Source organism: Pseudomonas lurida (assembly GCF_013522705.1).
In the GTDB taxonomy this organism is placed as follows: Bacteria; Pseudomonadota; Gammaproteobacteria; order Pseudomonadales; family Pseudomonadaceae; genus Aquipseudomonas; species Aquipseudomonas quebecensis.
Map to the genome: position 1 here is coordinate 1 of NZ_JAAMRE010000001.1, position 57,671 is coordinate 57,671.

Below are 57,671 nucleotides of genomic sequence, written 5' to 3' on the forward strand. Positions count from 1 at the left end.
GCCGATAACCCTACTAACCGCATGCCCCCCGCATCCCCATTCGACCGAGCCCCACCCCATGAATCCACTCGCCCTTCTGAAAAAATCCCGGCCCGCTCGCCAAGGCACCACCACCCTCACCTGTACCGCCAGCGACCTGGACGCCGCTTTATCCGCCCAGCGCATCACGCCCACGCTGATCACCGGTTTCATCTCGCCGCACCTGGACATCGACGCCATCGCCGCCAAGCTCAAACGCCGGTTCCCGCACGCTACCATAAGCCTTTGCACCACCTCCGGCGAGCTCTGCAATGCGCCCAATTCGCTGTATTGCGCCACCGGCGAGCGCTGGGATCGGATTGTGTTGCAGTTGTTCGACGACAGTGTGATCGCCTCGGCCGAGGTGGTGATGGTGCCGTTGGAGTGCGAGGACATTCGCAGCGGTGGCAAGCGCCTGGGCATGCAGGAGCGAATTGCCAAGTTGGTGGCCAATATCAAGCGTGTGCAGGTGCGCACCTCGATCGATCATCGCGATACGCTGGCGTATGTGGTGTTCGATGGGCTGTCGGCGTCGGAGTCGTTTTTTATGGAGGCGTTGTATGAGTCGGGGCGATTCCCGTGTTTGTTTGTAGGGGGATCGGCCGGGGGTAAGTCGGATTTCCAGAAGACGCTGATTCATGACGGCCAGCGCAGCTATCAGAACCATGCACAGATTGTGTTCCTGAAGACGGCGGCGCATGTGCGATTTGGGGTGTTCAAGAGCCAGAACTTTAAACCGGCGGATTTGACCTTCAGCGTGCTGACTGCTTCGGTGGAGGACCGCACCATTGACCAGGTCATCGACAGCGCGGGCAACATCAAAAGCATGGTGCAGGCGCTGTGTGATGCCTTCAATTGCACGCCCCAGGCGCTGGAGCCGAAGCTGGCGGATTATTCGTTTGCCATCCGCGTGGGCAGTGAGTTGTTTGTGCGCTCCATCGCGCGCATCGACTATGAGCAGCAGATCGTGCAGCTGTTCTGCGACGTGGCGCCGGGCGAAGAGTTGGTGATGGTGCGGCGTACACCATTGCGCGAGGCGACGCGCCGGGACTATGAACAATTCCTACGCGGCAAGGGCGGCCAACCGGTGGCGGGCATCTTGAATGACTGCATCTTGCGGCGGCTGAACAATGGCGCCGAACTGGGCAGCATGGCCGGCACGTTCGGCGATGTGCCGCTGGCGGGGTTCTCCACCTTTGGCGAAATCCTGGGTTTGAACCTTAACCAGACACTGACGGCGATTTTCTTTTTCCGGGTGGGCAAAGGCGCAAGTTTCAGTGACGAGTACGTGGACAATTTCATCGCCCATTACGGCGAGTTCAAGGCATTTTTCTTACGTCGGCAGGTGAAGAAGCTGGCGGGATTGAACCATGTAGTGGTCAAGCAGATTGCCGCGTTCAAAAACAACGACTTTGCTAACACCCTTAATACCCGCGGGCTGGATCGCAATATCCTGCCGGTGTTCGAGGGACTAGCGGACTTGGGTATGGTGCTGGCCCAGGCAGAGCGCCAGCAGGAAGACATCGCAGCGCAACTCAAGCATTACTCGGGCGAGTTGCACGCGTCGATGGATGAATTGGTGGGGACCATCGACCAGCAGAACGCGGTGTCGGCCCAGGCCGGGTCCACGGTGGAAGGCTTGTCCAGCCAGGCGGATGTGGCGGTGGAAGGGGCGCGTACGCTGGCGGGTTCGAGTTTGCGTATTCAGTCGATCGTGCAGGTGATCCAGCAGATCGCCGGGCAAACCAACCTGCTGGCGCTCAACGCGGCCATTGAAGCGGCACGCGCCGGTGACCTGGGCCGTGGGTTTGCGGTGGTGGCGGACGAAGTGCGCAAACTGGCGGAAATCACCCGTAAGAATGCGGCGGAAATCGGCGTGGATATTGACCTGCTGTCCAGTGAGATCCAGCGCGTTGCCCAACAGATCGAAGACCAATCCACCGGGGTCGGCGCGCTGCGCGAGATGCTCGATGCGCTGGAAGCGTCGAGCCGCGCCACTGAGGGCACGGCGCAGCGGACCAAGACAATTGCCGATACGTTGACGGGGCTGACGCATGCGTAGGGGCAAACCGCGCCGCCAGGGCTGTAACGCTCGTTCGCTGCTAGCCACCGCGGCGCCCGGCTGATGCACCGTTTCACGGTTTTAAACTTTTGATCAGGTTGAACACATTGCCGGCCCAGAACCAACGCTTGGTCGGCGTTTCGCGGTTGCCTGAAAGGGCCTCAAGCAGGGTGCGGTCACGCGCTGCGCCTGTGGCAAGGCCAGGCTCTGAGCGCTGCGGACCAGCAAGATCAGAAGGCTCGACTGGCTTGATCAGCAAGCCAGTGGCCTGGTCTATTGTATAGCCCGCTGCCTTGCCTTTTTCAAAGAGGGTCCAGACGCCGTTTAGTCTACCCGCAAGTGCCTCGGAGGGCGCAAGCCTCATGGATTCGTGGGTGGTCACAACGATGTTGTCTTCGACCGGGGTCGCTTTAAAAGTGGTGAACTCATCGCCGAGCGCAGTTTGCATGCCACCTTCGTCAGAGAACCTATTCACCATTTTTTCCAGGAACGGCAGGCCGCCGATATTGGAGAGCGCCCCGTAATCCGGATTGAGGATATGCCGCAAATAGCCCTGATCAAGTCGGGTACTGGTAATGGCCGTACCGTTCAATATGCGTGAGGCCGTTTCGGCGTCTTCTTGCTTGAAGTTGAACGTTACGCGATAGCCCTGTGCATCGTAGCCATTATTGGAGCTCAACTGCTGGCGCCCATCGGTCGCACGACGATAGCTGCCAAGTGAATGAGCCAGTTGGTCCACGTAGCCCAGATCGGCACCCTCCTCCTGTAAGTAGGCGTACATATCCGAGATCAGTGCACGATCATCGCGGTGCAAAAATTCAAAAACGCTCTGGCCCGCGTTCTCGTAGGTCGCAGGCGGCAGGGCGACCGGCGGCTCGTGGCTACCGAACAAGCGCGCAACCATCAGCTCGCGGCCGGGACCTGGCGTTGAACTGGCGACTGTCGGAGACACCGCAGACTGCATCTGCAACCAAGCGGCGCGTCGTTCATTAATGGTGAAGATGCCGCCGTCATCGTGGGCAATCAAGCTCAGTTGATCGCGGGCCAGGTCTTTGAACGGGTTGACGTCACTGCCGTTGACGAAGCCGGTAGCTTGCCGAGCCCGCGCCCTCAGGACCGGGTCATCGGCAACGGGAGTCTCTGCGTCGTGCTGCGCTTTACCGGCGATATAGTGGCCGCCTGTGATCGGTTCAAGCAGTTTGGGGTCTTGCTGGACGACACGGTTCTCGGCATGTATTGCGGCTTCACTTAACTGACGCGCAAGGATCGAAACGGTCTCGGTCGCCGTGTGACTATTGGGTGAAATAACCACACTCGCACGCTCACTCGCAGGCACGACAGCATGGTCGCCATAGACACTAACGGACCGACTTGCCAAATCACGGTAAGACGACGAGGCATCAGGATTTAGATTGACCACGACGGCACCCCTCCTTCATAAGGGAGTAGCGATAACGCTACCTAAAAACACCTCCAGTTACTATAAGTCATCCGCAGAGGATTTAGCTGCGGGCACTTCGCGCCGCATCAATATCGATATCGGAAAGTTACCGAGTCGGCACCCGCAGGTCGGGTATAAGGGGGTGTTCCACCTAATACATAATGCTTGATAGTGACGCGCACACCGTGATCAAAGCTCTGGTTATTAAAGTCGTAAAGAGTTCCGGACGATCCCGAGCGTATATCTACACAATTTTCTTGAGAACTGTAAGGACGGTAATAGCAAAACTGCACCCGTTGAGTCACGCTGCCTGGGTAATAAGTGGTATTCCATTGAATTTCCAGCAACTGCTTGGGATTTATGAGTGTGCCTTGTGGAATATCCGAGGTAAAAACATTAAAACTTACGAGCCCAACACCAGGACTGGTATCAGAATTCGACAAAACAAGTACGGGGCTTGGGGCGCCAACTTTGGTGATAGACTGCTCCTCCGCATCTGATTTTCCACCTACCAATATCATCCATACAAAAAGCAATACAACGGTGAATGTCTTTAAACTCAAACTACGTAGCAATAACGAGGACATAACTGGACTGCTCATATCGCACCTTCCTGTCATAATTGGCCAATCTAATTAATTCCAATCCTGCAATATGAATACGCCTCTACCATTGCATGAATTTTCAGCCAAGGTAAGTTACCAACGTCCTAAAAACATGAAGTCCCTATCTGTAAGACCTTTATGTAAGAACTCGCCAGCAACTTCCTAATCCCGTCTTGCAGCTATAAAAATGCCTGTTTTTCGGCGTCGTGTTCGCCCTTCAAACGCCGCGCAAACAGGTGTGGATATCGACGTGTTATCGGGCAAGCTCCAGCACGTTGCCCAACAGAGCGAAGACCAATGCTCCGGCGTCGGCGCGCTGCGCGAAATACTTGACGCGCTGGGACCGTCCAGCGCCACCGAAGGCACGGCGCAGCGAACCAATACGATTGCGGATACGGTGACGGGGCTGCCCCAAGCGTAAGTGGCGAGGACGTCCTTTCGTTGCGCTGCGGGAGGAGAAAACATCTACAATCGCGCTCCCCCAAGCTCGGAGTGCTGCCATGCCACGTTTCCTGCCCCTGCTTCTGCTGCTGTTACCCGGCATGGCTCATGCACTCCCGGCCCTGCAGGACACCACACTGTACGGCGAAAAAGCCAAGGACTGCCAAGACGTCGACCTCGCCACCTGGCAGCACCCGACCCGCACCCTGCTGGAGAAAAACAGTTTTCAGCTCGAACGCATCCAGCTCTGTAACGGAGGGCGTTATCCGATTTTTCACGTGCAGGCACCTTACGATCCCCGGGGTCAGACCAAGGATTTTTTCTTGCCGCTGTACGAAAATATGCGCAAGGCCAACGGTAAATGGCCCTTCGCATTAGTCGACCGCAGTGACGCGGTGGTGGTGTATGTGAGCTACCCGCAAAGCAACGGAATATCGCTGAATTATGAGGGTTACGCGATGCCGTAAGCGAACGCCCCGGGTCATGACACTCGGCCTCCGATCAAGGACGATATCACCAATGAAAACCGCACTGCGCACCCTGCTCCTGCTATCCCTGGCCACTCCCGCCTTCGCTGCCCAAAGCCCTGTCGGCTTCAAGACCGCAACCCTGCCCGATGTGCAAAACAACCGCCCGTTGGAACTGACTGTCTGATACCCCGCCGCTACCGGCGCGGTGCCCGAGCTGATCGCCGACAACCCGGTGTTCGTCGGCGCCCCGGCCGTGCAGAACGCGCCGGTGGTGGCCGGGGAGCCTCCGCTGGTGGTGCTGTCCCACGGTTACGGCGGCAATTGGCGCAATCAGGTGTGGTTGGCCAGCGCATTGGCGCGGCTGGGCTATATCGTGGCGGCGGTCAATCATCCTGGGACCACCAGCAAAGACCGCAGCCCCGCCGCCGCCGCGCAGTTGTGGCAAAGGCCCAGGGACGTGAGCCAGGCCACGGGCGGTGATTCAGCAGCAGGTGGTGGGGCTGATCAGTGAGTTTTTGGGGCGCGCGTTTCGCAATTAAGCAACGCAGGTTGCTCACTCACAATGCATCAAATGATCGTTGCAACGCGCAGCGCGGGACCGATCATCACATACGCCTAGCTCAACCCCCTCACATCGATAGCACTGATGATTACTATCGAACCGCTCGCCTATAGGGTGGCCAGGCCCGATTCCTATAATCGCCTCCCATTCTTCCCCTTCGCCTGGCCTCAGGCGACATTCCCTTGGAACCCAGTACCATGCCAAGCGCCCCTCAGGCCCCCAGCGGCCGTCCCGAACATAATCAACAAAGCGTCAAACAGCAGTGGCTGGCGATTCTCTCGGTCGCGGTGGGGGCATTCGCCCTGGTGACCAGTGAGTTTCTGCCGGTGGGTGTGCTCAACGACGTGGCCGGCGACCTCGGTATCAGCGCCGGCCACGCCGGGCTGATGGTCACGCTGCCGGGCATCATGGCCGCACTCGCCGCCCCGTTCCTGTCGGTGAGCATCGGCGCGATGGACCGACGCTACCTGCTGATCGGCCTGACGTTGATCATGATCATCGCCAACTCGGTCGTGGCCTTTGCCAGTGATTTCAGCCTGCTGTTATTCGGCCGTGTCTTGCTGGGGATCAGCATCGGCGGTTTCTGGGCGACGGCCATCGCCCTCAGTGGGCGCCTGGCGCCCAGGGGCGTGGACGTGGCGAAGGCCACCTCGATCATTATGATGGGCGTGACCCTGGCCACCGTGCTCGGCGTGCCCGTGGGCACCTGGCTCAGCGGCCTGATGGGGTGGCGCATGACCTTTCTGGTGACCGCGCTGCTGGGCGTTCCGGTGCTGCTGGCGCAGGTGTTCCTGCTGCCCCGCCTCACCCCGGAGAAGGCCATTCGCATCAGTGACCTGCCGGCGTTGTTTATCAACCCACAGGCGCGGATCGGGTTGATCGCGGTGCTGTTGATCGGCCTGGCGCATTTTGCGGCCTATACCTATGTCGCGCCGTTCTTCAAATACAGTTCCGGCTTCGATGGGCCGACGATTGGTTCGCTGCTGTTGCTGTTCGGCGTGGCCGGGGTGTTCGGCAATATCTTCGCCGGTTTCGCCGCCAACCGCAGTGTGCGTCACACCCTGTTGCTGGTGGCCCTGATGATCGGCACCAGCACCGCGCTGTTCCCTCACTTCGCCACCGGTATGACCGGCGCCGCCATGCTGATCGGGCTGTGGGGCTTCGCCTTCGGTGCCTTCCCGGCCTGTGCCAGTATCTGGATGTTTGTGGTCGCACCCAAGGATGTGGAGCGCGGCATGCCGCTGTTTGTCGCGTTGTTCCAGGTGATCATTGCCTTGGGTTCGTTCTTCGGCGGGCGCATCGTCGACCAGTTGGGCAGCTCGGTGCTGTTGAGCCTGGCCACGGCCCTGGTGGGCTGCGGTTTTGTTACAGTGCTGGTGCTGGGGCGCAACATCAGTAATAGCTTGGTGGCCCAGCCTGGCTAACCCGAGGGCTCATGGATACCGCCGACGACGCTTCTTTCGCCTATCAGGCGGTGTACCGTTACCTCGTCGAGTTGATCGAGGCGAGCCCTTCGACAGCTGAACGCAAGCTGCCGTCCCTGCGCCAGTTGGCACAGCGCCTGGGGGTGTCGGTGTCGACCACCAAGTACGCCTACGCGCTGCTGGAGGACGAGGGACGTGTCCAGGCCAGGCCCAAGCTTGGCTATTTCACTCGGGCCGTGCCGGGGCTGTTCGCGCGCGAAGGTTCGCCTGATTTGCTCGACCGGGTATTCGCCCATGCCCGCCAGCCGGGCATGCTGGCCCTGAGCAGCGACGCCCCGGCGATGCTGCTGTCGTTGGAAAACCCCTTGTTGATGATGGAGCGCGAACTGGCCCGCCAGTACCCACGCTCCCTCACCCCTCTGTACCTGCCATTCGGCGAGCCCGAGTTGCGTGCGGCGCTGGCCGCGCGCTACACCCAATCCACTCACAACTATTGGCAAGCCGAACAGGTGTATATCGGCTCGGACCTGCACAGCGTGCTGGACCTGTCGCTCAGCGCTTTGGGGTTGCGCGGCACGCTGGCGGTGGTGGAATCGCCGTGTTCTTGGGCGGTGCTGCGCCAATTGCAGGCGGCGGATATCCGCGTGATTGAAATGCCCCTCGGCGCGGACGGGCGCTTCGACCTGGCCGCCTTCCAGGCGCTGCTGGAGCGAGAGCCGATCCGCCTGGCCGTGCTGTCATCCAGCGTGAACGCGCCCCAGGGCGGCGTGATGCCGGCGCAGGATAAACAGCAGATCTGCGCCTGGTTGGCGCAGCAGGATATCTGGCTGTTCGAAAACGACACCTACGGCGAGCTGTATTTCGAGGCGCGCCCCGCCCGCTACCGCGACTTTGCCGACCCGCAGAAGCTGCTGGTGTTCTCGACCTTCGACAAGGTGATCGGCGCGGAGGCGCCCTACGGCTATGTGCTGTGTCGCGCGCAAGGGTCTCAGTTGCAGCGGTTGTTCCTGGCGCGCGGGTTTCGCCTGTCGCCCATCCGACAGAAAGCAATCGCCAAGCTGTTCACCTCCAGGCGCATCGACCAGCACCTGGTGACGCTGCGCGCCGCATTGCAGGAACGGATGACGCGCCTGAAAGCCCTGCTCGGAACGCACGACGAATGGCACGTGGTCGAACCCCAGGGCGGCGCGAGTTTCTGGCTGGAGGCCAGGCGCCCGGTGGACATGCGGCAGGTGTTCGAGCGCCTGCTGGCTCAACGCATCGTGATCGCCCCAGGCCAGTTGTTCAGCCTGCACGGCAGCTGGGCGCAGCACGTGCGCCTGAGCTACACCCTCGACTGGAGCAAGGACATCGCCCAGGCCGTGCAATTGCTGGCCCGGGCGATCCGTCACAGCCCGTAGCAGTGCCGCGCTTCGGGGAAGCGGCCGTGGCGCACGTCGTCGGCGAACTGCCCGCACGCCTCGCGGATCACCGCGCCGACATCGGCGTACTGCTTGACGAAGCGCGGCAGACGCTCGCCGCCCAGGCCCAACAGGTCCTCGGTGACCAGCACCTGCCCGTCGCAGGCCGGTGAAGCGCCGATGCCGATGGTGGGCTTGTCCGAATCGTGGGTAATCTGCCGCGCCACGCCTTCGGCCACCCCTTCGAGCAGCAGGCTGAAGGCGCCCGCCTCCAAATTGACGCGGGCGTCTTCGGCAATCACGGCGCCGGTTTGCGCCGTGAGCCCCTGCGCTTTGAACCCACCCATCACATTGACGAACTGAGGCATCAACCCCACGTGCGCCATCACCGGAATACCGCGCGCCACCAGAAACGCCACAGTGCCCGCCAACGCTTGGTTGGCCTCCAATTTGACCGCGTCGCAGCCCGTGCGCGCCAACACCTGGGCACAATTGCGAAAAGCCTGTTCATGGGATTCCTGATAGCTGCCAAACGGCATGTCGGCAATCACACAGGCCAGGCGGGTGCTGTCGACCACCGCGCGGGTGTGGCCGATGATTTCTTCGAGCTGCATGCTCAAGGTCGACGCCCGGCCATAGCCGACCATGGCCGTGGAGTCACCGACCAGAATGAAGTCCACCAGTGGGTCGATCAGCTTGGCGATAGCGCTGGTGTACGCCGTGAGGGAGACGATTTTCTGCTGGCCTTTCATGGCGACCAGCTCAGGCACGGTCATGCGTTGGGTTCGGATGTGCAGGCTCATGGTGTGTTCCTTATAGCGTTCAATACTCGGGAGTTGCGGGGCCCGAGTATTAGCCAAAGGCATGGCGATTCAATGCACAGATCGGCACTGAAAAACGACCCAGGCAGCGGGGCCGGGTTTTGAAGCTGGTATCATCCGCGCCTGCACACTCCAGGTAACTACCTATGAATCGCCAGAAAAAACTGCAACAGCTGTTCAAGGCCAAGGCCAAAAAGGCCAGCGCCAAATTGGCACCCAAAAGCAAGGACCGCTACATCAGCAAGGCCGAGCGGGAAAAGCTGGCGGCCGAGGCCGCACAGGCGCCAAGCGTTTGCCCGGAGGACTGATTCAGCAACCGCTCAGCGCCACCTGGGGCCGCTCGCCCGCAAAGAAAAACGGCCGCAGGCGCACACCCACGCTGTTACCGATAAACGCCGCCACCAGCCACACCCAGCCATGCAGGCTGCCCGAGGCGATGCCGCTGAAGTAGGCGCCGATGTTGCAGCCGTACGCCAGGCGCGACCCGTAGCCGAGCAGCAGCCCGCCGATCACCGCCGCCAGCAGCGAACGCGCCGGGATCTTCAGGCTGGGGGCAAAACGCCCGGCCAGGCCGGCAGCCAGCAGCGCACCGAGGACGATGCCGATGTCCATGACGCTGGTGATGTCTTCCCATACCGGCGCGGCCAGGGCCTTGGCATTGCCCGGCATTTGCCAGAACGCCCAGCTGGCCACGTCCACACCCAAGCCGCTCGCCACCTTGGCGCCCCACAGCGCGAATGCCGACGTAATCCCCCACGGCCGCCCGGCCAGCGCCAAGGTGGCGTAGTTGAGCAGCGCCAGGCCAATCGCGCCCCACACCAATGGCCAAGGCCCGCGCAGGAAGCGACGCAAGCCGTGATGTTCGCTCGTGACGCCCGCTTCCAGCTGGCCGTGACGGCGTTTTTCCAAGCGCACGGTGACGGCCGTAATGATCGCAAACATGGCCAGGCTGGCGAGCAGCGCGGGCATTACGCCGAAGCTTTTGACGATGGACACCGCCGGGAACGCCGGCAGCGCAAACCACCAATCCACATGGTGCGTGGCGATCAGCGAGCCGCAGATAAAGAACAACAGGGTCACCAGCATGCGTGCATTACCGCCGCCCACCGTGAACAACGTGCCCGAGGCGCACCCGCCGCCCAACTGCATGCCGATGCCGAAAATAAACGCGCCAACCACCACCGACACCCCGGCCGGCGCCACCAGCCCGACCACCGGTTGCCCGAACAAGGTGCCCGCCCCCAGCGCCGGGAAAAACAGCAGCACCGCCAGCGCCAGCATCACCATTTGCGCCCGCAGGCCGGCGCCACGGCGATCATTGATAAACACGCGCCAGGCGGAGGTGAAACCGAAGGCAGCGTGGTAGAGGGTCAGGCCCAGTGCGGCGCCGACCACCAGCAACAGCACCTGGCGCGAGTCGACGCTGCTTTGCAGGAACAAGGCGCCCAGCACCAGGATCATAAAGGCCACCAACGGTGCGACAGGCCGGCGCGCGGGAGCGAGAGGAAGCGAGGTGCTCATGAGGTATCTCGGTTGGTTTGAAGAGGTGATTGCGAACGGGTGAGTATAACCTGTGGGCGCTGTCGAGCTTCAGCGAGGCGGCGATCGCGCTGACAGGATGCGTCCCTTTACGGTTTTGCGAGGTGAAATCTTGGCTAAAGACATCGAAAACCCCTGCGTCTCCACTTGCCAGCTCAGCGGCGACCTGTGCGTCAGCTGCGGGCGCAGCAAGGACGAGATCCGCAAGTGGAAACGCATGAAACGCCCCGAAAAAATGGCCGCGGTGCAACGCGCAACCCAACGCTTGAAAGCGTTGAAAAAAGCCAGGTAAGCCGCTTGATCAGGTGCGCCCGACCGACCCCGACACCGGCAGATTACCCAGCAGTTTAAGCCCGGTGCTTTTCACGAAGGCGTCGTAGTCCATGGGCTTTTGAATGCGGGTCTCGGCGTTGGGCAACACGTAGGCCCAGGCGCGCTGGGACGATGCGTCGTACACCAGCTTGAACAGCCGCGTCGGCACCCAGACCTGGTTGGCACCGATGGTGCCGTAGCCCTCGTCGAACAACGGCCCGGTGAACACGTACACGTCGCCGCCGGCGCGCAAGGCGAACTTGCGCACATCGGCCTCGACCTTGCTCCAGATCTTGCGGTTGTTGGTGGGGTCCTGGGGCACCATGTTCGACAGCGCAAACGACTGGGCCATGGCCTTGGCGTCGGGTGCATCGGCAGCGGGGGATTGATGGCCGCGATCCATGGCCGGTTGCAGGCCACGGTAGTCGCTCAGCTCCGCGCGCGCGCCCTTGGGAATGCGCGGGTCCGCATAGAAATGGTTGGTACGTTCTTCGCCTTTCGCGTCCTTGAGCTGGCGCGCGTTGAGACGCTCCACCACCACCAGCGGCGTCTTGCTGGTCTGCGAATACAGCACCGCGAAATGGTCGGAGCACAACGCCAGGGGTTTCATGCCGGCGGGGATGGTCGCGGTTTTGATCGGCGTCGCGCCTGGAAAGACATCGGCGCAGTGGTCGAACGACAATTGTCGTTCCTGAGGGGAGTAAAGGTCTATCGCGCCACGAGCCTGTGCCCCGGCTGAAAACAAAACAAAGGCCGATAGCCCAACTGCAATTTTGCGTAGGTGCATGGATTGAATCTTCGAAAGAGAGTGACGCGGCAGGCCCCGCGTACGGGGCCAAGTGAATGATATTTCGAGGATTATGGACTAACGAATGTCAGATTAGTGCCCGAGCGATGTAGGTTTTCCCGCACCCCGCGCGCCCGGCTTGAAGCCATGGGCGCTGGCCGCCCAGGCAATGGCAAACGCCACGCCCACCAATAGCAGCATCGCCCACGCAAATGCGGCCACACCCCACGTGTCCAGCAGCACCCCACCTGCCACGCCGCTGCCCGCGATCGCGCTGTTCCACGCCACCACGTTCAGCGACAACGCCACATCCGCGCCATCCCCCGCCGCATCCGCCAGGGCGGTTTGCAGCAAGGTCGCGGCACCGCCGAAGCTCAGGCCCCATACCGCCACGCCGAGGTAGATCACCTGCGGCACCTGCCCCAGCAAACCGAATAGCACGCTTACCGCCGCGAACGTCGCCAGGCTCACCAGCACAGTGTTGCGTAATAACGGCTCGACCAGTCTGGCCGTGACCCAAATGCCCGCTAACGCGGCGATGCCGAAGACCAGCAGGACCAGGTCCACGCGCTCGGCCAGGCCCGCCGGCGTCACGAATGGAGCAATGTAGGTGTACAGAATGTTGTGGGCCAACATCCAACTGATCACCACTGCCAGCACCGGGCGTACGCCCGGCGTGGTCAATACCTTGCGCAATGAGCGGCGTTGATGCGCGGGCTGCGGCGCGAAGTCCGGGACTTTCACCAACACCCAGCCGATCAGCACCAGGCTCACGCCCGACATCAGCCCAAAGGTGGTGCGCCAGCCCACCAGGCCACCGAGCCAGGTGCCCAGCGGCACACCCAGCGACAGCGCAATCGGCGTACCCACCATCGCCAACGCCAGCGCCCTGCCCTGTTGATGCGGCGCGACCATGCGCCGTGCGTAACCAGCCAGCAGGCTCCAGGCCAGCCCCGCCGCCACCCCGGCGAAAAAGCGCGCCACCAGGGTTACGCCATAGTGGGACGACAACGCGGTGATGGAATTGAACAGCAGGAAGCCGACGATGGTCAGCAGCAACACGTTGCGCCGGCGCCAGCCGCGAGTGGCAATGGTCATGGGGATCACCGCCAGCACCGACCCCAGCGCATACGCGGTGACCATCTGCCCGGCCATCGACGGCGAAATCTCCAGGCCGTCACTGATCAACGGCAACAGGCCGGCGGGCAGGGTTTCGGTGACGATGCAGATGAAACCGGTCATCGCCAGCGCGAGCAAGGCGCCGATGGGCAAGCGGTCGGACGAAGCCGATAACGTCAGTGAGGGGGTCACGGGAAACTCCTTGAGGAACGGATTTAGATACTGATCGATACAAATGTTGCAGGGGACCGCAACGCGTTGTCAACGACTTATGTATCGACTAGTATTTATCTCGTTTTGCAAAGGAGACGTCACATGGCACAAATGGGCCGCCCACGTAGTTTTGACCGTGAACAGGCCGTGGAACAGGCCCTGCATCTGTTCTGGCAGCACGGCTATGACGCCACTTCCCTGGCCCAGCTCAAGGCCGGACTGGGCGGCGGCATTTCCGCGCCCAGTTTTTACGCCGCCTTCGGCTCTAAAGAAGCGTTGTTCGAGGAGTGCGTGCAGCGCTACCTGGCCACCTACGCCCAAGTTACCGAATGCCTGTGGGACGAATCCCTGTCGCCGCGCCAAGCCATCGAAACCGCACTGCGCCAATCGGTACGCATGCAATGCGAAGACGGCCACCCCAAGGGCTGCATGGTGGCGCTCGGCGTGATGAGCGCGCCAAGCCCGGAGAACGCGCGGGTGGCGAATGCGCTGAGCCAGTCGAGGTTGCGCACGCGGGCCGGGATTGTGGCGTGTGTGGAACGGGCTGTGCGTGATGGCGAGTTGCCTCAGACGACCGAGGCTGCGGTGATGGCGAGCGTGTTTGACAGTTTTTTGCAGGGGGTGTCGATCCTGGCGCGGGATAACGTGCCCCATGCAAGACTCGATGCAGCAATCAGCCAACTGCTGGTGACGTGGGACGTCGCGGCCTCTACCGTGGCGCCCGCGGGGCGTGAAGTGGGTTGCGAAAAATAAAGGCGCTCCGAAGAGCGCCTTTATTCATTGCTGTATTACTGCTCGCTGATCGACTTCACGTCAGCCTTGCTCGCACCGCCAATCGCAATACGCTTAGGCTTGGCTTCCTCCGGCACGACTCTGAGCAGATCAATGCTCAACAAGCCATTGGAGAGCTGCGCGCCCTGCACTTCGATGTGGTCGACCAGGCGGAACGACAAGCGGAACGCGCGCTGGGCGATACCTTGGTGCAGGTAGGTGACGTTTTCATCGTGTTCGCGCTTGCCGCCGGCGACGGTCAACACACCTTTTTCTACCTGGATCTCCAGGTCGTCCTCCACCAGGCCGGCAGCTGCGATAACGATCCGATAGTGGTCATCACCGTGCTTTTCGACGTTATGGGGTGGGTACGTGGTACCGGCCTCGCTGCGAAGCGCCGATTCAAAAAGGTCGTTGAAACGGTCAAAGCCAACGGAGTGGCGGAACAGTGGGGCCAACGAGAGAGTAGTAGCCATTGCAAAATCTCCTGAGTTTTCTCCAAGTGATTTGATACGCGACCCGTATTCGGCATCGCGTAAAACCTAAGTAGGTTCAGGGGGAAAAATTTCAAGCGCCGACCAAAAAAAATTTTCGCGGCGGATGACTGGCTGTTCGGCCCCTCGGAAGGGGCGTGCTGGGCAGGCCTATTCAGTGGTCTCGGCCACCCCCTGATCCTCCCCCAGAAACCCGCCGCTCTGGTGGTGCCATAAGCGCGCATACGTGCCGTTCTTCCTGAGCAGTTCAGCGTGGGTGCCTTGCTCGATGATACGGCCGTTATCCATGACGATAAGCCTGTCCATGGCCGCAATCGTGGACAGCCGATGGGCGATGGCAATGACGGTCTTGCCCTTCATCATTTCATCGAGGCTTTCCTGGATGGCGACTTCCACTTCTGAATCCAGCGCGCTGGTGGCCTCGTCAAGCAGCAGGATCGGAGCGTTCTTGAGCATCACTCGGGCGATGGCGACCCGTTGACGCTGGCCGCCGGACAGCTTGATGCCACGCTCGCCAACCAGCGTGTCGTAGCCAGAGTGACCTTGCTTATCGCTCAGTTGGCTGATGAAACCGTCGGCCTGGGCACTGGCTGCAGCACTGCGGATTTGCTCATCGGTCGCGTCGGGGCGCCCATAGGCGATGTTGTCGCGAATCGAGCGGTGCAGCAGGGACGTGTCCTGGGTGACCATGCCGATAGCGCTGCGCAGGCTGTCCTGAGTGACCTGCGCGATATTTTGCCCATCGATGCAGATCTGCCCCTTGTCCACGTCATAGAAGCGCAACAACAGGTTGATGAGCGTGGATTTACCGGCGCCGGAACGCCCTACCAGGCCGATCTTTTCGCCTGGGCGGATGTTCAGGCTCAGGCCCTCGAGGACCTGGCGTTCGCCGTTGTAATTGAAGCTCACATTGTCGAAGGTCACCGCGCCGCCGCTGGTTACCAGCGTGGCGGCGTCCGGCGCGTCCTGCACCTTGGGCCCGCGGGTCAAGGTTTGCATGCCATCCTGCACGGTGCCGATATTTTCGAACAGCGAGGTCATCTGCCACATGATCCAGTGCGACATGCCGTTGACGCGCAGCGCCATGGCGGTAATTGCGGCTACCGCGCCGGTGCCGACTTCGCCTTGGTGCCACAGCCATAGGGCATAACCGCCCGCGCCCATGATCAGCGCGACCACCAATGCCTGATTGACGATCTCGAACTGACTGACCAGGCGCATCTGGCGAAAGCCGGTCTGCTTGAAATCCTCCATCGCCGCGCGCGCGAAATGCGCCTCACGCTTTGAGTGGGAGAACAACTTCACGGTGGTGATGTTGGTGTAGGCGTCAGAAATGCGCCCGGTCATTGATGACCGCGCATTGGCCTGTTCCTGCCCGACTTTGCCCAGGCGCGGCACGAAGTACCACATGGCCAGGCCGAATAACGCCAACCAGCCAATGAAAGGCAGCATCAATTTGGGATCAAAGCCGCCGGCCAGCGTGATAAGCGCGATGAAGTACACGCCGATTCCAGGCGCCATCTCGATCAGGGTGAACAGCACCTCGCGTACCGACAGCGCCGTCTGCATTACCTTAGTGGTGACGCGGCCGGAGAACTCATCGGAGAAAAAGGAAAGGCTCTGTCGCAGCATCAGTCGATGGAAATCCCAACGCAGCCGCAACGGCAGATTGATCGCCAATATCTGGTGCTGCACCATCGTGCGCAGCGCAACCAGGCCGATACTGGTCACCAGCACGATACCGATCCCCCACAGCACCCGGCTTTCCTGCCCGGCTGCATCGCCGCCGGCTTGCCAGGTCGACAGCAGGTCCACGACCTGTCCGAGAAAAGAAAACAGCCAGGCCTCGTAAATCGACACACCGGCGCTGAGCAGCGCGAGCACGACGATATAACCACGGGCACCACGGGTGCAGGCCCATAAAAATCGCGCCAGGCCTTCCGGAGGCGGGGGAGTCTCGTCGGGCGGGAAAGGGTCGAGCCGTTGTTCGAATACGCGAAGCATGGGGTTCTCCAGAACGGTCTAGTGAGGGGATTCTGGCATTTAAAGGATGGCTTGAGGGCGTATCGGGATAGAACCCCTCCCGGCAAGAAGGGTCTGCTCTTGAATCAGATCTCAGGAATCCATCGAATGTCAGCGCAAAACAGTCTTGTGATACTTGCTCGAGGAGGCTATGCCGCCCGGGGCGTGCTGTATCTGATCATCGGTATCTTCGCACTGCTGGCAGCCCAGGATTCGACCAAACCCAAGGATAGCCACAAGAGCCTGGAAGCCGTGCTCAGCCAACCGTTCGGCTATTTTTTAATTGGGATTGTGGTAGCAGGCCTGCTCTCATTCGCGTGTTGGCGCGTGCTGCAGGCTACCCGCGACGTCGATCATCACGGCAAGGAATTCAAGGGCCTGGTGATTCGAACCGGTTTATTTGCCGGGGGGATGGTCAATGGCGCTCTGGCGTTTTTTGCGCTGGGTCTACTGATAAGCGGCATTAAAAGCTCGGGCAATTCCACGGGGCAGGCCAAAGACTGGCTGTCCCATCTGTTGTCTTGGGAACACTCGAACATGCTGGTGTACCTGATCGCCCTCATTCCGCTCGGAGTGGGCATTGCTCACATCATCAAGGGCTGGAAGGCATCGTTCGAAAAATATTTTGAGGCCGACGAAGATGTCATGCGCTACGTGCGCCCCGTCTCACGATTCGGACTGATCGCCCGTGGCGTGGTGTTTTTAGAAATTGCCGTGTTATTGGCGATCAGCGGTTCCACTTATCAAGCCATGGACCCACCCGGTATGAAAGAGGCACTGGATGCGCTCCAGAACCTACCCGCTGGGTGGTTGATCTTGATGGTGATGGCCCTGGGGCTGATTGCTTTTTCGGCTTACAGTTTCTCTGAAGCGTGCTGGCGCAAAATCAACATGGATGTGCCGGGGGTGGCGAGGACGTAAGACCGTGTTCATTCATAGCGGGATTAGAGACGCGTTCATGCTGTGAGCTTTGACTCCGCCGGAAAAATCCAAGGCAAAAAAAAACCTGCATCGCTGCAGGCTTTTCCCTATCTGGCTCCACGACCTGGACTCGAACCAGGGACCCAATGATTAACAGTCATTTGCTCTACCAACTGAGCTATCGCGGAATGCGCCGTATGTTACTGATTGAAAAGGAGAAGTCAAGCATTGCCTGGTAAACGGAGCGTTTAGATTCTTTGCGCACTGCCCAGTGGCTGTTCGGCGGCCAGGTCCAGCCAAGCGCGGGCGGCGGGTGGCAGGTGGGCGTTGGCGCGCCAGGCCAGGGCGATGTGCCAGTCGGTGTGCGGTTCGTCCAGTGCGATCAAGGCGATGCCGGCGTGTTGATGCTTATGCGCCAGCATGCGCGGCAGAAAGGCCACGCCCAGGCCGGCGGCGACCAGGTCGACGATGAAGTCGATCTGCCCGCTGCGTGCGGTCACGCGAGGGTTAACGCCTTTGCGTTCACAGGCGGCGAGGATCTTGGCGTTCAGGGCGAAGCCAGCTTCGAACAAAATGAAGGGCGAGTCGGCCAGGTCGGTGAAGTCAATGCGTTCGCGCCCGGCCAAGGGGTGATTGAGCGGCAGCACCGCGATCAGCGGTTCATTACGCACTGGTTGGTAGTCGAACACGTCATCGACCGGCAGCAGCAAGGCGGCCAGGTCCACCTCCCCCGCTTCCAGGCATTCGCGCAGTTTTTTGCTGCCGTATTCGGTCAGTTCGATGTCGATGTCCGGGTAGCGGCTGCGGTAGGTGGCGAACATGGTTGCAAACAGCACGCCGCAGCCCACCGGGGGAAGGCCGATGCGCAACCTGCCACGCTTGAGGCCGCGCAGGTCGTTGATCTCGCTGACCAGGTCGCTGTGTTCGGCCAGCAATACCTGGGCGCGGCGGTAGGCAATTTCGCCGGCAGCTGTCAGTTGGTTGCGATGGCCGAGGCGATTGAGCAGCGGCATGCCCAGCTCCTCCTCCAGGGTCCTGACCGCCTTGCTTACGGTGGATTGGGTCAGGGACACCACCTCGGCGGCCTGGGAGAAGCCGCCCTGGCGCACCACTTCGACAAAGGCGCGCAGCGTTCTGAGGTTCATCGGTATTCCCTTGGCGACTGGCAGCCAGTAATAAAAGTTGTTTTTATCATGCCAGAAGTTGGCTTATGGTGGAGCCACCTTGCCCTGTGGATTGACTGTTGATGATCATTTCGTCCGCCTCCGACTACCGCGCCGCCGCGCAGCGCAAATTGCCGCGTTTTCTGTTCGACTATATAGACGGCGGTGCCTATGCCGAACACACGCTGCGAGCCAACAGCGCGGACCTGGCCGACATCAGCCTGCGCCAGCGCATCCTGCGCAATGTGGACAACCTCAGCCTCAGCACCACCGTGCTCGGCCAGACCCTGGCGATGCCGGTGATCCTGAGCCCGGTGGGCCTGACCGGCATGTACGCCCGTCGAGGCGAGGTGCAGGCGGCCAAGGCGGCGGCCAACAAGGGCATCCCGTTCTGCCTGTCGACGGTGTCGGTGTGTTCAATTGAAGAAGTCGCCTCGCAAAGTCCGCAGGCGATCTGGTTTCAGCTGTATGTGCTCAAGGATCGCGGTTTTATGCGCAATGCGCTGGAACGCGCACAGGCAGCCGGGGTCACCACGCTGGTATTTACTGTGGATATGCCCACGCCGGGCGCGCGTTATCGCGATGCCCACTCGGGCATGTCCGGGCCGTTCGCGGCATCGCGGCGCATGCTGCAGGCCGTCACCAAGCCACAATGGGCCTTCGATGTGGGGCTGATGGGCCGCCCCCATGACCTGGGCAATATCTCCAAGTACCTGGGCAAACCCACCCACCTGGAAGACTACATCGGCTGGCTGGCCAGCAATTTCGACCCATCGATCAGCTGGAGCGACCTGGAATGGATCCGCGAGTTCTGGAAAGGCCCGATGATCATCAAGGGCATCCTCGACCCCCAGGATGCCCGGGACGCGGTGAGCTTCGGTGCCGATGGCATCGTGGTATCCAACCACGGCGGCCGCCAACTCGACGGCGTGCTGTCCACCGCCAAAGCGTTGCCGACCATTGCCGATGCCGTGGGCGATAACCTGACGGTACTGGTGGACTCCGGCATCCGCTCCGGCCTCGACGTGGTACGCATGCTCGCCCTCGGCGCCAAGGCGTGCCTGCTGGGCCGCGCGCCCTCCTATGCGTTGGCCGCCGACGGGCAGCATGGAGTAGAGAACCTGCTGGATATCTTCGCTAAGGAAATGCGCGTAGCCATGACCTTGACTGGCGTGACGTCCGTCGCGCAGATCAATCACGATACGCTCGTGCAGGCAGCCAAATAACTGACGTGGCCCGCTGCGCGCCAGCTCGGGCGGTAGGGAAGCGTCATTGATTTAAAAGGATATTTATTTATTTAAACAAAGTGGCATGAATCTCGCTCTAACCTCTTCCAAGCAGGTCGAGCGATGACACGACGTGCGGCGGTGCCCAGGGGTTAAAACCCTCTGCAAAGCGGTTTAGACTGTTCCCCTGTTTTACGTAACTGACGGAACAGCAAGACCCCTCGCACTCGCCACACTCATCGGGCCTGTAAGACACTTAGAGGCCCTACGCTTATGAAAGCTCCTACCCAGACCAACGCAATTGATTTCGACCGCGCCAAATTGCAACGTCTGGGTTTCGGCCAGCCGTCTCTGCCTCCTCGACGCCCTACGACCATTACTCAACTGCGCCAGCAACTGACCCTGCAACTGCAGACCAGCCTGGAACCCGAGCGCATCCTCGGCGTGTTCTTTCGTGAGGTGCAACGCCTGGTTCCGCTGGACGCCCTGCATTACCGTCACGAAACCAGCGACCTGCGCCTGGAATTCGGCCAGCGCGGCCACCACTCCGTGAGCTACAGCCTGAGCCACGAAGGTGAACACCTCGGCGAATTGATCTTTCGGCGCAACCAGCGCCTGACAGAGGAAGAGCTGGGCCAGCTCGAATCGCTGCTGGCCACCCTGCTCTACCCGATGCGCAACGCCCTGCTCTACCGTGCGGCGACCCGCAGTGCCCTGCGTGATCCGCTGACCGAGACCGGCAACCGCATCGCCATGGACCAGACGCTGCAACGAGAAATCGACATGGCCCGTCGGCATATGAGCCCGCTGTCCTTGCTGATGCTGGATATCGATCATTTCAAGACGATCAACGACACCCACGGCCACGCCGCCGGCGATGACGTGCTGCGCAGCGTCGCGGCGACCATCAAAGCGCAATTGCGCAATGTGGACATGGTATTTCGCTTCGGCGGGGAAGAGTTTCTGATCCTGCTGTCCAACACCAGCCGGGAAGCGGCGGCAATGGTCGGTGAACGCCTGCGCAAGGCAGTGCAGGCCCAGGACTATTGGGCGGACGGCAAACGGATCGAATTGACGGTAAGCCTGGGTTGTTCGACTCTGCTGGCCGCCGAGTCGGTCGAAAGCGTGCTGCGCCGGGCCGACAACGCCCTGTATGTGGCCAAGCGCGAAGGCCGCAACCGCCTGGCAATGGCGGGGTAGGCACCCCGCCATCGCATCCTGTCAGGCCTCGCTGGCGACGCGTGCCGGGCGCTCGCGCACGGTGGCGCTCGCGATGCCGGCAGGCTTGTCTTTTTCCAGACGCATGCAGCTTTCCAGGAACAGGTACATATAGTCGTAGCTTTTGCACACGGCCTGGCGCAGCTCCACCTGCAGGGCCTTGCTGGGGTTCATCCCGGCCAGGGTGCAGATGATTTCCAGGGCTTCCCATGGGTGCGCATCGTCGTACTGGGCGTGCATCTTCAACCACTTCATCGCCCGCTTGCGCTCCTCCTCGGGGAAGGCCGCCGCGTACACGCCGGTGGAGCACACCACGGCCGACCACTCCCCGGTCGCGCCCTCGATCGCGTAGTTGGTGGCGGCAATGGCCACGATCAGCGAGTCGGCCGAACTGGTGTGCCAGCACCAATGACTCAACGCGTGCAACTCAGGCGGTACGTTCTGGGCCTGCAGCTCTTCCAGGCTGACGCCATGGGCCGCGGCCCAATTCACCCAATAATCGGCGTGGTTGAGTTCCACGCGAATATTGCGCATCAGCCACCGGCGCGCCATATCCTCCCCAGGATGGCGGGCAAACTTGGTCTTGGTGAGGTTCTGTGCCATGTATAAGGCAAACTGTTCCACCACAGGCCAGCCACCGATGAGGTAGTGGCGCAGGGTACGTGCGCTCAGCGTGTTATCGCGCATGCGCTGGTACAGTTCGTGTTCGACCACCCGGCGCTTGCTCTCGCTACAGTCCTGGATCAGTTGCTGTGCCCAGGCGGGGTAACTTGAGGCTTCCATCAGCGGGCCGGTTCTGTTGAATGTGTCGATCACTATAAGGCTCCTTTTTAAGTGTGATTTACAGACCGGCGGTTGTTTCAGCGGAATGTGCCGGGCGCCTTGAGCAACAAAGGCTGCGGCCGCTCGGGTCGACACTGCAGGCTGTCAAAGGTAAACAATTGCGGCTGTTCGATCAGGTAGCCCTGAGCGTAATCCACACCTATGTCGAGCAGTGCCTGTTCGATCTGCGGTGTTTCAACAAACTCGGCAATTGTGCGCTTACCCATGACGTGGCCGATGTGGTTGATCACTTCGACCATGGCGCGGTTAATCGGGTCGTCCAGCATATCCTTTACGAAACTTCCATCGATCTTCAGGAAGTCTACAGGTAAATGTTTCAGATACGCGAACGAGGACATTCCGGCGCAAAAATCGTCCAGCGAAAAGTGGCAACCTAACGCTTTGAGTTCATTAATAAAACGAATGGCGCTGCCCAAATTGGCGATAGCGCTGGTCTCGGTTATTTCAAAACAAATCATTTCCGGCGCAATGCGATAAGTCTCGAATTTCTCATGTAAAAATCCTAAAAAGTCGTCATCTCCGATGGTGATGCCTGACAGATTAATCGCACACATGGCCATAGAACGGCCCGGACGCTCCTGCTGGCAACGGGCTATGATCTTGAACACGTTCTCGACCACCCAACGATCCAGGGATGTCATCAGGCCATAACGCTCGGCCGCCGGGATAAAACTGTCGGGCAGGATGATGCGGCCGGCTTCGTCGTGCAGGCGCAACAGGATTTCGATGTGCCCGCTGCCACCCTCGGTGGGGCCGAGGGCCGCGATTTCCTGGGCATACAGGCAGAAGCGGTTTTCTTCCAGCGCCATGTGCAGGCGCTGCACCCAGGCCATCTCGCCAAAACGCACGGACAGCTCGGAATCGTCGGGGTGATACACCTGCACGCGGTTGCGGCCCTTTTCCTTGGCCATGTAGCACGCCATGTCCGCGGCGCGCAGCGACGCTTCCAGGCTGGTCGGGGTATGGGCGATATGCACCAGGCCGATGCTCACGGTGGTCACGAACGGCCGGCCCTTCCACACAAAATGCAGGCTCTGCACGGTATGGCGCAGGCTCTCGGCGATTTTTTCCGCCGCGTGCGCCGGGCAGTTTTCCAACAAAATGCCGAACTCATCGCCGCCCAGGCGAGCCAGGGTATCGCCTTCACGCAGGTCCGACTGCAACAACGCGCAGATATGCCGCAACAGTTCATCGCCCGCCGCATGGCCACAGGTATCGTTGACCAGCTTGAACTGGTCCAGGTCCAGAAACATCAACGCGTGCCGCGCGCCTGGCTGACTGGCCGCAGGATGCAGCACCTGCTCCAGGCGGAATTCGAATTCGCGGCGGTTGGCCAGGCCGGTCAGGGCGTCGTGGGTTGCCTGCCATGACAGGTTGGCAATGTATTGACGCTCCTGGGTCATGTCATGCAACACCAGCACCGCGCCGCTGACCTGGCCGCCGCTGCGGATGGGCGCGCCCACCAAGGTGACCGACACCGTGCTGCCATCCAGGCGCTGGATGGTCTTGGCATGCTCGCTGCCGCCCCTGAGCTGGCCCTTGACGATGTGCTCGATCAGGGTAAAGGCATCGGGCTGGGCATTGTCATCCAGCAGGTTGAACAGCGCCGCCAGGGGCAGGCCCTGGGCCTGGCTCGACTTCCAATGGGTGAGCGCCTCGGCCGCCGGGTTCATGTAAGTAATGGCGCCATCGACATTGGTCGTAATCACACCGTCGCCAATCGACTCCAGAGTGATCTGCGCCCGCTCCTTCTCTACCTGCAAAGCATTGGCAAAGGCATGACGCTGGGCCAGCAACTTATGGGTGCGCAAAAGCGCCAGCACGATCAACCCCAGGGCGGTGGCCAGGTTGGTGATCAGTAACAGCCGCAGGATCACCCGCGAACCTTCGCCCAAGGCGTCGCTGAAGGCTTTGGCGGCCGGCGTCACACCGTCGTTGATCGCGATGATATGCGCCTTCCATTGACGCACATCGTTGGCGTTGACCCGGTCGGCACTGATCGCGGCGTGCATCTCGCGGGCCAGGTTGTCCAGCTGGACCAGGTAGCCATCGCCCACCGTCCATAGCTCGATGGCCTTTTCCAGGTAGCTGAAATGGCGAAAGTTCAGGTACAGCCAGATCAGGCTGGAGACGTCGTCCGGGTGATTGCCGCCCTTGAGGATGCCCAGGCGCGCGGCGTTCAGGTCGGGCGTGGGACGATCCAGGGCGATGCGCAGCTCGTGGCCGCCCTGGGGCACCGCAATGGCCTGCTGGTATTTGAGGTAGGTGCTTTCGTCGCGGTTATCGGCGTACAGCGTCAGATAATAGATGGCATCCTTCTGGCCTTTGGACCACAGGCTTTCGCCGCCCACATAACCGCGCACCGCCGAAAGCATGTACAGGCTGACGCAGCCCAGCAGTGCCTGGAACAGCACAACCGCGATAAAGGGCCACACAATGCCCAACAGCCGAGGCGTTCCGAGAGTCCGCTTTCGCTTCATGAAGTCCCTTGCATATGCACCACTGACTACGCACGCTAAAAACCACTTTCATGTCGCACAGCCTAAGCTGAATCAACGCACTTGTTGCAAGTGTCCATAAAGCTTGGCGTATAGGCCGCCATCGGCGATCAGCTGCTGGTGGTCGCCATCTTCGGCAATATGCCCGCCATCAAACACTAATACGCGGTCCGCCTGTTTTACCGCCGACAGACGGTGAGCGATGATCAGTGTAGTACGACCGCTGAGAAACCGCGCCAGCGCCTGGTGCAGGTTGTACTCGGTGGCGGCGTCCAGGGCCGAGGTGGCCTCATCGAGGATCACCACTTTCGGCTCGGCCAGCACCATCCGCGCAATCGCCAGGCGCTGGCGCTGGCCGCCGGAAAACCGTACACCGGAACGCCCCACCACGCTGTCCAGGCCCAGAGGCAAAGCCTTGACGGTGGCGTCCAATTGGGCGATTTCCAGCGCCTGCCAGCAGGCCTGGTCGCTGCGATCACGGCCCATGGTCAGGTTGGCGCGTACCGTGTCGTTGAACAGCGCCGGGTGCTGCAACACCACCGCGACATGCTCGCGAATCATCTCCAGGCCAATCGCCTGCTGGGTGGCGCCACCAAAACGGATGCTGCCGGCCTGGGGCGTATAAAGCCCCAGGAGCAATTGCACCAGGGTACTTTTGCCGCCACCGCTGGCGCCGACAATCGCGACTTTCTCACCGGGAGCGATGCTCAGGTTCAACTGGTCGAGCACCAGGTCTTCGCCGTAGCCGAAATCCAGCCCGCGCACGTCGATGCCGACGGTATCGTGCCCGCTGAACGGATCTTCACCGCCGGGGTATTGCGGCTCATCGGCGCGCGCCAGCAGTTCGTTGATCCGCGTCAGCGCACCGCCCGCCGCGTAATAGGCGTATTGCAGGTTCAGCAACTGTTCCACCGGGCCGATCATGAACCACAGGTAGCTGAACACCGCGAGCATCTGGCCGATGGAAAGGTCGGAAAACAGCACGGTGAGCATCGCCGCCGCGCGGAAGATGTCGATACCGAACTGGAACAGCAGCCCGCTGGCACGGCTGGACGCGTCGGTTTTCCACTGCGAATGGATCGCGTAGTCACGCACTTCCTGGGCGCGCTGGCCGAGCCGGCCGAGGAAGAAGCCCTGGCGGTTGCCGGCGCGCACTTCCTGGATGGCGTCCAGGGTTTCGGTCAGCGCCTGGGTAAAGCGCGAGGTGCTGTCGTTTTCCAGCTTCTTGAGGTGTTTGACGCGCTTGCCCAATTGCACCGTGGCGTAGATCACCAGCGGGTTGAACAACAGGATCAGCAGCGCCAGTTGCCAATGCATCCACACCAGGATCGCCGAGGTGCCGAACAGCGTCAGCATCGCCACCAGAAAGCGGCTGAGGGTTTCACCGATGAATTTGTCCAGCGTATCCAGGTCGGTGACCAGGTGCGTGGTCACCGTGCCGCTGCCCAGGCTTTCGTATTCGCCCAGGGAGATGCGCTTGAGCCGCTCGATCAGACGCACGCGGATGCGGTACACGATGTCCTTGGCCAACCGGGCGAACAGCCGCGCCTGCACCACGTTGAACAGCAGCGCGCCGCAGCGCAGCAACAGGGTCACCAGCAGCATCAGGCCGATATAGCCGGCGGCTTTCTGCCAACCCAGAGGCAGCGCGTGGTTCATCACCTTGAGCGCGGCGTCGCCACGGCCCAGCAGCACTTCGTCCACCAGCAACGGCAACAGCAAAGGAATGGGCACGCTGCACAGGGTCGCCAGCACGGCGACGCCATTGGCGATCCATAGGGATTTCCTGTGACGCAGGGCCAGGCGGCGAATTTCCGCCCAGGTCAGTCGATCGGTGCGCTTGCCGGGTTCTTTATCGGGTTGATCATGCACAGGCTGCTCGCTCCAGCCATCGACCCAGTAACGGCGACAACTCGGACAGCGGCTGGTAGCCATTGGTCAACAGCGCCAGCTGGCCGTCGCGCTCGGCCAGCAGCGTCGGGAACCCGGCGATGCCCAGATCCTGCACCCAGGTGAAATCGGCGGCCGTGGCGGCATGCTGCTCGGCACGGTCGAACTCGCCGGCAAACTCGATTCGCGGGATGCCGGCTTGTTCGGCCAGTTCCACCAGCACCTTGGCCAGGGTCACGTCGCGCCCCTGGACATAAAAGGCCCGCTGGATCAGCCCCAGCAATGTCCACGCGCAATCCGGCGCCAGGCTGCGGGCGGTAACGATGGCACGGCACGCAGGCTCGGTGTCATACACAAAACCGTCGGGCAACGCCCCTTCGCGCTTGAACGGCTGCCCGGTGGCCTCGGTGACCGCCTGCCAATGTTCAAGGATATAGCGCCGCGTGGTCGGCTCCAGCGCCGCGCCACTGCCGGTCCGCAGGCCGCCCACCACCAGGTGCACGTCGACGCCGGCCGCCTGGGCCTGCTCTACCAGTGCCTGCGCCACCGGGGCAAAGCCCCAGCACCAGGAACACATCGGGTCCATTACATAGAGCAGGCGCGCGGACATGGCTCAGGCCTCGGAAGGGGTTTGCTTGTAGTTGTAGCCAATCGGGTGCGGCATATTGCGGGCCTTGGCCAATTCAATCTGCTTTTGCCGGTCGATGGCGCTGCGACGGGTTTTCTCCGGCAGCTTATCCCAGCAATGCGGGCAACTGATGCCGGCCACATAGTGTTCGGATGCACGGTCTTCCACGCTCACCGGTGTGCGGCAGGCATGACATTGATCGTAGTCGCCTTCGCTCAAGTCGTGGCGCACGGTCACGCGGTTGTCGAACACAAAGCAGTCGCCCTGCCATTTGGTTTCTGCCTGGGGCACCTCTTCGAGGTATTTGAGGATGCCGCCCTTGAGGTGATACACCTCATCGAAGCCTTCGCTGAGCATGAAGCTTGAAGCCTTCTCGCAGCGAATGCCGCCGGTGCAGAACATCGCGACCTTCTTATGCTTGGCCGGGTCGAAGTGGGCTTTGATGTAGTCGGGAAACTCGCGAAAGCTGGTGGTCTTCGGGTCGATCGCGCCTTCGAAGGTGCCGATGGACACTTCATAGTCGTTGCGGGTGTCGATCAACAGCACGTCCGGATCGCTGATCAACGCGTTCCAGTCCTTGGGATCGACATAGGTGCCGACCTGCTTGTTAGGGTCGACGCCTTCGACGCCCAGGGTCACGATTTCTTTCTTGAGCTTGACCTTGGTGCGGTAGAACGGCTGCTCGTCGCAGTACGACTCTTTGTGGTCGAGGTCGACCATGCGCGGGTCGGTCTTCAGCCAGGCGATCAGGCCGTCGATGCCTTCGCGACTGCCGGACACGGTGCCGTTGATGCCTTCTTCGGCGATCAGCAGGGTGCCTTTGATGCCGTTGTCGACCATTGCCTGCAGCAGGGGCTCGCGCAGGGCGACGTAATCTTCGAGGGTGACGAACTTATACAGTGCCGCCACGACAATCGGTTGAGTCATGGGTGTTTTCTCCAGGTGGCTACCCTCGTAAAGGGTGAACCGGATACATAAAAAAGCGGGCCGGGGCGCGCGGCGCGCATTCTAGCAAAACCCTGGCGACGCCGCATCGACACTCAGTCGCCGATATTTCCTCGACACCCGCGCGGCATTGGCCGACCTCGGCACCGAAACCTGCGTGATAGCGTCTGGCGTTGCCCATTGGATCCACCTGTGGGCGCACTGGAAGACCGTCTTCATGCTCACTTCAAGCAGTCCGCTACTGGCCAGACTGGTAGAACGGCCCGTCCCTCCCGGCGAGGGAAAGGTCGACTTCTGCACGGCCCTGCATCAACTCGGCATCACCAGCGTCTTTGACATTGTGCGTCTGCCCCGCGCCGACTTCATCGGCCGACTGGGCCGTTGCAACGATGACGATGGCGCCCAGGCCTACGACACCGCGCTGGCCTACGCCACTCAGCTGCAATGGCTGCACGACCTGCAGCCGGACCATTCAGTGTCAGCCCCGGCACGCGACAAACGCGCGCTGGCGTCCGGCATTACCGGCCAGCCTGAGACAGACTGGGCCAACGCCTGCGCCCCCGACGCCCTGGCCGCGCTCGACTCGCCGGTGGCCTACCTGCGCACGCTGTTTCTATTCGCCCTGCAACTTGAGAAAAACGGCACGGGCACCCAGGACAAAATCCCCCTGGGCCAGCGGCGCCCGGACCTGGAAACCCTGCTGATCGACCACGACAGCACCTTCACCGAACGGCCCTTGCTCACGTTGGTCGATGAGCTGCTGCGCCGGCAGATCACGCTTCATCATCCCGGCCAGCACCTCAATCGCCTGCTCAGCACCCGGCACTATCCGCTGGCGCTGCCGTATCACCATCACCACGCCCAGGTTCGCCTGGGGCTGGCGGGCACCGGGTACAGCCTTGGCGAATTGAACTACCGGATCAGCCGGCGCCTGCCCTTCGACGCCGCCGGCATTGCAGGTTACGCCACGGTGCGCGCGCGCAACGCCGATGTGCACTGCCTGATGAACGAACTGAACCCCGGTCAACACACGCTCCTGCTGCAGCCACCGATGGGCGGCAGCACGTTGTTTGAAACCTGTTTCGGCCAGGCGGTGGACCCGGTCACCCGACAGGCAGGCCCGCCGCCGACTCTGCAGGCGCTGCTCGACGCCACCGCAATGGACACCGCCCGGCTGCAGGCACTGCTGGCACAGGAACGCTTCGCCCCATATGCCTCGCCCTCGGCCCGGCACGGGTCGCTGCCCACTTACGGCGCGCGCTATATCAACGGTGGCGGCCAACGGCCGCTGACGTTGACGGGCAACGCCGCGCAGTTGCTCAACGCTTCAGACGAACACTTCGACCGCCTGCAGCGCATGATCCGCCTGCAACAAGGGTTCGACCTGCCGTTTGCCGAACTCGACACCTTGCTCGTCAGCGCCATGGCGTGTGAACAGCCGGCCAACACCCAACTGCGCATCCGCCACGCCACCCTGCGCGCCCTCGGGGTGTATCGCTACCTGGCGCGACGCTACACGCTGACGCCGCTGGAATTCGGTGCGTGGCTGGACCGCCTGCCGCTGCAGGCCAGCGCCCCGGCCCAGCCGTTGTTCGACCAGGTGTTCAACCGCACCACGGTGGGCGCGCACGCCCTGGCATTGGACGAGCAACCCTTCGACGCAGCCACCCGACAACAGCTGTGCGCCGCGCTGCAACTGAACGACACCCCCCAGGCGCTGCAACTGCTGATCGACGCCAGTCCGACTCCAGTGCTGCGCAACCTGGCGACCTATACCGCGCTGTACCGGCAGGCGCATATCGCGCGCACCTTCGGCCTGTCGGTGTGGCACTGCAAACAATTGGCCGACCTGCTGGGCCCCTCAACCTGGACCACCCTCACGCGCCCCACCCTGCACGTCGAAGGCCACGGCGCGGCGGATTTCCTCGATGTGCTGATGCAACTGGACTGGGCCGTCACCTGGCTCAACGACAGTCACACCAGCGTGCCCCAACTGCGCCAACGCCTGCTGCTGGAGGCGGACACCGATAACCCGGCCCTGGCACGTTGGGTCGAGTTGCTGCAGCGCCCGCCTTACGAGCTGCCGTCCACCCGCCAACTGGCGGCGCTGTCGCTGCCGCAACCTGGCGCCGCGGACAACCTGGCCGCCATCGAATGGGCCGGGGTGCTGGCCCAGGCGCTCGGCCCGGCGCCGGACCTTTCCCTACCCTGGCAGCCGACGCTTGCGCTGGCCCACGCGATCGACGCCCTGACCCTGAGCCGCACGCCGACCGAGGACGCCGCATTGAAACGCCAAGCCCGGGAAATCCTGGTGCCGTGGCTGCAACGCCTCGCCCACCAAAGCCTGCGCCTGTGCATTCAACGGCTGTTGGACAACCCGGTGCCGGCCCCATATAGCCGCGAGCTGACGCTGTACTACAACCAACACCTCAACACGCTGAAACAGCCGGTTGTGCTCAAGCACCTGATCCTGCTGGCCCCGGATATCACCACGCTGCTGGCGCTGCCGGTGAACGGCGCGAGCCTGCGGCAGTGGTTGCTTAACCCGCATTGGCTGGACAGCCACCTGACGCCCTCGACGCCGCTGGAACTGAACCTGGGCACGCTCTATCTGCTGCAGCGCTTCAAAGACTGCTGCGATACCTGCGGCCTGACCCAGGAGCGCCTGCTGGCGTTCTTCCAGGCCGCCAACCACCACGACGCTCAAGTCGCTGACGAGCGGCTCAGTCACTGGCTGGGCTGGAGCGAAACGGAGCTGCGGGTGCTCACCGACACCCTGCCCGCCGGCCGCGTGACGGCCATGGACCAATTGGACTGGGTGATGCGCTGCCGACAGGCGTGCGCGGTTACCCGCCTGTCCAGCCAGACCCTGCTGGACGCGAGCGAGCTGACCAGTACCAGCGATTTCAACCAATGGAAAGCGGTGGGCGAAGCGGTTATCGCCGCGCGTCACTGACGGCCGCACCCACCCAGGACTCAAGGAATGACGATGTCAGAGACCCTCGACAGCACCCTCAACCAAGCCCACCGCGATGCCATGCTGGGCTTCTACCTGGCGCACTGCGTCAGCGCGCCATTGAAAGCCGCGCTGCGCACCCCCAACGACCTGTACGACTACTGGCTGCTGGACGTACAAGTCAGCCAGGCCGTGCCCAGCAGCCCGGTGGCCAGTGCGATAACCAGCCTGCAGCATTACATCAACCGTATCCACGGCGGCCTGGAACCCGGCTACGAAACCCAGGGCCCGTCAGCGGATGAAAGCCAGGCCTGGCACGACAGCCTGCGCACTTACCCGTTGTGGCGCGCCACCCAGCAGTTGCGCTATCAACCGCACAACTTCCTCGACCCGGCGCTGCGCGAAGACAAGAGCGCCAGCTTCGAACAACTGGAAGCCGACCTCAACCAGCACCGCCTGCAGCCGGCCACGGTGCACAACGCCGTGCAAGGCTACCTGTCGCGGTTCGAAGCCATCGCCACCCTGCACACGCTCAATGGCTACATCGACGGCGATGTGCGGCAGCTGGATACCAGCACCTATTACTTCGTCGGCAAATCCGCCAGCGACAACCTTTACTACTGGCGTTCGCTCGACCTGTCCAAGCGCTCCAGCGCCCGCCCCGACACACCGGCGCCGCTGGCCTGGACTGACTGGAAGCCAATCAACCTGGCCTTTTGCGCCGACACCCCCGCCCACAGCATCCGCCCGGTGCGGTTCAACAACCGGCTGTTTATCGCGTGGGCCGAGAGCATCAAGCCGGCGCCCTACCACGCCGCGCAGGTAACGGGAAACGGCAATGGCGAGGATGACGATGAAGAGCAACAACAGCGCCAGACCGAATGGCTCAACAGCCGGTTCGTGAAGTTTCGCCTGTGCTTTTCCTATCAGAAGCTCGATGGCAGCTGGAGCGTGCCGCACACGGCATTGGAGGAGCATTGCGTCACCCGCGGCGTCAACGCGCTGACCCGCGCGCAGCTCGCCGGCATCACGCAGACCATCGCGGTGGTCGACGGCCGCACGCCCCATAGCCTGTTCCTCGGCATACGCGCCAACACCCTCAACCATGGCAGCGAACAGCCGGGAGAGTTCTTCCAGGCGGTGAGTGTCGATCAAACGCTGGGAGTGAAAGTCGTGGCATCCGCCGGCAGCCCCGGACGCTACAAGATCGTGCCGGGCTCGGCCGTTGCGCTGGAGACCATTCGCCTGTTGGAAGCCTACGAGTCAACGCAGAACACGCCCTTGCAAACCGCGCTGCTTGGCGGCCCCGACGAGGACGACGTGTTTTCCAGCGTCTTGCTGACGCCCTTTGCCCATCGCTATTTCGGCCTGTTCTTCGACATCAACCACGGCAACCTGCAATTCAAAGCCAGCGTGGCGCAGGACCCCGCGCTGCCGGTGCTGGCCCTGATCCCGGACACCTCGCCGCCGGTGAAAGACTGGAATTTCGAATACCGCAGCCAGGACATCCTGACCGCCGACAGCCCCCATACGACAGTTGACCCGATCACCCACGAACTGGTTTTCAGCTCGAAAACCGCCAGGAGTTTCCTGCAGACCTATCGCATCAACCTGACAACCCGGCACGGTGAGGCGAGTATCCATTTGGTCACCGAGTCGGCCATGCATAACGCGGCCAGGGAAGACGTCGCCTTGAGCCGTGGCTCGGCCATCGTCCTGGACAGCGGGCTCGTCTCGGAACTGGATGTCACGCACTACGCGCTGTTTTTCAAAAACCCCAAGACCGGCAAGACCTTCGCCAATGCCATCTACGACCAGGGCAGCATGCTGTTGACCCTGTCGGGCCAGGCCGACACGCTGCGCGCCGAAAAAACCGCCGACAGGAATGTCACGAGGTATTCACTGGAAGGCAAGTTCATCAACAAAAATGCCTTTCTTCACCTTTATGCCCATGCCCAGGACAACGTCCTGGCGATCCTGGATCGCTACAGCGGCTACTTATTGCCAGGGGACGACTCGTCCAGCAGGAAGCTGCATTTCGTCAATGACCTGAGGCTGGTGTACAGCAGCGCGTCCACCCCGATCCGCCTCTATCGCCACGTGATCATGCAGTCCAGGCTCAAGGACTTGCCCACGCCGCAGGCCGTCGGCAACAACACCATGCATATCCTCAACTTTATCGACACCGAACACGAAAGCCTGTCGGGCTCGGCACCGGAGTTGCCCGCCGGGCATGTCGCGACGGCACGCATAAAACTCCCTGACGGGCACCCGACCTCGGCCGTCACGTTGATCCATGGCGTCATCACCCTGGAGAGCCTAAGCAACGGCGCGCGCGTGCTGGGCTATGCGCTCAAGGCCGTCACCTGCACCCTGAGCCAGACGCAGAGTATCGACGACCCGGCCCATTCTCCGCGTGTTCAACGCGTGCACGAGGAAACCGGCGAACCCAGCGAGTTCATCGACTTTTCCGCGAGCCTCAAGCCGGCGCTGCCGTCGATCCCACTCACCAGTCGGCTGGCCAGCCGCGTATTCAGCCAGGCCGGCGCCGGTCTTGAACAACTGTCTGCAGGCAGCCTGGCACGACTTGCCGGGGCGGCGCCGCAACCGAGCGACTTCCAAGGCGCGCATGGCCACTGCGTGCGCGAACTGTTTATCTATTTGCCCTGGACCCTGGCCCAGCGTCTGCACCAGCAACAGCAATTCGCCGAGGCCGAGCGCTGGCTGCACGCGCTGTTCGACCCACGCCGGCCGGACACCGGGACACTGCGCATCCTGGCGACGGCCCCCATGGAACTGAGCTACGCCTGCCAGCATCCGCAGAGTCCCCATTACCTGGCCCTCAGTTTCCCCAGCTATCTGCGCATGGCGCTGCACTTGCTCAACGTCGACATCCTGATCAACCGTGGCGACGCGGCCTATCGCCAGTTGAGCCCCGACAGCCTGGCTGAAGCCAAGCTCTGGTATATCCAGGCGCAGAACCTGCTCGGCCCGCGCCCGACGCTGACCCGCACCGACAGCTGGACTCCACGCACCCTGGCTAGCCTGGCCAACACGCCGGCCACGGCGATACGCGAACGGGAGCACTCGCCCGAGCAGCACCGCACACTCTTGCGTCAGTGCGGGACGTTCGGCCAGCGCACATGGCTCACCGACAGCGCTTACCTGCTCCGGCCGCTGAACCCGCAACAGGTGGCGCGCTGGGACACGTTGGACAGCCGCCTGCATGGGCTGCGTAATCACCTGGACATCACTGCAAAGCCGTTACGCCAGCCGCTGTTCGCCGCGCCGATAGCGCCCGCCGACCTGCTCGCGCGACGGGCCGAGGGTGCCGCCGTGGGCATCGAGGGGTACATGCCGATGCGCCCGGAAGTCGGGCATTACCGCTTCCAGGTGATGGCCGCGCACGCCCTGAGTGCGGTCGACAGCCTGGCGCAGTTCGGCAGCACATTGCTCACCCTGATCGAACGCAAAGAGCAGGCGCACCTGCTGGAGGTGCAGCAGCAGAATGCCTGGGAGCTGGCCCGACTGGTGGTGACCCAACAGGCCCAGGCGCTGATGATCGACGAGAAAAACACCCACGCCCTGCAACGCAGCCGCGCGGTGGTCAAGGCGCGCCTGGACTTCCTTGCCCATCGCCTCGACGAAGGCAGCAGCGCCGGTGAAACCGCCGCCGGCCGACGCTATCTTGAGAGCGCCGCGTGGGAGCGCAAAGTGGCGATTGCCGGCGTCGGCGCCGGTGCGGCCATGCTCGCGCCGAACATCTTCGGCACCTCGTTCGGCGGCATGCGCTTTGAGGGTCTGTTCCACAGCTATCAGGCCTTTGCCCAAGGCGAGGCCAACCGCGCCCGCGCCACCGCGAACGACCTGGACCGCACCGAGCAGTTCAACCGCCGTGCCGAGGACTGGGCCCACGCCGCCCAACAGGCGCGCCTGGAACTGGCGCAGATCGACGCCCTGCTGCAGGCCCAGGCCGAGCAGGAAAAAGCCACCCGCCTGCAACTGCGCAGCGCCCGCACCGCCCTGGCCCACGCGCAGTCGGCCTATCAGCTGTTGAGTACGCGCGTCTCCAGGGCGCAGCTGTATCAGTGGCTGAATTCGCAATTGGCGACGTTCTATTACGCCCTGCATGACAGCGCGCACTCGTTGTGCCTGGCGGCCGAAGCCTGCTGGCAGTACGAAACCGCCGAAGACCGCCGGTTCTTCCAGGGCGACAGTTGGCGGCAGGCCTCACAAGGCCTGCTGAGCGCTGAAGCCATGAAGCTCAACCTGATCAGCATGAACGCGGCCTACCTGCAACACACGCCCCGGGAGCTGGAGATCACCAAAACCGTGTCGCTGCGCGATCGCCTGATCGCGTGCGCGGTCATCATCCCGCAGGCCGGCGCGCCTCTCAGCGGCCAGACTTGGGACGATCACAAGGCCGCGCTGATGCAGCACGGCAGCCTGTGTTTCGAGCTGCCCCAGGCTGTGTTCGACGAGGACTACCCCGGCCACGTGCTGCGTCGCATCAAGCACGTCAGCGTGTCGCTGCCCGGCACACTGGGGCCGTTCGAGGACCTCAAGGCCACGCTGACCCAGACCCGCAACGAGCTGAACGTTGCCGGCGGCGGCACGCGCACCGAATGGCGCGCGCGCCAGCAAATCGCACTGTCGCGCGGGCTGGACGACAACGGCCTGTTCACGCTCACCTTCGACAACGACCCGCGCTATCTGCCCTTCGAGTACACCGGCGCGGTGTCGTCCTGGCGCCTGGACTTTCCCCATCCGCAGCGCCAGAAAGACTTGCTGGCGTCGATCACCGACATCATCTTTCACCTGCGCTACACCGCTCGGCCGGCAGGGAGTGACGCATGAATCCGTCTACCGATCTATCGCCCCTGCCGGCGCCGCCGACCACCGCCACCGCCCCGCAAGGCGCCGCCAAAGGCTGGGCCCCGGTCGGCGCCGACGGTGCCGCATGTTTCGAGATCGCGTTACCGATCAGCGCCGGCCGTGGCTACGCACCGTCCCTGGCCCTCACCTACCGCAGCGATGCCGGCAACAGCGCGTTCGGCTTCGGCTGGACGGTTGCCGTGGCGGCCGTCACACGCTGCAGCCGTCGCGGCGTGCCGACCTACACCGAAGCGGACACGCTGCTGGGGCCGGACGCCCAGGCGTGGATGCCCGAATGCAATGCCGATGGCACGCCGCTGCGCACCCAGCGCGACACCTTCAACCAGGTGCCACTGGGCACGACCTACACCGTGACCCGCCACTTCCCACGCGTGGAGAGCGACTTCTCGCGCATCGAGCATTGGTGCTCGGCCCTCGACGGCGCCGGCTTCTGGTGGGTACAGGCCAGCGACGGCAGCCAGCACCTGTACGGCAAGACCCCGATCGCGCGGATCGCCGACCCCGAGCAACCGCACCATGTCGCGCAATGGCTGCTGGAAGAAAGCCTGAATGCCCACGGCGAACATATCGGCTACCGGTACCAGGCCGAGACCGATAGCCGCACCTTCCCCCATGACAGCCGCGCCCAGCGCTACCTGCACAGCGTTTACTACGGCAACGCCACCGCCCGGGAACAAGAAGCGCCGTACCTGCTCAAGAGCGACGACTTCACCCGCCACGCCTGGCACTTTCACCTGCTGTTCGACTATGGGCAGCGCACCGACGCCTTCGATCAGCGCCCCAGCTACGCGCCGCTGCACGCGTGGACGCCGCGCGCCGATCCCTTCTCCCGTTATGCCTATGGGTTCGAACAGCGCACCTTGCGCCTGTGCCGGCAAGTCCTGATGTTTCATGCCTTCCCCGACGAGCCAGGCATGGGCCCCGAACCGGTCCTGGTGCGGCGTCTGCTGCTGGAGCATCACCTCAGTCGCAACGGGGTAAACCAACTGATGGCCGTACACGAACAGGCGGTGGATGCCCACGGCAACCTCACCTGCCTGCCGCCGCAGGAATGCCTGTATCAGGGCAGCACACTGAAACTGGACAGCGCGCGCTATCGGCAGCTTGAGGATTTCCCCGGTTTGAACGACGGTCACCGTTATCAACTGGTGGACCTTTATGGCGAAGGCGTACCGGGGATGCTGTACCGCACCGCTCACGCCTGGTATTACCGCGCGCCGCAGCGGGCCGACAACCCCGCCGATGCCGACGCCGTCACCTATGGTCCGGCCCAGGCGCTGCCCATCAACCCGGCCGGCGAGTCGACGTTCCAGGCCTTGCTGGACGTGGACGGCGACGGCTGCCCGGAGTGGGTAGTGGCACGCCCGGGCATGGCCGGCTTCTTCAGGCTCGGCCCGCACTCGGCGCGGTTTGTGCCGTTCGACGCCATCCCGGTGGAGCTGTTGCACGCCGATGCGGTATTCGCCGACCTGCTGGGCAGCGGCCTGGCCGACCTGGCCCTGGTGGGCCCGCGCAGTGTGCGGCTGTATGCCAATCGGCAAGCCAAAGGCTTCGCGGCGGGCGTCGACCTGGCGCATGCCATCGACGGTGATGACTTGCCCAGTCTGCGGCCCTGCGCCAGCGAGTGGGTGGGGTTCAGCGATGTGCTCGGCAGCGGGCAGCCGCACCTGGTGCGCATCCGCCATGACCGGATCGAGTGCTGGCCGAACCTGGGCCGCGGGCGCTTCGGCAAGGGCCGGGTACTGGCCACGCTGCCATTTCGGCACACCGCGTTCAAGGCGGCCAATGTGCTGCTCGCCGACCTGGACGGCGGCGGCGCCAATGACCTGCTGTACCTGACGCCGGACGCGGTGCGCATCTACCTCAACCAGCGCGGCAATGGCTTCGCCGCCACACCGCTGGTGCTGCCGTGGCCGGCCGGGGTACGGCACGACGACCTGTGCCAGGTCAGCCTGACGGACCTGCGTGGCCAGGGTTTCGTCAGCCTGGTGGTCAGTGTCATGCACCCGCGCCCGCGCCACTGGTGCTACGACTTTTTCGATACCCGCCCCGGCTTGCTGCGCTACACCTGCAACAACCTCGGCACCGTCTCCCGGCTCACCTACCGCAGCAGCGCTCAGGAATGGCTGGATGAAAAACATCAGCGCCAGGCTAACGGCCTGCGCGCCCGCTGCCGGCTGCCGTTCGTTATCGATGTGGTCAAACAGCAGGTGCAGCACGACGAAATCACCGGCAACACGCTGACCCAGCGCCTGAGCTATCGGCAAGCATATTACGCGCCAGAGGAACGCGCCTTTAACGGCTTCGGCCTGGTGCTGCAACGCGACAGCGACGCTGCGCCCGGCGGCCTGCTGAGCAAACGCTGGTTTCACACCGGCCAATCACTCGACATGCCGCGCGACGATTACAGCCAGCACGACCCCCACGCCATCACGCCAGGCCCCACGCTGATCGGGCGGCACACCACGCCCGATGCGATGCAGCCCACCGATCACCACGACAGCCTGATCACCCCGCCCACCCCACAGCAACAACGCGAAGCCGCCTACGCACTTCGGGGGTTGCCGTTGCGGGTCGAAGTGTTCGCCCTCGACGCCGCCGACGGGGTGCCGTTGTCCGTGCAGCAGCACCGCTACATGGTGCGCCGGCTGGCCCCGGCGCATGGCGCGCAAGCCTGGGCGCGACTGCTGCCGCTGAGGCTGGAAACCCTGGACTGTCACTACGAGCGCGTGCCCGACGACCCGGTGTGTCAACACCAGCTCAACCTGCGCTGGGATGCCTACGGCAGCCTGGTGCACAGCGTCACGTTGCATCACGCGCGGCGCAAGACCGCCACCGATGCCCCACCCGTGCAGCTCAGCGATGCTCACGCACACCAGTGGTGGCGCGAGACCCACGACGCGGCGCAACAGCACTATTACCTGAGCGAAACCCTGGCGCAGTGGATTCACCTCCCTCGGCCGGATCAATGGCGCCTGGGCCTGCCCTACCGCCAGCGCAGCAATGCCTGGACGCTGCCCAAGGGCGAATGGCCCTCGGGCCTCGCCCCCGCGACCGTCAGCTACGAAAGGTTTATCGACCGGCACAGCGGGCCGCTGGGGCCGCAGGCGCCTCGGCAATTGAGCGGCTTATCGGTGCAGCGCTACCGCGAACCCGGCGGCAAGGGCCGCACGCTGGACGCGGGCGTCGCCACCGTGCATGCCCTGAGCGATTACCTGGAAAGCGCCGAACTGGGCCCCGACGCCCTGCAGGCCTACGCGCATATTCCCACGCTGCCGGGCCAACCGGCCTGGGACCGTCAGGCGCAGTTGCAGCACCTTGGCTACCAGCCCATGGCGGTGTTTTTCTTCGCCAATGCCGCAGAGCAAAACGCACCGCCGGAACTGTGGTCGGTGCGCAGGCGGTTTGCGCGCTACCTCAATGCCAAGCGCTTTTGCCGCCTGCGCAGCTGGCGCCTGACCCAATCCTTGGGCGAAACCACGCTGGAATACGACGCGTACGGCTGCCACGTGCGCCAGGTGACCCAGGCCGACGGCTGCGTGACCCGCGCCACTTACGACTATCGGCTGTTGCAGCCGCTCACGTGGGTGGACCCCAACGGCACAGTGCAGGAAGTGCGCTACGACGGGTTCGGACGGGTCCTGGCCAGCAGTGTCTACGGCCACGAATCCGGCACGGCCACGGGTTTCGCCCCCTTGTCGTCCGCCGAAGCCGCGCAGCCAGCGCCCATCGCGCAGGTAATCGAAGCGCCCGAGGCCGTGCTGGGTAACGCCGCCAGCGCCTGGGTGTACGCGCCTTTCAGTTGGATGGGCACCCTTGCCGAGGCCGACCTGCGACCCGAATGGGTGAGCCAGCACTACCTGTTGCCCGGCGGGCAGATCCGCGCGACCGCGCGGCTGCGCCTGCAAAAAAGCCTGTCGACCGCCAGCCAGGATCAACAACTATTGAGCCGGCTGATCAGCCAGGCGCATCGCGAACCGGTGAACTGCCTGACGCTGCAGGCCGATCGTTACCCCGACGATCCGGCCAGGCAGGTTCGCCTGCTGCTCAGTCACTGGGACGGCTTTGGACGCGCACTGCAGAGCAAGCACAAAACCGAACCGGGTCCGGCCTATGCCGTGGCGGTCGACGGCACGCTGACCCTGCACAACCAGCGCATCCGGGAGGTCGACGCCAACCCGCGCTGGCGCGTCAGCGAGCGGGTGGAATACACCCTGCGGGGCCAGCCGATGCGCGTCTACCGGCCCTATTTTGCCGACCGGCACGGCTACATCAATGACGCGTCGCTGCGCACCGGGGGGCTGTGCGACCAGCACACCTACGACGCGGCCGGCCGCGTGGTGCAGACCCTCAACGCCGACGGCACGCTCAAGCGCACCACCTATTGGGCTTGGTACACCGTCAGCGAAGATGAAAACGACACCGCCGCCGACGGTTGACCCGCCCCCAGGGCTCAGCGCCGATGGGGCTGGCGCACGCCTTCGACGCGGTACCGGCTGCCGCCCAGGTGGCTGACCATCAGGCGGTAAGCGCCGCGCCCCCGTGCGGCGGCATAGCCGTGCAGGTCGGCGGACCACAGGCGATCCTGGTGCTGGTGCCAATGGACCGCACCAAAGCGCCGCTCGCGCAAGTGGCTGAGCGTCAGGGCGATGCTGCGACCGGCGCGGCTAACGGGGTCGACATCGGCGACGGCGCCGCTGTCGATCTGCATCATCGGCAGACCGGCGCTGCTGGCCGTCGACGCCACGCCGGGCAACGTCGCGCCCGGCTTGCGCATCCGGCGCCCGGCACCGCTCGCCTGGATCGTCGGGCCGACCTCGAAGGCACTGGCAGCGCCTGATTTACCGCCGGCGGCCAACGCCTCCCTGACCGGCCCGCGCAGCACAATGGCGCTGTAGCCCATACGCCTGAGCTCCGGGACGGGGTTGCGACTTTCCTTCAGAGCCCTGTCGGCTTGCGCGCTTTCTTCCACCGGCCCCACATAGCCATAGATGCGTTCTTCACGGGCGGACAGGTAGATCGAAACACCCTCTTCAGCGTGCCGACGCTCATAGGCGAAGTTGACCAACCGCGCCGTTTCTTCGTGACTCAAACTGGCCTGTTGCGCCAGTGTGAGCGCCATTTCCGCGACCGACTGGGCAAACAGCGCCTCCTGCGCCTGCGTGTCCTGGTCCTGCGGTTGCAGTTGCCGGTAACCAGCGTAACGGCTGGTGCCAAACAGCACACCGCCCACCAGCCCACCCACGGCGGCACCGGTGGCGGCATTGCCCAGCAACGCGCCGACGCCCAGGCCCACAAAAATAAATGCTGCGAGGAGGATAAGCCCGCCCAGGATGCGCGTGCTCTCGGCGCTGGCCGGCTGCAGGCCCATGAAATCAACCAAAGTCACCGGGTTGTTGGCGGCCATCCGGTAGGGGTTCGATCCGCCCTGCTCGGCGATCGGATCGGGGTTGATCCAGCGCTGCAACCACGGTGCGTAATAGCGAAAACCGTAGTAGTACAGGCCGCTGGCATCGCGCTCCTTTCCGCAATAGCGGCGGCTCCTGTCGCGCACGTCGACGGCACTGTGCGACGCCCACCAGGCGGTGCCGCCGTAGGGAAAGTAGCTCTCCTGGCTGAGCACTTGTGCCTGCTCATCCAGCTCGAGGCTGTGACTGGACTGATGGTCGGCCAGGCAAAAACGCAGCGCCTCATGACGGTCGCCCGGCTCGCGCCCATGTTCCCACTGCAGAACCTCGACCGTGCACAGCGCCAGCTCAAGGCGCACCACATTCAGATGGCGCTGCGCGCTCTGGCGGATCTCCAGTCCCGGCAGGTAATACACCCGCGTCGTGCGGCGCTGCCCGCCGACCTGCTGTCGACTGAGCTTGAGCGCGCGCTGGCCGTCACTGGCGTAAACGTAGACTTCGTCGTCGGCCGGCGCATCCTCGCGCGCTACCTGCGTGACCCCGGCCAACTGATTGCGCACATTCCACTGCATCGCCTGCCCCTGGGCCAGTTCCTGCTGGTTGCCGTTGGCATCGAATCCCTGCATGGGCCTGTCGCCAGCCACGGCGCGATTGCTGTCGGCCGCCACCTGCAACGTGCGGGTATAGCCGACACCGCTCGATGGCGTATGCCGCAACCGCGTCAGGTTGCCGCCTTCATCGTAGGCGTACTGTTGGGTGTAAGTGCGCCACAAGCCGTCGTCGGTAGCACCGAATGTCAGGCGCGGCGGCAAGTGCGGGCCGACACTGGCCGCCGCGCTTTCGCGGCCCGTGGCTTGGGTGAGCTGGTACAACGAGTCGTAGGTATAGCGGCTCACCGCGTCAACTTGAGTGTTGTGCCGCCATTGCGTCGGTTGCGCCTGATCACGCAGGCCCAGCACATTGCCCACCGGGTCGTAGACGTAGTGCAGGTCCTGCAAGGCGGTCCGCCGCGCCGCCGTGCGATACGCCGTCAGCCGCTGCAGGCGACCATTCTCGGCGCGGTAGTGCGCTTCGCGCTGAACGCCGTTGCCCAGCAGCGCCGATTGCACCTGGCCGGCGGCGTTGTAGACATGGCGTTGCAGCAGCGTTTTTTGTGCGCCGCCCTTGAAGCTGAGGCTGCTGGTTTGCAGCAGACCATCGACCCCATACAGAAATTGTCGACCGTTGCCCTTGGCATCGATCTGTTCCAGGGTGGCGCCCAGTGCGTCGAATCGCCAGCGCGTGGTGTAGGCCTCGGGTTGTAGCTGCGCGTCCTGCTCGGTGACAGCCTGGGGCCAGTCGACCTCAAGGGCGCCCGCGTGAAAGCGCCGAGTCTGACTCAGCACTTGTCCATCAATGCCATAGGCGTCATACAGCTGGGTGCCGGCCGGATCGGCATGCCGCACCAGGCGACCGCTGCGGTTGAGCGCCTGGTGGTCGGGCGTCGGCGCCGCGTAGACCAACCGCTCGACGCAACGCGGCTGCGCCTGCGAGGCGGCCTGCTCGTAGACCGCCACCGGGCGCTGCAGCGTGTCGTATTCATGCCGCTGATGGGCACCGCGCCCATCCCAGGCCTGCACCAGCTGCCCGCCAGGCGCGGACAGCAGCAGGCGCAGGCCGGCGTCGACGTCCTGTCGGCGCACCACCGTGCCGGACAGGCTGTAGACAAACTGCTGATTGGGCACGGTGCGTGGTTCGCGCTGGCGCAAGGCATGCAGGCGCGGGTCCCACTGTTCCAGCACCAGACCGCTGGCGCTGTGGACGCGACGACTCACCCGCGGCGCAGGGGCCGCCTGGGCCGTGGCACGGTGATAGGCAATGGTGCGGACTGTCAGACCACGCGGGTCGAACGCCGTCAGCGAGGGGGTGTTGCGATGCAGTGAAGCAGACATGGACTCATGACCCCAATGACACAATGGTCACCTGAGCCTAGGGAGCCTGTACGGGGAATGGCGGTAGCCGCGTATGCGGGCTCCAGCCGGTGAGTACCGGTTGAAGCCCGCCACTTTTTACGCGTGCCCGCCGGCGCAGGTCGGCGAGGCCGGCGCTGCGTCGATGGTCGCCCATTCTTCGGGCGTGTAGGTGTGCAGCGCCAGCGCATGAAATTCGCTCATCAGGTCACCCAGGGTGGCGTAGACCTTCTGGTGGCGCTTGACGCGGTTAAGCCCTGCGAACTGCTGGCTGACCAGCACGGCCTTGAAGTGGGTCTGCAACCCACGGCTGTGCATATGGCTTTCGTCCAGCACGCTCAAGTGGTCCGGGGCCAGGGCGGCGAGCGCCATTTCGATACGCTGTTGCATGGTCATTGCTGCTTACTTCTTCTTGGCCGGAGCGGGGGCTTTTGGCGCCAGCTCGTTGGTCATGTCTTCCAGCAGCTTGTTGACCACCGGTACGGCGCTTTCCAGCTTGGCCTGGGTCATCTGGGCCGATTGCTGGGTCAGCTGGGGCATTTTTTCCAGGACTTTCTTGCCCAGGGGCGACTGGTAGAACGCGACCAGGTCCTTGAGCTCGGACTCGCTGAAGTTGGTGGTGTAGAGCTTGACCATGTCCGGCTTCAGCTTCGGCCAGCCGATAGCCTGGTCCAGGGCGGCGTTGGCCTTGGCCTGGTAGCTGTCGAGCACCGATTGCTTGGCGGCGGGTGCCTTGGTCTGTTCGAAACGCTGGGCGAACATTTGCTGCACTTGCATGTACACCGGGGTACCCAGCTTGTCAGCATGGGCCAGGGTCAGGAACGCTTCGGCACTGGCGTTGTGGCTGGCGGTATCGGCAAAAACCTGGCCGCTGGCGCAAACCAGAGCAACCGCGGTACAGATGGCACGAAGACGAGTCATCGAGTTTCCTTTCTAGCTGGCGAGGTAAAACCCCAAGGGCGACCATTCTGCGCCTAAAAAACCTCGCGGCTCAACCCCACCCCCTTGCGAGGCCTGGTTTTACGGGGCGCGGTCGCACAAATGCAAGTTTGTGGAACCCATCGCGGTGGCCAGGGCCTAAACTGACCGATCACGACTGGATTAAGGAGGATGCACGATGAGCCGTATCGAAACCGACAGCCTGGGCGACGTCGAGGTGCCGGAGGACGCGTATTGGGGCGCGCAGACCCAACGCTCGCTGGTCAATTTCGCGATTGGCGAGCAACGCATGCCCCTGGCGGTCCTGCATGCGCTGGCCCTGATCAAGAAAGCCGCGGCGAGGGTCAACGACCGTAACGGCGACCTGCCCGCCGACGTCGCCCGCCTGATCGAACAGGCCGCCGACGAAGTACTCGCCGGCCAGCACGACGATCAGTTCCCCCTGGTGGTCTGGCAGACCGGCAGCGGCACCCAGAGCAATATGAACGCCAACGAAGTGATCGCCGGGCGCGCCAACGAGCTGTCGGGCAAGACCCGCGGCGGCAAGAGCCCCGTGCACCCCAACGACCACGTAAACCGCTCGCAGAGCTCCAACGACTGTTTCCCCACGGCCATGAGCATCGCGGCCGTGCAGGCCGTGCATCAACGTCTGTTACCGGCGATCGCCACGCTGTCCGGCGGTTTGGCGGAACTGGCAGCACGGCACATGAAGCTGGTGAAAACCGGTCGCACCCATATGATGGACGCCACGCCGATCACCTTCGGCCAGGAACTCTCGGCCTTCATCGCCCAGCTCGACTACGCCGAACGCGCCATTCGCAGCGCCCTGCCCGCCGTGTGCGAGCTGGCCCAGGGCGGTACGGCGGTGGGCACCGGGCTCAATTCGCCTCAGGGTTTCGGCGAGGCGATTGCGTCCGAACTGGCCGCACTGTCGGGCCTGCCCTTCGTGACCGCGCCGAATAAATTCGCCGCGCTGTCCGGCCATGAGCCGTTGGTGACGCTGCACGGCGCGCTGAAGACCCTGGCGGTGGCGCTGATGAAAATCGCCAACGACCTGCGCCTGCTGGGTTCTGGCCCACGCGCCGGGCTGGCCGAGGTGAAACTGCCGGCCAACGAACCGGGCAGCTCGATCATGCCGGGCAAGGTCAACCCCACCCAGTGCGAAGCGCTGTCGATGCTGGCCTGCCAGGTGCTGGGCAACGACGTGACCATCGGCCTGGCCGCCAGCCAAGGGCATTTGCAGTTGAACGTGTACAAGCCGGTGATCATCCACAACCTGCTGGAGTCGATCCGCCTGCTCGCCGATGGCTGCAACAACTTCCAGGAACACTGCATCGCCGGGCTGGAACCGGATGCCGGGCAAATGGCCGAGCACCTGGAGCGCGGCCTGATGCTGGTGACCGCGCTCAACCCGCATATCGGCTATGACAAGTCGGCGCAGATCGCCAAGAAGGCCTATGCCGAAGGCGTGACGCTAAGGCAAGCGGCGCTGGACCTGGGCTACCTCACCGACGCCGAGTTCGATCAGTGGGTGCGACCGGAGAACATGCTGGAGGCGGGGCATTAAGACGCCATGCGCAGTCGCCGGGCCTTGAGCCCGGCGAACAATGACGGCGCCAGGGCGACCGCCGCCGAGCCCAGCACCACCACCACCGCGCCGAAATAGCCGAGCGCGTTGATCTCTTCGGCCTGCACATAATCGGGCCACAGCCACGCCGCCAGCGCCACGGCGACAAACGTCACCAACGGCGTGAGCGCCAAAGTCGCGCTGACCCGCGAGGCTTCCCAATGGGCCAGGGCTTCGGCGAACGCGCCATACGCCACCAGGGTATTCATGCAGCAGGCCAGCAGCAGCCAGCCCTGCAGCGTGCTCAGTTGCAGGGCCTCCAACGGATGCGCCCATGGCGTCAGCAGCGCGGCGCAGCAGAGGTAAATCACCATCATCACCTGCAACGAATTCCAAACCGTGAGCAATTGCTTCTGGCCCAGGGCGTAGAACACCCAGATAGAGGTGGCGAGCAGTACCGTGAGTACACCGGCGGTGTAAGCGCCGAGGGAGGTCAGCAGCTCCGTCAAACGCTGGTTGAAGAACAGCCCGAACCCGACGATCAGCACCACCAGCCCTATCACCTGGCCCAGGCTGAAGCGCTCCTTGAACACGAACACGCTGGCGATCATCAGAAAGATCGGGCCCATCTGCACCACCAGTTGCGCAGTGCCGGGGCTGAGCAACTTGAGGCCCACCAGGTACAACACGTAGTTGCCCACCAGCCCGCACACCGCCATGGCCACCAGCCAACCGCCCTTGGGACCCAGCACCTTGCGGCTGGGCAGGCGCCGGGTAGCGGCCAGGTAAACGAACAGGCAACCGCCGGCCACCGTCAGGCGAAACCAGGTGACAGTGATCGGGTCCATCACCTGCAGCACTTGCTTGAGTTTGATCGGCAGGATGCCCCACAGCAGCGCAGTCAGCAGGGTCAGGAAGAAACCGTAGACCCAGCGGCCGGAAGAGATATGCATGAGTGCCCCAAAAAAGACCAGAGGTGGAGGAGCGGCCATTCTAGGGGCAAGTGCACGAATTGGGATACGGCGCCGTTTAACGGTGGGAGCGGTTGCGCCCCTCCCACCTGTGGCTCAGCGCACGGCTTCGAAGAGTCCGGTGGCCCCCATGCCGCCGCCCACGCACATGGTGACGATGCCGTAACGCAGGTTGCGCCGTTGCAGTTCACGCACCAGATGCCCCACCTGCCGCGAGCCGGTCATGCCGAACGGATGGCCGATGGAAATCGAGCCGCCGTTGACGTTGTATCTGGCGTTGTCGATTTCCAGGCGATCGCGCGCATACAGGCACTGCGAAGCGAACGCCTCATTGAGTTCCCACAGGTCGATGTCCGCCACCTGCAGGCCCTTGGCCTTGAGCAACTTGGGCACCGAGAACACCGGGCCGATGCCCATTTCATCCGGCTCGCAGCCCGCGACGGCGAACCCGCGGAAAAACGCCTTGGGCTTGAGCCCCAGCGCCAGGGCCTTGTCCAGGCTCATCACCAGGGTCATCGAGGCGCCGTCGGAGAGCTGCGAGGAGTTGCCCGCCGTGACCGAACCGTCTTCGGCAAACACCGGCTTCAACCCGGCCAGGCTGTCCAGGGTGGTGTCGGGGCGGTTGCAGTCGTCGCGGTCGACCACGCCATCGAGGATCTGCACCGCGCCGGTGGCTTTGTCTTCGACTTTGTATTTGACGGCCATGGCCACGATTTCATCGTCGAACAAGCCGTCCGCCTGGGCCTGGGCCGTGCGTTGCTGGCTTTGCAGGGCGTAGAGGTCCTGGGCCTGGCGGCTGACGTGGTAGCGCCGCGCGACGATCTCGGCGGTCTGGCCCATGGGGAAATAAATGCCGGGCACCTGCTCCTTGAGCAATGGGTTGATCAGGTTGTCGGTGTTGACGCTCTTCATAGTCAGGCTGATCGACTCCACGCCGCCGGCGACAATGATGTCGCTGCAGCCGGAGGCGATCTGGTTGGCGGCGATCGCGATCGCCTGCAACCCCGAGGAGCAGAAGCGGTTGAGGGTCATGCCCGCCGTGCCGGTGCCTAACTGCGAAAGCACCGCCACATTGCGCCCGATGTTGTAGCCCTGAGCGCCTTCGTTGGAGCCGGCACCGACGATGCAGTCCTCGACGCTGGCCGGGTCGATGCCGTTGCGCGTCAGCAGCGCATTGACGCAATGGGCGGCCATGTCATCGGGGCGGGTCTGGTTGAACTTGCCGCGAAAGGACTTGGCCAGGCCGGTTCGCACGCTGTCGACGATCACTACTTCACGCATGGGCTACCTCGATCTTGTCATTGTTGGGAGATGGATCGAGGATAGATCCGCACCTGCCCGACCGCGATGATCATTCATCGGGCGTATGCAAAAGCATGGTTCGGTGCAGGCGCTTGCTGTGGTGAGGGGCCAGTTGTGGTGAACGGGCTTGTCGAATCGTCGCACCGCCCGCGCTGGGCAAGCCTGCTCACCACAAAAAACCGCTCGCCACGACAGTCCCGCCTTTCATACAAGGGGATTATTTTTTGGTTTTCTTGCCGTGTTTATCGGATTGCGCAAACGCCTCTTCCAGCGCGCGGTTGATGGTGCGCAGGACCTTGATCCGGGCCCAGCGTTTGTCGTTGGCTTCCACCAGCGTCCATGACGATACCTCGGTGCTGGTGCGGTCGACCATGTCGCCCACGGCGGTGCGGTAGTCGTCCCACTTGTCGCGGTTGCGCCAGTCGTCTTCGGTGATCTTGAAGCGCTTGAACGGGATCGACTCGCGGGCCTGGAAGCGTTCCAGCTGGGTTTGCTTGTCGATGGCCAGCCAGAACTTGACCACAATCACTCCCGCATCGCGCAGTTGCTCTTCGAAGTCATTGATCTCACCGTAGGCACGCATCCAGTCCGCCGGGGTGCAGAAGCCTTCGATGCGTTCAACCAGCACGCGGCCGTACCACGAGCGGTCGAATACGGTGAACATGCCCCGCGCCGGGATTTTCTGCCAGAAGCGCCACAGGTATGGCTGGGCACGCTCGTCCTCGCTCGGCGCGGCAATCGGCACGATGTGGTACTGGCGCGGGTCCAGCGCCGCCGCCACGCGACGGATCGCGCCGCCCTTGCCCGCCGCGTCGTTGCCTTCGAACACCGTGACCAGCGCGTGCCGACGCATACGCTTGTCGCGCATCAGGCCTGAGAGGCGCGCCTGTTCGGTGATCAGTTGTTCTTCGTACTCGTCCTTGTCCAGGCGCAGGTTCATGTCGAGGCTGTCGAGCAGGCTCTTGCGGTCCACCGACGCCAGCAGCGGCGCAGGGTTCATGCCGCTGGTCCTGGCCTTGGCCAGTTTCAGGGCATTGTGCAAGCCATCGAGGAGGATCTTGCCCACGGTCAGCCCACGATAATGCGGGTCGACACCTTCGATCACATGCCACGGCGCATAGTCGCGACTGGTGCGACGCAGCACGCGTTCGCCGAAGTGCACGAACTTGTCGTAGGTCTTGGACTGCTGCCAGTCCAGCGGGCTGATGCGCCAACTGTGCAGCGGGTCGTCGGCCAGCGCCTTGAGCCGCGCCTTCATTTGTTTCTTGGAAAGATGGAACCAGAACTTGAAGATCAGCGCGCCTTCGTCGCAGAGCATTTTCTCCAGGCGTTCGGCGCCGGCGATGGCCTGGTCGAGCCGCGCGTCCTTGATCTGGCCGTGCACGCGGCCTTGCAGCATCTGGCTGTACCAGTTGCCGAAAAACACACCCATGCGCCCCTTGGCGGGCAGCTGGCGCCAATAGCGCCAGGCCGGCGGGCGCGCCAGTTCTTCGTCGGTCTGCTGGTCGAAGGTGCGCACCTCGATCAGGCGAGGGTCCATCCATTCGTTGAGCAACTTGACGGTCTCGCCCTTGCCGGCCCCTTCGATGCCGTTGATCAGCACGATCACCGGAAAGCGTTTTTGCTGCTGCAGCTCGTACTGCACTTCCAGCAAGGCTTCGCGCAGGGCCGGCACTTCGGCGTCGTAGGTGGCTTTGTCAATGGCGTGACCGATTTCGGCAGATTCGAACATGGGCGGCTCCGTTCCAGAAGTGAGCAAGACTAGCGGATTGGGCAACGCCGCGCGGGAGGAAATTCAATGCACCGTTGCCGTAGATCAATTCAGATCGAGTTGATCGGATAGAATGGCGGCCTCGCCTTTACCTGCTGCCATTTTTCAGAGCCGCCCATGAACCCCGTACCGCCCAACGCCCAACTCGACTGGGACGCAGAAGGTCGCCCGCATTCGCGGGTGTTCGACGACGTGTATTTCTCCGACCAATCGGGCCTGGAAGAAACCCGTTATGTGTTCCTGGAACAGAATCGCCTGCGCGAGCGCTTCGCCGCCCTCAAGCCCGGCGAGCGCCTGGTGATCGGCGAAACCGGCTTCGGCACCGGCCTGAACTTCCTCTGCGCCTGGCAATTGTTCGCGCAGCACGCCTGCGCCGGGGCGCGCCTGCACTTTATCAGCGTGGAAAAGTACCCGCTTACCCATGCCGACCTGCACCGCGCCCTCGCCCTCTGGCCGCAGTTGCAACCGCTGGCCGAGCAGTTGCTGGGCCAGTACCAGGCGATCCATCCAGGCTTTCAACGGCTGCTGCTGGACCGCGGCCGTGTGACGCTGACGTTGCTGATCGGCGATGCCATGGAGCAATTGTCGCAACTGGACGCCCAGGTCGACGCCTGGTTTCTCGACGGGTTCGCCCCGGCCAAAAACCCCGACATGTGGACCGCCGAGCTCTTCGCCGAACTGGCGCGGCTGGCGGCGCCTGGGTCGACCATCAGCACGTTCACCAGCACCGGTTGGGTGCGGCGACTGATCAACGCCGCCGGGTTCAAGATGAAACGCACTCCGGGCATCGGGCATAAATGGGAGATCCTGCGCGGCGAGTTTGTCGGTTGGCCGGCCGACACACCGCCACCGGCGCCGGATAAACCGTGGTTCGCCCGCCCGCCTGCGGCCCACGCTGAGCGCAGCGCCCTGGTGATCGGCGGCGGCCTGGCCGGCTGCACCACGGCGGCCAGCCTCGCTGCCCGCGGCTGGCGCGTGACCTTGCTGGAACGCCACGCGGGCCTGGCGCAGGAAGCGTCGGGCAACCCGCAGGGGGTGCTGTACCTCAAGCTGTCGGCCCATGGCACGGCGTTGTCGCAGCTGATCCTCAGCGGCTTCGGCCACACCCGGCGCCTGCTCGAACACCTGCAGCGCGGTGTCGACTGGGACGACTGCGGCGTGCTGCAACTGGCGTTCAATGCCAAGGAAGCCGAGCGCCAGGCTCAGTTGGCCGCCGCCTTCGCGCCGACGTTGTTGCACCCCCTGGACCCGGCCCAGGCCCAGGCCCGCGCCGGCGTGGCGGTGGATCATGGCGGGCTGTTTTTCCCGGAAGGCGGCTGGGTACATCCGCCGGCCCTGTGCGAATGGCAAGCGCATCACCCGCTGATCGAGGTGCTGCAGCACCGTGAAGTGGTGCTTCTGCAACGGGCGCGAGGCCAGTGGCAGGCCCGCGACGGCGACACGGTGCTGGCCAGCGCCAGCGTGGTGGTGCTGGCCGGTGCCGCCGAGATCAAACGCTTCCCCTTCAGCGCCGAGCTGCCGCTCAAACGCATTCGCGGGCAAATCACCCGCCTGCCCCAGACCGTCGCCAGCCAGGCCCTGACCACGGTGGTCTGCGCCGAAGGCTACGTCGCCCCGGCGCGCCTGGGGGAGCACACCCTGGGCGCCAGTTTCGATTTCAAGAACGACGACCTGACCCCGACAGTGGCCGAGCACGTCGGCAACCTGGCCATGCTGCGCGAAATCTCCCAGGACCTGGTGCAGCGCCTGGACGCCGACCGCCTGGCCCCCGAACACCTGCAAGGCCGCGCGGCGTTTCGCTGCACCAGCCCCGACTACCTGCCGATTGTCGGGCCGTTGGCCGAGCGCGGCGCCTTCGACGAGGCCTACGCGGCGCTGCGCAAGGATGCGCGCCAGGTGCCCGACGCCGCCTGCCCGTGGATCGACGGCGTGTATGTGAACAGCGGCCACGGCTCACGCGGCCTGGTGACGGCGCCCTTATGCGCCGAACTGCTGGCGGCCTGGCTGGACAACGAGCCGCTGCCCGTGCCACGCAGTGTGGCCGAGGCGTGCCACCCCAATCGCTTCGCCTTGCGGGCGTTGATGCGCAATCAATCTTGAGATTCGCGCCAGGTATGGGGCGAGCGGGCAGGCTCTACCGTGGCCAATCAAGGTCACGGAACAGGAGCCTCGCATAAGCCCTGCGCATCGTTTTTCAGGGCCTCTTCGGTCAGACCATTGAGTTCGGCTTTTTCCGCGGCCGCCTGCTCCACCATCAGCAGGTTCACCTGCCGGCTGTAGTCCGCGTACTCCAGCGTATCGACCTGCTCAAACAAGGCATTCATGCGTTGGTCGAACGGCTCGTACAAGCGTTCGAACCGGTCTCTGTAGGTTTTTTTCAGATAGCGGACCCATAACGGTAACTCGACCAGATAATTGACCAGCGCCGGGGACAACTCCGCCGAGCGGAGTTCAAAGGCCGCGCTCGTCATGTCTTGCGGCGTCACCCCACCCAGGCGGGCATAACGCATATGCCGAGGCTGGCCCGGCAGATAAAACCGGTCGGCCAGGCCGGTCCGGAACGCGAGGCTCACCTCCAGAGGATCGGCAGCCGGATTCTGGTCACTGTGGCGCTTGGCGTATTGCTCAAGCCGGTCAAGACGAAACAGTCCCTGGCCCAGACGCAACAGCGGCTTGGCCGTGAGCACCCCACCTTCAACGCTTTCGGCCGCGATATGCACTTCGACGAGCACCTCAAGGCTGGCGAAGTTCACAGCGGCGGCGTCATCACAATTGATCGGGGTGGCCGCGCGATCGAAGATTTCGTCGCGCAGGTTTTCGTCGGCGGCGGCGGCCTCCAGTACCCGCCAGACCCGCCGGCGCATGTCTTCACGCACTTGGGTGGCATCGGCCGTGTCCCCCACCTCGGTGAGCAACTTGAACAGGCCGTCGGAGCGAGGCTCGTTCTTGAGTGCCGCCCAGGTCGCCTCGCGGGCCGGGAAGTCCGCGCCGCTGTCCTGCAGCCATAAATCGCGGGCCTTTTGTTCGTTCATGCGTGCGATGTTGTCTTCCAGAATGCCCATGCCGATGCCCGTACGCTTGCGGTAATCGCCAAGCAACCGGTGGCTGGGCGTGTCCAGGGGGTTTTGGCGCAGGTTGAGGGTTCTGGCCACGCGGCTGGGCAACTCGAACACCCACGGCGGCAGGCTGGAGATGTCGTTCTCGCGCAGGTCCAGGTACTCCAGGTAAGGCAGCCTGGCCAACCCGCCGGGCAGTTCCTTGAGTCGGCAGTTGCGCATGAACAAAGCGCGCAGGCTGAACAGGCGGCTGATGGGCGGCGGGTCTACCAAGGGGTTGTCATTGAGGCCCAACACCTCAAGATCGCTGAAGCCCGCCAATTTGGTGCGGGTGTATTGGGTCAGTTGCAGCCGGTTGTTATCCAGATACAGGCGCTTGAGCTGGGGCATCCGCGACAGCGCTTCGGGCAGCCGGCTTATGCGGTTGCCTTGCAGCTCCAGCGTTTGCACGCCCGGGAAGTGCTTGAGGAAATACGCCACATCGTCATTAAGCCCCATGTGGTTAAGCGACAACTTGCGAATAGCTGCAAAGCTGACCTCGGCCGGCAACGTCGGCAGCGGCCCCACTTCCATGCCATCGAGGTTCAGCGCCAGCAACCTCTCCCCTTCGGCATCCGGCTGCCGGGTCATCTGCTTCCAGGCGTCTTCGATCCTGCGCATCGTGTAATGACGGCTCATGCGGTAGTCATCGATGGGCCTGGGCAAGCCGGCCAATGAGGTCTTGTCCCGCCGCCAGGCCTTCAGCGCGCGGTGCAGGGCGTCGAACTCTTGTTCAAGCGCCTGCACCGCTCTGGCACGGGATAAAGGGTCGGCGCCCTGCTCATCAAGAAACGCCGCGATCTGCGCATCGCTGAACATCGGGTACAGATGCCTGACCTTGGCCACCAGTGCGCGCGGGTGCTGCGCCGGGTTGATCTGGGCAGCCACTGTGCACAGCGCCGGCGGCTCGGGCACGGCACGCTCCGGATACAGGTAGCGCGACAGCCGCGGGCGCCGGGTTTCGGCCTCCGTCATCAGCGCATAGCGCAGATAGCCACTGTTTGCCCTGCCGGTCACGCTCAGGTCACGGCGCTGGTCCGGCGAGAGGGTATCGAGAAGCGCTTGATAAATGCCCTCGTGGCCCGAGGCGATTTCACCCAAGGCGCGGCCCTGCTCGTCAAACGCCTGAAAGCCCTGTTCGGACTTGACCACGACACGCCGCACAGTGGCCGCCTCGGCACTGGACTCACCCAGCACACGCCCACGCAAAGAACCCTCGCGCAGTTGCACGGATAACTCGCCCGGCCAGCCGGGTACCCGCCTCAGCAGGCCGACGGCCAGACGCTGGGTATTTTCATTGGCCAGTTCCGGCAGCAACAGGCCGAACAGCGCCTGGTCTTGCTCCAGATCCTGCAGTGCCGCACGGGTACGCTGCGCCAGCGCCAAGGGCACGCGCCGGCTGTCGCGCAGGCGCCAGCGCTGTGTGGTGGGGCTGTCTGACAGCAACTCCCAGGCGACCCGGTTCGGCAATGCGGGGTAATGGGACTTGAGCACGCCGTAGTCGGTGTCCACCTGCGCTTCGGTTTGTTCGTACAACTGCTCGTAGAGCGGGCGGTGGGTGCGCGCGAGGGAGGCGAGCAACTGCCGCGCCAACGTGGCCTGGCGCGCTTGAGGCGCTACTTCGGCACCAAGCAAAGTCTGGACCTCCTCGGGCTCCAATGCGTCCAGCACAGTGGACATCACCTCGCCCTCGTGCAATTGCTGCTCGGTGATGTGAATGCTCAGGTCCTCATAATCAAAAGGCGCTGTGTCGGGGTAGCGCTCGATCAAGTAGCCTTCACTGTCCAATACCTCGAAAAAACGCCCCTTTGGCCACCCCGACATCAGCGGCAACGCCAGCAATTGCGTAGGGGCCGTGTCGGCATCCGGACGCGGCTGATGCTCCAACTGCCAGATCAGGTCACGCACCTTCTGGTTCTGCTGCACGCGCACGATGCCGTCGCGAAAACGCTTGGGCAGCGCAAGATTCTGCCGGAAATGCAAGCGCAGGCGCGGCACGTCCAGGCCGGTGATGCTCGCCACGCTCCGCACGTGCTCCGGCGGCAAGGTCGCCAGGCTGGGGTCGAGCCGGATCAACAGGCGGTAAGCGTCGTCCCAATCGTCCGGGCGCTCGAAAGCGAACCGCCAGCCGCCCTGGAAGTTGTGGCTCAAGGGCGGACGATACGCGCTGTCACGCAGGGGGTGGCGGACCCGCCAATGGCCGGAGGGCGCATCGTAGGCGATGGAATAAAGCGCGCCGTCGATCTTGACGTAGGACTGGCCGTTGACCTGATAAATACCGCGCGTGTTGGCACTGGTCTGCGCGTCGACGTCCAGGGACTGCCGATAGGTCCCTAGACGTCGTCGCCACAGCCGCGGTCCGACACCCTGTTGTTCGATGGCTTCCATTTTGTCGAAGAAGCGCGTCGCGCCGATGCGGGTCGTCTGGACGACCTTGCTGACAGCCTTGACCCCGGCGGCGAACAGTGCCATGCCGGCGAGGTTCTCCGCTACGTTGACCAAGTGCTCGAACGCCTCGGTTTTCTCGCCGTGGGTCCAGTCATCAATGCCTTCGAAGACTTCACCGAGCAGTTGCCCGATGGCCACGCCGGTCATCAGTTGCCCGAGTACCGGCACCACCAGTCCGGCCAGCCCCAACACGGTCAGCCCCGCATTGAGGTAGTCCTGCAGGCGCCGCCACTGTTGCTCCTGGTCCGCGCTGGGCACGGGCACCGCCAGCACTTCGGCATCGCGCTGGAGCTTGCACACCAGCGCCGTAAAAAAGAACCACGACAGGTTGGCGGTGACGGGCATCGGTTCAACCCGGCCGAGGGTTTTGTCCTGGTCGATGTGCTGGAAAAAATCGAATCGCTGCGACTCGTCGAGGTAGTGGGTGAAAAAGCGCCGGTACTCGGGCACCTGCAGCTTGAGCGACAGGTAGGTGGTGAAGTCCTCCAGCGACGGGTATTCGAACCATGGCCTCAGAGGATCGCCGGGCATGTACACCAGCACGGGGCCGGTGGAAAAATCCTCGGCGCCCGCCTGACTGAACACCAGCACACCCCACAGGTTGGCATGATGAGCCGCGATGCCCTGCCAGCGCAGCGGCTGCCCATTGAACCGCACGTGGGTGAGGCGGTTGGCGGGCCGATCGGCATCGATCAGTGTTTGCAAAGCCGCGTACGCCGCCTGGCCGACATCGCCTTTGGCGAAAGCGATATGCAGGTCGACCAGCATGTTCATGCACATGGCCGGGCCGATGGCAGCGATTGTCGGGTTGTAATCCAGTTCAGCGTTCACCGGTTCGTCAGGTGCCGGCAGGTTGAACACCTCGCGCAGGTGCTGCTGGTAAGCGCCGCCGACATCCAATTCGCGGCAAGCGTCTACAAAGGCCTGGGCGCTGAGCGCCTTGACCACGGACTGATCCGAAGCGCGTCGAATCACCGACCCTGGCGGCAGGCTGACTGACGCCACGGTTTGCATGGCGGCGTGCAGCAAGGTGTCGTTTTGCGCAGGCTCCATTTCAACATGGGGGCCATCCAGCAGGCCGCCCGTCAGGAAATACACCCTGGGTACCTGCAGCAGGTCCCGTTCGACATTCAGGTCGGCCAGCCCCTTGGCGACCAACAGTGCCTGCAATCGGTCGCGGCAGAATTGCCGCAGCGGTATGACCCGTTCAAGCAGGCGCGCTGCCGTGTCGCGCGCGGGCTGACCGGCCTCGTAGCTGTTGAGCAGCGCCTGGCGCACCTGCGAGCTGGCGCCGGTCAGCCAGGTCGGCAAGGTGCCCTGCAGTACCTGGGCCTTGTCCAGGTCGCCGGTCAGCTCCAGCAGCGTCGCCATCATGCTGTCGGGTACGGTGGGGTCGGGCGCGGTGGCACCGTCAAGGGGTGAGTCCATGGCAATCGTCCTTATTGCATTGAATGATGCCTGCGGACGATACGGGCACAACGCCGGATAAAGGGTTCGAATACTGGGTGGATCGAGGCGCCTGAACCGCCGAACTTTGGATAAAAGCTTGACCTGTGCACCGCACATTCCAGGCAGGCCGCGCGCGCCGGTGAGGCGTCAAGGCGGATTGCCTTATAACGTATTGTTCTAAAACTCCCACAATCTGCTCGGGTCAGTTTCTGGGTACCTGCCGTTTTGGCGCGCGGTACTTCATCCCTCCCCAACGGAAAAACCGGTAAGGAATTTATGTGCGGATTAGCTGGTGAGTTACGTTTCGATGCCCAACCTGCCGACCTGGCTGCGGTTGAGCGCATCACCCATCATTTGGCGCCACGCGGCCCTGACGCGTGGGGCTTCCATGCCCAAGGGCCGATTGCCCTGGGCCATCGCCGTCTGAAAATCATGGACCTGTCGGATGGCTCCGCCCAACCGATGGTCGACGCCCAATTGGGGCTGTCCCTGGCGTTCAACGGTGCGATCTACAACTTCCCGGAACTGCGCCAGGAGCTTGAAGCCCTCGGCTACGCGTTCTATTCCGGCGGCGACACCGAAGTGCTGCTCAAGGGTTATCACGCCTGGGGCGAAGCGCTGCTGCCCAAGCTCAATGGCATGTTTGCATTCGCCATCTGGGAGCGCGATGCGCAGCGGCTGTTTATCGCCCGCGACCGCCTCGGCGTGAAGCCGTTGTACCTGTCGCGCACCGGTCAGCGCCTGCGCTTTGCCTCGGCGCTCCCGGCGCTGCTCAAGGGCGGCGATATCAACCCGATCCTCGATCCGGTGGCGCTCAACCATTACCTGAACTTCCACGCCGTGGTGCCGGCGCCGCGCACGTTGCTGGCGGGCATCGAAAAGCTGCCGCCGGCCAGCTGGATGCGCATCGACGCCGACGGCAAGACCGAGCAGAAAACCTGGTGGACCCTGCCCTACGGCCCCCATGACGATGAAAAAAGCCTGACCCTGCAAGACTGGACCGACCGCGTGCTCGACAGCACGCGCGAAGCCGTGGCGATCCGCCAACGCGCCGCCGTGGATGTGGGCGTGCTGCTCTCCGGCGGTG

At 63.3% G+C, this 57,671-nt stretch carries 38 protein-coding genes, 1 tRNA gene and 1 pseudogene (1 of these 40 running past the window's edge); 18 read left to right on the top strand and 22 right to left on the bottom strand.

Features of this window, described 5'->3' with window-relative positions; all coding sequences use genetic code 11:
* The first annotated feature begins 58 nt into the window (after nucleotides 1–58).
* The gene (locus G7025_RS00005; protein WP_181075609.1) at nucleotides 59–2,080 is read left to right on the top strand and encodes an FIST N-terminal domain-containing protein; all 2,022 of its coding nucleotides are present in this window, start codon (nucleotides 59–61) and stop codon (nucleotides 2,078–2,080) included.
* A 73-nt stretch (nucleotides 2,081–2,153) separates the two neighbouring features.
* Here G7025_RS00005 and G7025_RS00010 read toward each other — a convergent pair whose 3' ends face one another.
* A complete protein-coding gene (locus G7025_RS00010; RefSeq protein ID WP_181075611.1) occupies nucleotides 2,154–3,500 on the bottom strand; it encodes a hypothetical protein in 1,347 nt (448 codons plus the stop codon).
* A 107-nt stretch (nucleotides 3,501–3,607) separates the two neighbouring features.
* Nucleotides 3,608–4,123 carry a hypothetical protein gene (locus G7025_RS00015; protein ID WP_181075613.1) on the bottom strand — a complete coding sequence of 172 codons (516 nt, stop codon included), beginning with the start codon at nucleotides 4,121–4,123 and terminating at the stop codon, nucleotides 3,608–3,610.
* A 241-nt stretch (nucleotides 4,124–4,364) separates the two neighbouring features.
* On the opposite strand from G7025_RS00015, the gene G7025_RS00020 reads away from it, so the two are divergent.
* From G7025_RS00020 to G7025_RS00040, 5 genes and pseudogenes are all read left to right on the top strand, one after another.
* Nucleotides 4,365–4,547 carry a hypothetical protein gene (locus G7025_RS00020; RefSeq protein WP_181075615.1) on the top strand — a complete coding sequence of 61 codons (183 nt, stop codon included), beginning with the start codon at nucleotides 4,365–4,367 and terminating at the stop codon, nucleotides 4,545–4,547.
* Nucleotides 4,548–4,626: 79 nt separating this feature from the next.
* On the top strand, nucleotides 4,627–5,034 hold the full coding sequence (locus G7025_RS00025; protein WP_181075617.1) for a hypothetical protein: 408 nt from the start codon (nucleotides 4,627–4,629) through the stop codon (nucleotides 5,032–5,034).
* 52 nt (nucleotides 5,035–5,086) lie between these two features.
* Nucleotides 5,087–5,506: pseudogene (locus G7025_RS00030) on the top strand (alpha/beta hydrolase family protein); the annotation flags it as partial.
* 290 nt (nucleotides 5,507–5,796) lie between these two features.
* Nucleotides 5,797–7,023, top strand: coding sequence for an MFS transporter (locus tag G7025_RS00035; protein ID WP_181075619.1), 1,227 nt, complete (start codon nucleotides 5,797–5,799; stop codon nucleotides 7,021–7,023).
* A gap of 11 nt (nucleotides 7,024–7,034) precedes the next feature.
* Nucleotides 7,035–8,423: an aminotransferase-like domain-containing protein gene (locus tag G7025_RS00040; protein WP_181075621.1), complete on the top strand. Its 1,389-nt coding sequence runs from the start codon at nucleotides 7,035–7,037 to the stop codon at nucleotides 8,421–8,423.
* Here the strand turns inward: G7025_RS00040 and panB are convergent.
* Entirely contained in the window at nucleotides 8,411–9,226 is an 816-nt protein-coding gene (gene panB / locus G7025_RS00045; protein ID WP_181075623.1) for a 3-methyl-2-oxobutanoate hydroxymethyltransferase, read from the bottom strand. The genes G7025_RS00040 and panB overlap by 13 nt on opposite strands.
* Nucleotides 9,227–9,390: 164 nt before the next feature.
* Here panB and G7025_RS00050 point away from each other — a divergent pair, with 164 nt between their 5' ends.
* Nucleotides 9,391–9,552 carry a DUF2986 domain-containing protein gene (locus G7025_RS00050; protein WP_181075625.1) on the top strand — a complete coding sequence of 54 codons (162 nt, stop codon included), beginning with the start codon at nucleotides 9,391–9,393 and terminating at the stop codon, nucleotides 9,550–9,552.
* Nucleotide 9,553: 1 nt separating this feature from the next.
* Here the strand turns inward: G7025_RS00050 and G7025_RS00055 are convergent, their stop codons facing one another.
* Entirely contained in the window at nucleotides 9,554–10,765 is a 1,212-nt protein-coding gene (locus tag G7025_RS00055; RefSeq protein ID WP_181075627.1) for a YeeE/YedE family protein, read from the bottom strand.
* A 130-nt stretch (nucleotides 10,766–10,895) separates the two neighbouring features.
* Here G7025_RS00055 and G7025_RS00060 point away from each other — a divergent pair, with 130 nt between their 5' ends.
* Complete coding sequence (locus G7025_RS00060; RefSeq protein ID WP_027604002.1) at nucleotides 10,896–11,075, top strand: DUF1289 domain-containing protein; 180 nt, start codon at nucleotides 10,896–10,898, stop codon at nucleotides 11,073–11,075.
* A gap of 9 nt (nucleotides 11,076–11,084) precedes the next feature.
* Here the strand turns inward: G7025_RS00060 and G7025_RS00065 are convergent, their stop codons facing one another.
* Complete coding sequence (locus G7025_RS00065; protein ID WP_181075629.1) at nucleotides 11,085–11,882, bottom strand: DNA/RNA non-specific endonuclease; 798 nt, start codon at nucleotides 11,880–11,882, stop codon at nucleotides 11,085–11,087.
* A gap of 93 nt (nucleotides 11,883–11,975) precedes the next feature.
* Nucleotides 11,976–13,193: an MFS transporter gene (locus G7025_RS00070; protein WP_181075631.1), complete on the bottom strand. Its 1,218-nt coding sequence runs from the start codon at nucleotides 13,191–13,193 to the stop codon at nucleotides 11,976–11,978.
* A 123-nt stretch (nucleotides 13,194–13,316) separates the two neighbouring features.
* On the opposite strand from G7025_RS00070, the gene G7025_RS00075 reads away from it, so the two are divergent.
* Nucleotides 13,317–13,967 (top strand): TetR/AcrR family transcriptional regulator, encoded by a 651-nt coding sequence (locus tag G7025_RS00075; RefSeq protein WP_181075633.1) that lies wholly within the window; start codon nucleotides 13,317–13,319, stop codon nucleotides 13,965–13,967.
* A 35-nt stretch (nucleotides 13,968–14,002) separates the two neighbouring features.
* Here G7025_RS00075 and G7025_RS00080 read toward each other — a convergent pair whose 3' ends face one another.
* A complete protein-coding gene (locus G7025_RS00080; RefSeq protein ID WP_181075634.1) occupies nucleotides 14,003–14,461 on the bottom strand; it encodes an Hsp20 family protein in 459 nt (152 codons plus the stop codon).
* 168 nt (nucleotides 14,462–14,629) lie between these two features.
* Nucleotides 14,630–16,483 (bottom strand): ABC transporter ATP-binding protein, encoded by a 1,854-nt coding sequence (locus G7025_RS00085; RefSeq protein ID WP_181075636.1) that lies wholly within the window; start codon nucleotides 16,481–16,483, stop codon nucleotides 14,630–14,632.
* 126 nt (nucleotides 16,484–16,609) lie between these two features.
* Here G7025_RS00085 and G7025_RS00090 point away from each other — a divergent pair, with 126 nt between their 5' ends.
* Complete coding sequence (locus G7025_RS00090) at nucleotides 16,610–17,422, top strand: DUF1206 domain-containing protein (RefSeq protein ID WP_181075638.1); 813 nt, start codon at nucleotides 16,610–16,612, stop codon at nucleotides 17,420–17,422.
* Nucleotides 17,423–17,534: 112 nt separating this feature from the next.
* Here the strand turns inward: G7025_RS00090 and G7025_RS00095 are convergent.
* Nucleotides 17,535–17,610, bottom strand: a tRNA-Asn gene (locus tag G7025_RS00095).
* A gap of 60 nt (nucleotides 17,611–17,670) precedes the next feature.
* Nucleotides 17,671–18,567 carry a LysR family transcriptional regulator gene (locus G7025_RS00100; RefSeq protein ID WP_181075640.1) on the bottom strand — a complete coding sequence of 299 codons (897 nt, stop codon included), beginning with the start codon at nucleotides 18,565–18,567 and terminating at the stop codon, nucleotides 17,671–17,673.
* Nucleotides 18,568–18,668: 101 nt separating this feature from the next.
* Between G7025_RS00100 and lldD the strand changes: the two genes are divergently transcribed.
* Together lldD and G7025_RS00110 are read left to right on the top strand one after the other, a co-directional pair.
* On the top strand, nucleotides 18,669–19,811 hold the full coding sequence (gene lldD / locus G7025_RS00105; RefSeq protein WP_181075642.1) for an FMN-dependent L-lactate dehydrogenase LldD: 1,143 nt from the start codon (nucleotides 18,669–18,671) through the stop codon (nucleotides 19,809–19,811).
* A gap of 273 nt (nucleotides 19,812–20,084) precedes the next feature.
* The gene (locus G7025_RS00110) at nucleotides 20,085–21,011 is read left to right on the top strand and encodes a GGDEF domain-containing protein (protein ID WP_181075644.1); all 927 of its coding nucleotides are present in this window, start codon (nucleotides 20,085–20,087) and stop codon (nucleotides 21,009–21,011) included.
* A gap of 21 nt (nucleotides 21,012–21,032) precedes the next feature.
* Here G7025_RS00110 and G7025_RS00115 read toward each other — a convergent pair whose 3' ends face one another.
* The 5 genes from G7025_RS00115 to trhO form a co-directional block, all read right to left on the bottom strand.
* Nucleotides 21,033–21,812, bottom strand: coding sequence for a TenA family transcriptional regulator (locus G7025_RS00115; RefSeq protein WP_219855123.1), 780 nt, complete (start codon nucleotides 21,810–21,812; stop codon nucleotides 21,033–21,035).
* A gap of 77 nt (nucleotides 21,813–21,889) precedes the next feature.
* Complete coding sequence (locus G7025_RS00120) at nucleotides 21,890–24,352, bottom strand: EAL domain-containing protein (protein WP_181075648.1); 2,463 nt, start codon at nucleotides 24,350–24,352, stop codon at nucleotides 21,890–21,892.
* A 72-nt stretch (nucleotides 24,353–24,424) separates the two neighbouring features.
* Nucleotides 24,425–26,242: an ABC transporter ATP-binding protein gene (locus G7025_RS00125; protein WP_181075649.1), complete on the bottom strand. Its 1,818-nt coding sequence runs from the start codon at nucleotides 26,240–26,242 to the stop codon at nucleotides 24,425–24,427.
* The gene (locus G7025_RS00130; RefSeq protein WP_181075651.1) at nucleotides 26,235–26,870 is read right to left on the bottom strand and encodes a DsbA family protein; all 636 of its coding nucleotides are present in this window, start codon (nucleotides 26,868–26,870) and stop codon (nucleotides 26,235–26,237) included. Before G7025_RS00130 ends, G7025_RS00125 begins: the two co-directional genes overlap by 8 nt.
* Before the next feature lie 3 nt (nucleotides 26,871–26,873).
* Nucleotides 26,874–27,815, bottom strand: a complete 942-nt coding sequence (gene trhO, locus G7025_RS00135) for an oxygen-dependent tRNA uridine(34) hydroxylase TrhO (protein WP_181075653.1) — start codon at nucleotides 27,813–27,815, stop codon at nucleotides 26,874–26,876.
* A gap of 235 nt (nucleotides 27,816–28,050) precedes the next feature.
* On the opposite strand from trhO, the gene G7025_RS00140 reads away from it, so the two are divergent.
* From G7025_RS00140 to G7025_RS00150, 3 genes are read left to right on the top strand one after another with little or no spacing between them, the layout of a single operon-like run.
* Complete coding sequence (locus G7025_RS00140; RefSeq protein ID WP_258197625.1) at nucleotides 28,051–30,789, top strand: Tc toxin subunit A; 2,739 nt, start codon at nucleotides 28,051–28,053, stop codon at nucleotides 30,787–30,789.
* Between the two features lie 27 nt (nucleotides 30,790–30,816).
* Entirely contained in the window at nucleotides 30,817–35,646 is a 4,830-nt protein-coding gene (locus tag G7025_RS00145) for a Tc toxin subunit A-related protein (RefSeq protein ID WP_181075655.1), read from the top strand.
* The gene (locus G7025_RS00150; RefSeq protein WP_181075657.1) at nucleotides 35,643–40,124 is read left to right on the top strand and encodes a SpvB/TcaC N-terminal domain-containing protein; all 4,482 of its coding nucleotides are present in this window, start codon (nucleotides 35,643–35,645) and stop codon (nucleotides 40,122–40,124) included. The genes G7025_RS00145 and G7025_RS00150 overlap by 4 nt, the downstream gene beginning before the upstream one ends.
* Nucleotides 40,125–40,138: 14 nt before the next feature.
* Here G7025_RS00150 and G7025_RS00155 read toward each other — a convergent pair whose 3' ends face one another.
* From G7025_RS00155 to G7025_RS00165, 3 genes are all read right to left on the bottom strand, one after another.
* Complete coding sequence (locus tag G7025_RS00155) at nucleotides 40,139–43,024, bottom strand: RHS repeat-associated core domain-containing protein (RefSeq protein ID WP_181075659.1); 2,886 nt, start codon at nucleotides 43,022–43,024, stop codon at nucleotides 40,139–40,141.
* 117 nt (nucleotides 43,025–43,141) lie between these two features.
* Nucleotides 43,142–43,438 carry a BolA family protein gene (locus tag G7025_RS00160; protein ID WP_181075661.1) on the bottom strand — a complete coding sequence of 99 codons (297 nt, stop codon included), beginning with the start codon at nucleotides 43,436–43,438 and terminating at the stop codon, nucleotides 43,142–43,144.
* 6 nt (nucleotides 43,439–43,444) lie between these two features.
* On the bottom strand, nucleotides 43,445–43,963 hold the full coding sequence (locus G7025_RS00165; RefSeq protein ID WP_181075663.1) for a DUF2059 domain-containing protein: 519 nt from the start codon (nucleotides 43,961–43,963) through the stop codon (nucleotides 43,445–43,447).
* A 196-nt stretch (nucleotides 43,964–44,159) separates the two neighbouring features.
* Here G7025_RS00165 and G7025_RS00170 point away from each other — a divergent pair, with 196 nt between their 5' ends.
* Nucleotides 44,160–45,548 (top strand): class II fumarate hydratase, encoded by a 1,389-nt coding sequence (locus tag G7025_RS00170; RefSeq protein ID WP_181075665.1) that lies wholly within the window; start codon nucleotides 44,160–44,162, stop codon nucleotides 45,546–45,548.
* On the opposite strand, the gene G7025_RS00175 is transcribed toward G7025_RS00170, so the two are convergent.
* From G7025_RS00175 to pap, 3 genes are all read right to left on the bottom strand, one after another.
* A complete protein-coding gene (locus G7025_RS00175; protein ID WP_181075667.1) occupies nucleotides 45,545–46,501 on the bottom strand; it encodes a DMT family transporter in 957 nt (318 codons plus the stop codon). The two genes, G7025_RS00170 and G7025_RS00175, sit on opposite strands and share 4 nt — an antisense overlap.
* Nucleotides 46,502–46,615: 114 nt before the next feature.
* Entirely contained in the window at nucleotides 46,616–47,800 is a 1,185-nt protein-coding gene (locus G7025_RS00180) for a thiolase family protein (protein WP_181075669.1), read from the bottom strand.
* Nucleotides 47,801–48,038: 238 nt separating this feature from the next.
* Complete coding sequence (pap, locus tag G7025_RS00185) at nucleotides 48,039–49,553, bottom strand: polyphosphate:AMP phosphotransferase (RefSeq protein WP_181075670.1); 1,515 nt, start codon at nucleotides 49,551–49,553, stop codon at nucleotides 48,039–48,041.
* A 156-nt stretch (nucleotides 49,554–49,709) separates the two neighbouring features.
* On the opposite strand from pap, the gene mnmC reads away from it, so the two are divergent.
* Nucleotides 49,710–51,692, top strand: coding sequence for a bifunctional tRNA (5-methylaminomethyl-2-thiouridine)(34)-methyltransferase MnmD/FAD-dependent 5-carboxymethylaminomethyl-2-thiouridine(34) oxidoreductase MnmC (gene mnmC / locus G7025_RS00190; protein WP_181075671.1), 1,983 nt, complete (start codon nucleotides 49,710–49,712; stop codon nucleotides 51,690–51,692).
* Nucleotides 51,693–51,745: 53 nt separating this feature from the next.
* Here the strand turns inward: mnmC and G7025_RS00195 are convergent, their stop codons facing one another.
* Nucleotides 51,746–56,563 (bottom strand): NEL-type E3 ubiquitin ligase domain-containing protein, encoded by a 4,818-nt coding sequence (locus tag G7025_RS00195; RefSeq protein ID WP_181075673.1) that lies wholly within the window; start codon nucleotides 56,561–56,563, stop codon nucleotides 51,746–51,748.
* A 297-nt stretch (nucleotides 56,564–56,860) separates the two neighbouring features.
* Here G7025_RS00195 and G7025_RS00200 point away from each other — a divergent pair, with 297 nt between their 5' ends.
* A protein-coding gene (locus tag G7025_RS00200; RefSeq protein WP_181075676.1) for an N-acetylglutaminylglutamine amidotransferase crosses the window boundary here: on the top strand, nucleotides 56,861–57,671 show its beginning. 962 nt of this gene lie beyond the right edge of the window; only the first 811 of its 1,773 coding nucleotides appear in the window; its start codon is at nucleotides 56,861–56,863; its stop codon lies off the right edge, out of view.

Excerpts from the sequence above, each read along its gene's own strand:
- G7025_RS00005 (WP_181075609.1), top strand. The coding sequence starts at position 59 with ATGAATCCACTCGCCCTTCTGAAAAAATCCCGGCCCGCTCGCCAAGGC.
- G7025_RS00015 (WP_181075613.1), bottom strand. The coding sequence starts at position 4,123 with ATGAGCAGTCCAGTTATGTCCTCGTTATTGCTACGTAGTTTGAGTTTA.
- G7025_RS00025 (WP_181075617.1), top strand. The coding sequence starts at position 4,627 with ATGCCACGTTTCCTGCCCCTGCTTCTGCTGCTGTTACCCGGCATGGCT.
- G7025_RS00035 (WP_181075619.1), top strand. The coding sequence starts at position 5,797 with ATGCCAAGCGCCCCTCAGGCCCCCAGCGGCCGTCCCGAACATAATCAA.
- G7025_RS00040 (WP_181075621.1), top strand. The coding sequence starts at position 7,035 with ATGGATACCGCCGACGACGCTTCTTTCGCCTATCAGGCGGTGTACCGT.
- panB (WP_181075623.1), bottom strand. The coding sequence starts at position 9,226 with ATGAGCCTGCACATCCGAACCCAACGCATGACCGTGCCTGAGCTGGTC.
- G7025_RS00050 (WP_181075625.1), top strand. The coding sequence starts at position 9,391 with ATGAATCGCCAGAAAAAACTGCAACAGCTGTTCAAGGCCAAGGCCAAA.
- G7025_RS00055 (WP_181075627.1), bottom strand. The coding sequence starts at position 10,765 with ATGAGCACCTCGCTTCCTCTCGCTCCCGCGCGCCGGCCTGTCGCACCG.
- G7025_RS00065 (WP_181075629.1), bottom strand. The coding sequence starts at position 11,882 with ATGCACCTACGCAAAATTGCAGTTGGGCTATCGGCCTTTGTTTTGTTT.
- G7025_RS00075 (WP_181075633.1), top strand. The coding sequence starts at position 13,317 with ATGGCACAAATGGGCCGCCCACGTAGTTTTGACCGTGAACAGGCCGTG.
- G7025_RS00080 (WP_181075634.1), bottom strand. The coding sequence starts at position 14,461 with ATGGCTACTACTCTCTCGTTGGCCCCACTGTTCCGCCACTCCGTTGGC.
- G7025_RS00085 (WP_181075636.1), bottom strand. The coding sequence starts at position 16,483 with ATGCTTCGCGTATTCGAACAACGGCTCGACCCTTTCCCGCCCGACGAG.
- G7025_RS00090 (WP_181075638.1), top strand. The coding sequence starts at position 16,610 with ATGTCAGCGCAAAACAGTCTTGTGATACTTGCTCGAGGAGGCTATGCC.
- G7025_RS00100 (WP_181075640.1), bottom strand. The coding sequence starts at position 18,567 with ATGAACCTCAGAACGCTGCGCGCCTTTGTCGAAGTGGTGCGCCAGGGC.
- lldD (WP_181075642.1), top strand. The coding sequence starts at position 18,669 with ATGATCATTTCGTCCGCCTCCGACTACCGCGCCGCCGCGCAGCGCAAA.
- G7025_RS00110 (WP_181075644.1), top strand. The coding sequence starts at position 20,085 with ATGAAAGCTCCTACCCAGACCAACGCAATTGATTTCGACCGCGCCAAA.
- G7025_RS00115 (WP_219855123.1), bottom strand. The coding sequence starts at position 21,812 with ATGGAAGCCTCAAGTTACCCCGCCTGGGCACAGCAACTGATCCAGGAC.
- G7025_RS00120 (WP_181075648.1), bottom strand. The coding sequence starts at position 24,352 with ATGAAGCGAAAGCGGACTCTCGGAACGCCTCGGCTGTTGGGCATTGTG.
- G7025_RS00130 (WP_181075651.1), bottom strand. The coding sequence starts at position 26,870 with ATGTCCGCGCGCCTGCTCTATGTAATGGACCCGATGTGTTCCTGGTGC.
- trhO (WP_181075653.1), bottom strand. The coding sequence starts at position 27,815 with ATGACTCAACCGATTGTCGTGGCGGCACTGTATAAGTTCGTCACCCTC.
- G7025_RS00140 (WP_258197625.1), top strand. The coding sequence starts at position 28,051 with ATGCTCACTTCAAGCAGTCCGCTACTGGCCAGACTGGTAGAACGGCCC.
- G7025_RS00145 (WP_181075655.1), top strand. The coding sequence starts at position 30,817 with ATGACGATGTCAGAGACCCTCGACAGCACCCTCAACCAAGCCCACCGC.
- G7025_RS00150 (WP_181075657.1), top strand. The coding sequence starts at position 35,643 with ATGAATCCGTCTACCGATCTATCGCCCCTGCCGGCGCCGCCGACCACC.
- G7025_RS00155 (WP_181075659.1), bottom strand. The coding sequence starts at position 43,024 with ATGTCTGCTTCACTGCATCGCAACACCCCCTCGCTGACGGCGTTCGAC.
- G7025_RS00160 (WP_181075661.1), bottom strand. The coding sequence starts at position 43,438 with ATGACCATGCAACAGCGTATCGAAATGGCGCTCGCCGCCCTGGCCCCG.
- G7025_RS00165 (WP_181075663.1), bottom strand. The coding sequence starts at position 43,963 with ATGACTCGTCTTCGTGCCATCTGTACCGCGGTTGCTCTGGTTTGCGCC.
- G7025_RS00170 (WP_181075665.1), top strand. The coding sequence starts at position 44,160 with ATGAGCCGTATCGAAACCGACAGCCTGGGCGACGTCGAGGTGCCGGAG.
- G7025_RS00175 (WP_181075667.1), bottom strand. The coding sequence starts at position 46,501 with ATGCATATCTCTTCCGGCCGCTGGGTCTACGGTTTCTTCCTGACCCTG.
- G7025_RS00180 (WP_181075669.1), bottom strand. The coding sequence starts at position 47,800 with ATGCGTGAAGTAGTGATCGTCGACAGCGTGCGAACCGGCCTGGCCAAG.
- pap (WP_181075670.1), bottom strand. The coding sequence starts at position 49,553 with ATGTTCGAATCTGCCGAAATCGGTCACGCCATTGACAAAGCCACCTAC.
- mnmC (WP_181075671.1), top strand. The coding sequence starts at position 49,710 with ATGAACCCCGTACCGCCCAACGCCCAACTCGACTGGGACGCAGAAGGT.
- G7025_RS00195 (WP_181075673.1), bottom strand. The coding sequence starts at position 56,563 with ATGGACTCACCCCTTGACGGTGCCACCGCGCCCGACCCCACCGTACCC.